Raw genomic sequence first — 56866 nt, 5'->3', positions numbered from 1 at the left:
ATCCTCACCTCCACGGTCACCGGTCGTTACCGACCCGCATCCTCCCGGCAATCCGCCGCCCGTGCAATTCGGTGCGCCGAGCCCTTCGAATCCCGTGGCGTCCCTATTGCTTGTAGGTCGACAGGAAACGGCCGATCCGCCCGATGATCGCCTCCAGTTCGTCGGCGTAGGGCAGCGTCACGATCCGGAAGTGGTCGGGTTGCGGCCAGTTGAAGCCGGTGCCCTGGACGATGTGGATCTTCTCCTGCAGCAGCAGGTCCAGGACGAACCGCTCGTCGTCGTGGATGTCGTAGACGCTGCGGTCGATGCGCGGGAACGCGTACAGCGCGCCCTTGGGTTTCACGCACGAGATGCCGGGAATGGCCTCGAGCGCCTCCCAGGCCCGGTCGCGCTGTTCGCGGAGCCGGCCGCCGGGCAGAGTCAGGTCGTAGATGCTCTGGTGCCCGCCGAGCGCGGCCTGGATCGCCTGCTGCGCCGGGACGTTCGCGCACAGTCGCAGGCCGGCCAGCATGGTGAGGCCCTCGATGTAGTTCTGGGCGTGCTGGACCGGGCCGGACACCGCGAGCCAGCCGCCGCGGAATCCCGCGCACCGGTAAGACTTCGAGAGGCCGGAGAAGGTCAGCACCAGCAGGTCGGGGGCGAGCGCGGCGATCGAGGTGTGGGTCCGGTCGTCGTAGTAGATCTTGTCGTAGATCTCGTCGGCGAAGACCACGAGCCGGTGGCGGCGGGCGATCTCGAGCAGTTCGCGCAGCACCTCCGGCGGGTAGACGGCGCCGGTCGGGTTGTTGGGGTTGATGATGACCAGGGCCCGGGTGCGGTCGGTGATCTTGGCCGCGACGTCGGCCAGGTCGGGGTACCAGTCGGCGCCCTCGTCGCACAGGTAGTGCACGGCCCGGCCGCCGTTGAGGGTGGTGGCGGCGGTCCAGAGCGGGAAATCCGGTGCGGGGACGAGGACTTCGTCCCCGTTCTCCAGCAGCGCGGTCATCGCCATCATGATCAGCTCGGAGACCCCGTTGCCGAGGAACACGTCCTCGACGTCGATGTCGGTGACGCCGAGGGTCTGGTAGTACTGCACGACCGCGCGGCGGGCCGGCAGCAGTCCCTTCGACGACGAATACCCGCTGGACGCAGGCAGATTGCGCACGATGTCCTGCAGGATCTCGGCGGGCGCCTCGAATCCGAACGGCAGCGGGTTGCCCGTGTTGAGCTTCACCACGTGGTGTCCCTCGGCCTCCAGCCGCGCGGCCTGTTCCGCGACCGGACCGCGGATCTCGTAGGAAACACCCGCCAGCTTGCTGGATTGCTTGACCTGCATGGACATCCCTTTCCGGTGGATCGTTGCGCCTACTGTACTTGGTTTTTCCAAGTTCGCACTTGGATTTTCCAAGCGTCAGGTTACAGTGGGTGCGTGCCACGCCGAACCTACGACCACTACTGCGCCGTCGGCCGTGCCCTCGACGTCGTCGGCGACCGGTGGAGCCTGCTGCTGGTCCGCGAACTGTCGTCCGGCCCACGCCGCTACAGCGACCTGTTCGCCGACCTGCCCGGCATCAGCACCGACATCCTCGCCGCGCGCCTGAAGGACCTCGAACGCGACGGCATCCTCACCCGCACCCGATCCGGCCCCCGCGCCGGCACCGCCGTCTACGAACTCACTTCCGCCGGAACGGCATTGCGGCCGGTCCTGGACGCGCTGTCGATCTGGGGCACCGAGCAGCTGGGTGAACGCCGGCCCACCGACGCCGTGCGCGCGCACTGGTTCGCGCTGCCGTTGAGTCGCGCCGTCGCCGACCGGCTCAGCGCGGGCACGGTGACGATCCACGTGGGCGACACCGCTTTTCACGTGATCGTGGGCCCGGACGGCGTCAGTCACCATGACGGCCCGGCGACCGCGGCGACCCACGAACTGCGCCTCGACCTGGAGACCGCCGGCGCCGTCGCGCGCGGTGCCCCACTCCCCGTGAGCTGGTAGCCCCGCCGCGAAAGGCTTGCGGTCCGGGCGTTTTCACCGAAATTGGGTGGACGTGACGGCGCGGCACGGTGATCATCGGCGGATGACTTCGATTCCCCAGGAACGCCTCCGGCTGGTCGGGCAGGCCGAACCTGTCGCGGCGCCCGGGACGCTGTCGTGGACCATGAACCTGGACGACGCCGATTCACCGCGCGACATCATCGACGCGATCGGGTTGGCGCCCTTCATCAACGGCGACCAGCCACACGCGCGCGGCGTCGAACTCGAACACGTGAAGCCGGAAGCGCCGCTGTGCCCGGAGGGTGCGCGGATCCTGCGCACCGATGACGACGACGGCACCAAGACCGTGCTCGCCGTCGGCGACGGCTGGACGCTGCGAGTGGTGCGGCGCGCCAACGGTACCGCGCAGCTCAATGTGTGCGCGACCACCGCCGAGCTGGCGGCGCAGATCATCGAGACCTGCGGCGCCGACGCCACGGCCGCGCCCGAACCCGATGTCACCCAGGTCCCGATGGGCTTCTGGCACATGGGTTCCCACGGCCCGCAGCGCCGGGTACGCCCGATCAGTGGCGCCACCTGGCCGGAGATCGCGGGCAACTACAGCGCGGAGGCAGCGGCCGGGATCGGCCGGCTGATGGCGGTGCGCGCGGCCGACGTCAGCGGCCGCCTGGTCCTGTTGCACGGCCCGCCCGGCACCGGCAAGACCTCGGCGCTGCGCGCCCTGGCCCGCGAATGGTCGGGCTGGTGCCAGGTCGACTGTGTGCTGGACCCGGAGGTGCTCTTCGCCAGCCCCGGCTACCTGATGGAAGTCGCCATGGGCGTCGACTCCTACGACGAGGCCAAGCGCCGCTGGCGGCTCCTGGTGCTCGAGGACTGCGACGAGCTGATCCGCGGCACCGCGAAAGAGTCCACCGGCCAAGGCCTTTCCCGGCTGCTGAACCTGACCGACGGCATGCTCGGGCAGGGCCGCGACGTGCTGGTGGCGATCACCACCAACGAACAGCTGTCGCGCCTGCACCCCGCCGTGGTCCGCCCGGGCCGCTGCCTGGCCCAGCTGGAGGTCGGCCCGCTGTCGCAGACGGAGGCCGGGGTCTGGCTGGACCGGGAACTGAGCGGTGTCCCCCGGCCCGTGGTCGGTGCCGAGGGCATGACGCTGGCCGAGCTGATCCAGGCCCGGGACGACCGCGCCCGTATCGACGCGACGCCTGCGGTCACCGACACCATCGGCGGATACCTCTGAGGTGACCGCCGAAGTCGCACGCCCGGCCCCCTAACTGGTACCGGCTGACCGCACCGGCCGCCGGCACTGTGCCGGTCGCGACGGCTCCGACGGTGACGGACATGATCGGCGGCTACCTCCGAGGTAGCCGCCGAAGTCACGCCCGACGCGCGGCATCGGCCGCCTGCCCGGTACCCCCGGACGAACCACGCAGGGAGCCGACCGAACTCAGTGCCGAGCCCCGACCGGTTCCGCCGAAACACCCACCGCGGCAGCCGGTTGCGTCCGAGCGGTCCGCCAGGCGACGATCGCCGTGGCTGCCAGCAGCACGGCGGCAGCGATGGTCGCGACGTGCATACCGGAGACGAACGCCTCGCTCGCGGCCCGCGCCAGGCCGGTGTCCGAGCCGGCGTCGTCGAGGGTCTCCCCGAGCGTCGGCGCGAAGTCGCCGCCCGAGCGGAACACCAGGGCCGCAAGCGAACCGAGCAGTGCCAGCCCCAGCCCGTTGCCCAGTTCGAAGCTGGTCTCGGAGATGCCGACCGCCGATCCGGCGCGTTCCGGCGGCACCGAGGCCACCGCCAGCTCGGACACCAGCGGGAAGGCCAGGCCGTCGCCGATACCGATCAGGATCGAGGCGGCGATATAGAAGCCGACCCCACCGTCGACACCGACGCCGAGCAGCAGCAGGTTGCCGACCGCGGCCACGGTCAGCGCGACGACGAACGCGCGCCCGGTGCCCAGCCGGCGCCCGACCCGGGACCCGATCATCGATACCGCGAAGACGGCGATCGCACCGGGCAGTCCGAGCAGGGCGGCCGAGAGCGCGTCGTGGCCGCGCACCGATTGCAGCCAGATGCCGACCAGGTAGCTCATGGCCGCCAGCGACATCATGCCGACGGTGCTGCTGACGATGGCCAGCCGGAACATCGGCCGCCGGAACAGGTCCAGGTCCAGCAGCGGTTCGGCGAGGGTGCGCTGCCGCCGGACGAACGCCACCAGGACGCCGAGGCCGGCCAGTCCGGCGACCGCCGGGATCGGGGCCGGGCCGTGCGCGGCGATCTCCTTGATCGCGTACACCAGCGGCAGCATGCCGCCGATCGACATGAGCACGCTGGGCAGGTCCATCGGCCCTCGGCCGGATTCGCGGTGTTCGGGCAGCACGAACGGGCCGGCGAGCAGCAGGATCAGCAGGACCGGGATGTTGATCAGGAAGACCGCACCCCACCAGAAGCTGTGCAGCAGCGTGCCGCCGATGATCGGGCCCAGCGCGGTACCGCCGGCGAAGAACGCGGTCCACAGGCCGATGGCCGTGGCCCGGGCGCGCGGGTTCGGGAACAGTGTGGAGATCAGGGCCAGGCTGGACGGCAGCAGGGTGGCGCCGCCCAGACCCATGAGCGCGCGGGCGGCGATCAGCACACCGGCGTTCGGCGCGAACGCCGCCAGTACCGAGGCGAGCCCGAAGACGGTGGCGCCGGCGAGCATGATGCGGCGGCGCCCGATGCGGTCGCCGAGGTTGCCCATCGGGACCAGCAGGCCCGCGAGCAGGAAGCCGTAGATGTCGAGGATCCACAGTTGCTGGGTGCCGGAGGGGTCGAGCCGGTCGGTGATGGTGGGCATGGCCAGGTAGAGCACGGACATGTCCATGGAGACGAGCAGCACCGGCAGGATCAGCACGGCCAGTCCCAGCCAGGCGCGGCGGGGCGTGGCCACTCCGGCGGCACGGGTGGTCATCGCTTATCCTTACGAGTCATGCGTACGACGTACGCGATTGGTCGAGTACAGTGTACGCAACAGTGCGCAGGATCGAAAGCGAGTGGACATGACCGAGGCCAAGCTCACCCGCGCCGCCGTCATCGATACCGGTATCGCGCTGGCCGACGAGGCCGGACTGGACGCGCTGTCCATGCGCCGGATCGCCGAACGGCTCGGCGTCGGCGCCATGTCGCTCTACCGGCACATCCCCAACAAGGACGCCCTGCTCGCGGACATGACCGACGAGGTCGCGCGCCGGCACTCCTACCCCGAGCCGGAACCCGAATGGACCTGGCGCGACCGGGTCCGCATCGCCGCCGACATCGACTGGGAGCTCTACCAGCAGCACCCCTGGGTGCTGTTCACCTTCGCCGTGCCGCGCTACAACTTCGGCCCGCACAGCCTGCTCTGCCTGGCCTGGCTGGTCGAAGGCTTCGGCGAGCTGACCACCGATCCGCGCGAGGCGACCCGGATGTCGCTGGCGGTGTGGAGCTATATCGCGGGCATCGCGGTGCAGCAGGTGAGCGCGTCCCTGCTCGCCGAGCGCGACACCGACCCGGACCATCCGTCGGGCCTGAGCGCGCTGCTGCGCGGCACCCCGCTGTGGCCGACCCCACCGGGCCTGGCCGCACTCGAGGGCGCGGGCACGGGCGACCTGCTCGAGCCGGCCGGCATGCTGCGTACCGGACTCGACGCGATGTGCGACGGGTTCGCCGCCCAGCACTGAGCGGCGCCGGCTCGTCCGGCGAACAGCTTCAGCGGTGAATTCGACAGCGCCGCAACCTGGACGACCGGCCCGAACCCAATCCCGCTGGCACACAACGCATGTTTGCATCGCACGCACCGTCGCATGCGATGCACCGTCGCACGCCGTGCCGAAACTCCCTGTCTCAGAACAGGAAGTACCGCTGGGCCATCGGCAGTTCGACGGCCGGCTGCTCCTCCCACACCTCGCCGTCCACCCGCACCGTGAAGGTGTCCGGGTCGACCTCGATCCGCGGCAGCGCGTCGTTGTGCGGCAGATCGGCCTTGGTGCGGCGGCGGACGTTCGCCACCGGTGCCAACCGGCGCCGCACCTGCAACCGGTCCGCCAGACCGGACTCGATCGCCTGCTCGGAGACGAAGTGCAGACTCGCCCCCGCCGCTACCGTGGGCGCCGCCCCGAACATCGGGCGCGGCAGCACCGGCTGCGGGGTCGGGATCGAGGCGTTCGCGTCCCCCATCGCAGCCCAGGCGATCACCCCGCCCTTGAGTACGGCGTGCGGGCGCACCCCGAAGAAGGCCGGCTCCCACAGCACCAGGTCCGCGAGCTTGCCGACCTCGATCGACCCGATCTCGTGGTCCACACCGTGCGTCACCGCCGGACAGATCGTGTATTTCGCGACGTAGCGCTGCACGCGGGCGTTGTCGGCGGCACCGTCACCGGGCAGGGCGCCCCGGCGGCGCTTCATGACGTGCGCGGTCTGCCAGGTCCGCATGACCACCTCGCCGATCCGGCCCATCGCCTGCGAATCCGAGCCGATCATCGAGATCGCGCCCAGGTCGTGCAGCAGGTCCTCGGCGGCGATGGTGGACGGCCGGATCCGGCTCTCCGCGAAGGCCAGATCCTCCGGGATCGCCGAATTCAGGTGGTGACACACCATGAGCATGTCCAGATGCTCGTCGAGGGTGTTCACGGTGTGCGGGCGGGTGGGGTTGGTCGAGGACGGCAGCACGTTGGGATGTGCCGCGACCGTGATGATGTCGGGCGCGTGCCCGCCCCCGGCGCCTTCGGTGTGGTAGGAGTGGATCGCCCGGCCGCGGATCGCGGCGAGGGTGTCCTCGACGAAACCGGCCTCGTTCAACGTGTCCGAATGCAGCGCGACCTGTACGCCCGACGCGTCCGCCACAGTGAGGCAGGCGTCGATCGCGGCGGGGGTGGTCCCCCAGTCCTCGTGCAGCTTGAATCCGCCCGCACCACCACGCAATTGCTCCCACATCGCCTCGTGCGACACGGTATTGCCCTTGCCGAGCAGCAGGATGTTCACCGGCCAGGCATCGGTGGCCTCCAGCATCCGGGCCAGATGCCAGGAGCCGGGGGTGACCGTGGTGGCCTTGCTGCCCTCGGCGGGCCCGGTGCCGCCGCCGATCAGGGTCGTAATACCGCCCCCCAGCGCCTCGTCCAGCAACTGTGGGCAGATGAAGTGCACGTGGGTGTCGACCGCGCCGGCGGTCACGATGCGCCCGTTGCCGGCAATGATCTCCGTGGACGGCCCGATCACCAGATCCGGATGCACCCCGTCCATGGTGTCGGGATTGCCGGCCTTGCCGATGGCGCGGATCCGGCCGTCTCGAATGCCGATGTCCGCCTTGATGATTCCCCAGTGGTCGACGATGACGACGCCGGTGATCACGGTGTCGGGGGCGCCCTCGGCGCGCGTCGCCCGCGACTGACCCATGGATTCGCGCAGCACCTTGCCACCACCGAAGACAGCTTCTTCGCCGGCGCGGCCCGGGCCGCCGCTGCGGTCCTCGGTGATCTCGATCAGTAGATCGGTGTCCGCCAACCGGATCCGGTCGCCGGTCGTAGGCCCGAACAGTTCGGCGTAGCGGGCACGGGACAGTTCACTCATTCGCGTCCAGCTTTCCGGGCGGGTCCATCGAGATGCCGGGTACTTCGCGCCGGCCGCGCAGCGGCACCAGCGAGACACGTTGCGGCAGACCGGGTTCGAAGCGGACCGCGGTACCGGCCGGAATGTCGAGCCGGCGCCCGCGGGCCGCCGCCCGATCGAAGTCGAGGGCCGCGTTGGCCTGCGGGAAGTGCACGTGGCTGCCGACCTGGACCGGACGGTCACCGGTGTTGACCACATCCACGACGACGCGGTCGGCGCCGGGGTTGAGCTCGATGGTGCCGGGGGCACAGAGGATTTCGCCGGGAACGAGGCCGGAGCCGGATGTTTCGAGCATGCGCGCTCAGCCGATCGGGCGGTGGACGGTGACGAGCTTGGTGCCGTCGGGGAAGGTGGCCTCGACCTGCACGTCCGCGATCATCTCGGGCACACCGGCCATGACGTCGGCGCGGCTGAGCACCGTGCGGCCCGAGGCCATGAGCTCGGCGACCGACCGGCCGTCGCGCGCACCCTCGAGCACGTGATCGGTGATCAGCGCCACGGCCTCGGGATGATTGAGCTTCAGCCCGCGCGCCTGCCGGCGCCGCGCCAGTTCGGCGGCATAGCTGAGCAGCAGGCGTTCCTGCTCGTGCGGCGACAATCGCATGCCGGCTCCTCGGGGACTCGTTGCGGTGCCGGTCATTCTGGCACGCCGGTCACGGTCCGGCAGCGCGTGCTCGTCGGGCACGGTCGGCGGCGCGGTGGCCGAACCGGTGGCGGGCAGCCGCGCCGGCGGCGGGGCGGCGGCTCGGCAGCGAGCCGCGCACCGGCCCGATGCCGAATTGCTCAGCGCGGGTCCAGGTTCTGCAGCCGGACCTGGCCGCGGGCGACCATCCGGTCACTCTCGTCGGTGATCACCACCTGCCAGATCTGCTGGGTGCGCCCACGGTGCACGGGGGTGGCGACGCCACGCAACCGGCCCTCGGTGACCGCGCGCAAGAAGTCGGTGTTGTTGTTCACGCCGACCACGGTGCCGCGGTCGCCGAACCACACCGCGCCGCCGACACTGGCCAGCGTCTCGATGACGGTGCAGTACACCCCGCCGTTGACGATCCCGAACGGCTGGTGCAGTTGCGGGGTGACGAGCCACTCCCCGGCCACCCGATCTGCGCCGACCTCGGTCAGCTTCAGGCCGATCAGGTCACCGAACGGGCCGGTGCTGGCCCCCGCCGCCGGGAACGACGTACCGGTCGCGCTGTTCTGTTCGCTCATATGTCCAGACATACACCGCAGCACCCCGGCCACCGCGTCCGGGCCGGGCGCCACCTCCACCGCCCACCGAACTCTGGTGCGGCACACCAGCAGTCCACAATGTGCGCGTTCGGCCGCGACCGGTGTGCTCTCGGCGAACCGACGGGCGCCGGGGCCCGGTCACGGCGCAGAATGGCGATCATGGGCGTTCCATTGCCGACCGGCTCCGATGTTCTGCTGACCCCACCGGACGAGGCCGAGGCGCGCTGGTGCGCGACCGGAATCGTCGCGGCCGCACGCTGCCCGTCCGGGCTGACCGAACTGCAGCGGCTGCTGATCGCGGCGATCGTGCCCGCGCTCACCGGTTTCGAGATCGACGTCGCCGCCGTCGAGGCCGAGGTGGTCGCGCGGCCGCTCGGCGCGCAGACGTTCGCCGAAGGGCTGGCTCGGCGCAACAGCGCGTTCCGGGGCCGGATCGTGCAGATCATGGTGCTGGTGCAACTCGTCACCGACCCGCCGGATCCGGTCGCGGCGCACTCGGTCGCCGAGTTCGCGGCCGCGCTGTCGGTGCACGACGATCTGGAACGGCTGATCGGCGAGTACGCGATCGGCGGACGGCAACTGGCGGGGATCGACTTCGACCGCAACGGCTATCTGCGGGACTTCGACGGCAGCCGGACCAGCAATCTGCACGTCTCGACCGCTCTGACCGGTGCCTGGGAGCCGGTGACCGACGACCCGGCCCTGGCCGGGAGGTGGGCCTCGCTCGCGGACCTGCCCGAGGGCACCCTCGGCCGCGGTGTGCACGAGTTCTACCGGGCCCGCGGGTTCGTGGCACCCGGCAACCCGGGGTCCGCGCCGCCGCTGCTGGCCCAGCACGACTGGGTGCACGTGCTGGCCGACTACGGCACCAAAGTGGAGTCCGAGATCGAGGTGTTCGCGCTGATCGCGCGGGCCAACGACGATCTGCGGGCGTTTTCGCTGCTGGCCATGGTGGTGAGCCTGTTCGAGACCGGTTCGGTGGCCAGCGGCGCGGGCCTGTTCGAGGCCGACCGCGGGCACCTCTCCCAGCCGGGCATGACGGTTCGGCTGGCGGACGCGCTGCGCCGGGGCGCGCTGTGCACGGGCAGCACCGATTTCCTCGGGCTGGACTGGTTCGAGCTCGCGGACCGGCCGGTTTCGGTGGTGCGGGCGGAGTTCGGGATGCCGCCCAAGCACGAACGGGCGATCGCGGCGGGCAGTGTCGGCCCGTGGGAGGCGGGTGGGATCAGCCCGTTCCAGATCAACGCCGGACGGCAACTGGCCGCGGCCGAGGGCCGGGAGTACCGGGCGCCGGGCGCGCTGAGCGTGTGACAGCGGCGGGCCGGTTCCGGCATCGTCCGGGCCGGCCCGCCGCAGCGGTGGGATCAGGAGTCGACCGCAGCCCTCGGGACTCGCACGCTATCCATACGCCTCGCACAGCATAGGTCAGGCTTACCTAAATCACCAGTCGGTAGCGGCCGACGCCCGCTATGACCAAGCACACACCAGCAATTCGCCAGTTACGACACCCCGTAGTACGCATTGCTGTCGTTGGTTCCGTAATATTGTGGAATGGCAGGTCTTGGTGAACTCGAGAAAGCGGTCATGGACCAGTTGTGGTCCGCCGACGAACCGCAGACGGTGCGACAGGTCCACGAGGCATTGGCGGCGCAGCGCGAACTCGCGTACACCACGGTGATGACGGTGCTACAGCGGCTCGCGAAGAAGAACCTGGTCGTCCAGCAGCGCGACGACCGCGCCCACCGGTACGCACCCGTGCACACCCGCGACGAACTCGTCGCCAGTCTGATGTTCGACGCTCTCCAGCAGGCCGACGAGGTCGGCAGCCGTCGCGCCGCGCTCGTCCACTTCGTCGAGCAGGTCGGCAAGGACGAGGCCGCGGCCCTGCGCGAGGCGCTGGCCAAGCTCGAAGCCGCCGAAGCGGCCCGCACCGACGACGAGGGGGCCACCCAGTAACCTCGGCAGCGCACTCCCCGGCTTCTCCCGCAGCAGTGACCCGGTCGCGGATACCGCGCCCACCCGGTCCCCGGATTCTCGCAAATGCCCCGGTGGACCAGGTAGGCTCGGGCCCTTCCGGATATTGGCCCCCAACGCAGTGAGCTGAGCATGAACGCAACCGCGCCGGTCTTCGCCGGTCTCGCCTTGCTTCTGGCGGGACCGGTACCCGCGTTGCTCAGCCGTGCCACCTGGCCGTACCGCACGCCGCGCGCGGCGCTCGTGCTGTGGCAGGCCGTGGCCCTGGCCGCCGTGCTCAGCGCGTTCGGCTCGGGACTGGCCATCGCCAGCCTGCTGCTGGTCCCCGGCACCGACGGCCGGCCCACCACCTCCCCGACCCGGGAGATCGACGCGCTCGGCCTGCCGGTTTGGGCGCTCTATGTCGTCGTATTCATGCTGACGCTGCTGGTCGGCGGTCGGCTGATCTACGCCGCGATCCGGGTGGGCGTGCACACCCGCCGCCGACGGGCCCGCCACCGCATGCTGGTCGACCTGCTGGACCAGAGCGAATTCCAGCACGCCGAACGACGTTCCGCCGATATCCGGGTGCTCGGCGCCGCCGAACCGATCGCCTACTGCCTGCCCGGGATCCGGCGGCGTGTGGTGCTCAGCCAGGGCACGTTCGCGAACCTGTCCGAGACCGAGCTGACCGCCATCGTCAGCCACGAACGCTCGCACCTGCGAGCCCGCCACGACCTGGTGCTGGAGGCCTTCACCGCCGCGCACGAGGCGTTCCCGCGCGTGGTCCGCAGCAAGTCCGCGCTGGATTCGGTGAAACTGCTGATCGAGTTGCTCGCCGACGACTCCGCGGTCAAGGTGACCGGGCCGACGCCGCTGGCCCGCGCGCTGGTGGCCTGCTCCAATTCGACTGCGCCGCAGGGCGCGCTGGCGGTCGGCGGCCCGTCCACGCTGATCCGGATCCAGCGCCTGACCGGCCCGCTGGGCGATCCGCGGATCGCGGCCGGTGCCTATCTGGCCGCGGCCACCATCCTGGTGGTGCCGACCATGGCGGTGGCGATTCCCTGGCTCCAGGAGCTCACCCGGTTGTTCCGTGCCTGAGCGAACCTTCGCCGACCTGGGCCTGCCGGTCCCGCTCGTCCAGGCGCTGCGCCGCGGCGGCTTGACCGCGGCCTTCCCGATCCAGGCGGCCGTGATCCCCGACATCCTGGCCGGGCGCGACGTACTCGGCCGCGCTGCAACCGGTTCCGGCAAGACCCTCGCCTTCGGTCTGCCGCTGCTGGTGCGGCTGACCCGCGGCGTATCCGCGCCCCGGCGGCCACGCGGCGTGATCCTCGCACCGACCCGCGAACTGGCCCTGCAGATCGAACGGGCGCTCGACGAACCGGCGCTGTCGCTGGGCCTGCGCCTGGGCGTCGCGGTCGGCGGCATGCCGATCAAGCGCCAGGCCGAGCGCCTGACCCGCGGCGTCGACGTGCTGATCGCGACCCCCGGCCGCCTGGCCGACCTGATCGCCCAGCGCGCCGCCGACCTCGACGCGGTGCGGGTGGCGACCATCGACGAAGCCGACCACATGGCCCAGCTGGGTTTCCTGCCGCAGGTCACCGACCTGCTCGACCGCATGCCCGACGATGCCCAGCACCTGCTGTTCTCCGCCACCCTCGACGGCGCGGTGGACGAGCTGGTCGCGCGCTATCTGCACGATCCGGTTCGGCACGCGGTGGACGGCACCGGCGCCGCGACCGGTGCACACCGGCCGAATTCGGATCACGACGCCGGGCAGCCGGCCGATCCGAGTGCCGCCGAACAGCACCCGAGCCCAGCTACCGGCGGCCGCAGCTCGATCGATTCCGTTGCGGCAGAAGGTCTTTCGACGCAGCCCGCGAATCCGTCGCCCGGGACCGCACCCGCGGTCGCGGGCCGTCGTCCGGCCCGATCGGCATCCGGCATTCCAGCCGATTCCGCTGCGGGACAACAGCATCCGACACAACCGCCGACCGCGACCCCCGCGGTCACCCACCATCTCTTCGTGGTCCGCCCCGCCGACAAGCGACATGTGGTGGCACACATAGCGGCTCGTCCCGGTCGCACGCTGCTGTTCGTCCGCACCCAGTACGCCGCCGACAAACTCGGCCGCCGCCTGCTGGAGGCCGGGGTTCCCGCCGTCGTGCTGCACGGTGGCCGCACCCAGAACCAGCGCACCCGCGCCCTCGCCGCCTTCGCCGGCGGCAAGGCCTCGGCCCTGGTCGCCACCGACGTCGCCGCTCGGGGCATCCACGTCGACGACGTCTCCCTGGTCCTGCACGTGGACCCACCGGAAGACCCCAAGGATTACGTCCACCGCGCCGGCCGCACCGCCCGCGCCGGCGCCACCGGCACCGTGGTCACCCTCACCACCCCGGACGAACGCGCGACCACCGAGGAGTTGTTCACCGCCGCAAGCATTCCGGTCACGATCACCGCCGTCGCGTCGGGCGACCGGATCCTCACGAAGTTGACCGCCGCCCGCCCGCCCAGTGGCCGCGCGGTGCCGGATCCCGCCGCGCCCCCGCTCCCGGACACGCCGCAGAAATCCGACACGCCGAACAACTTCCGCCGAAACCGCGCCGTCGGCAACCGTCCGGGCCACCGCGGCAAGCGCTGAGCAAACTCCTAGCAACCTTCCACGACCGAGTCCGTCGTATTCGGCCGCAACCACCGCGGGCATCGACCGACTGCCGTCCGGTACGACGCGACTCGTCCCGCCGCCGGCGACCCCGCGCCTAGACTGGCTCCCGTGCAGTTCCTACCCGGTCACACACCGCCGTACGACCTGACCTACGACGACGTCTTCCTGGTCCCGAATCGGACCGATGTGGAATCCCGCTTCGACGTCGACCTCGCCACCGCCGACGGCAGCGGGACGACGGTGCCGATCGTCGTGGCCAATATGACCGCGGTCGCGGGCCGGCGGATGGCGGAGACGGTGGCGCGACGGGGCGGGCTGGTGGTATTACCGCAGGATCTGCCGATCGCGGCTGCGGCGCAGACCATCTCGTTCGTGAAGAGCCGGTCGCTGACCGTGGACACCCCGGTCACGCTGGGCAGCGAGGCGTCGGTGTCGGACGCGCTGGCCCTGATCCACAAGCGCGCGCACGGCGCGGTGATCGTGGTGGACGACGGCCGGCCGGTCGGGGTGGTAACCGAGGCCGCGTGCGTCGACGTCGACCGGTTCGCGCGGCTGGGCACCATCGCGGCCACCGATTTCGTGACCGCCGCCGCGGACGCGTCGCCGCGCCACATCTTCGAACTGCTCGAAGCCGAGCACGCCGGCCTGGCGGTGCTGCTCGAACCGGACGGCACCCTGGCCGGAGTCATGACCCGGACCGGCGCGATCCGGGCCGGCATCTACACCCCGGCGACCGACGCGGCCGGCCGGCTGAGGATCGCCGCGGCGGTCGGCATCAACGGCGATATCCCCGCGAAGGCGAAAGCCCTGGTCGACGCGGGCGCCGACCTGCTGGTCATGGACACCGCGCACGGGCACCAGGAGAAGATGCTGGAGGCGCTGAGTTCGGTGGCCGCGCTGAAGCTGGGTGTGCCGCTGGTCGCGGGCAATGTGGTGTCCGCGCGGGGAACCCGGGATCTGGCCGCCGCGGGCGCCGACATCGTCAAGGTCGGCGTCGGCCCCGGCGCGATGTGCACCACGCGGATGATGACCGGGGTGGGCCGCCCGCAGTTCTCCGCGGTCGCCGAATGCGCGGCCGCCGCCCGCGACGCCGGGGTGCACGTGTGGGCCGACGGTGGCGTGCGGCACCCGCGCGACGTGGCACTGGCCCTGGCCGCGGGCGCGTCGAACGTGATGATCGGCTCCTGGTTCGCCGGCACCTACGAGTCCCCCGGCGACCTGCGCGCCGACCGCGACGGCAACGCCTACAAGGAGAGCTTCGGTATGGCCTCCAAGCGGGCCGTCGCCGCCCGCACCGCCGCCGACAGCGGCTTCGACCGGGCCCGCAAGGCATTGTTCGAGGAAGGCATCTCCTCGTCGCGGATGCTGTTGGATCCGGAACGCCCCGGCGTCGAGGACCTCATCGACCACATCTGCTCGGGTTTGCGCAGTACCTGCAGCTACGCGGGCGCCCGCACCCTGCCCGAGCTACACGACAAGGCGGTGCTCGGCGTCCAGTCCGCGGCCGGTTTCGCCGAGGGCCGGCCACTGCCCAGCGGGTGGTGAGCGGCCCGGACCACGCCGGGCTGAAGTACGTCCCCGCGACCGCTGTGCGCGCACCCGGTAGCATGAAGATTGCCGGGTCGCGTAGATCGCCGCCGCGGCTCCCCTGTCCGGTTCGCCGGGCTGTGGGCACTCAGATTCCGGCTGTCCGAAAGGAACAAGTTGTCACCCGCGTCCGAGGGCGCCACCACTGTGGAGGGCTCCTCTACCGAGCCGGGTGACAAACCCGGCGCCCCTGTCGATCCGGACCCCGAGCCTCATCCGGGGCGGTGCTGATCGTGTCGATCCTGCTCACTCTGCTCAGCCTGGCGGGGTTCGTGGCCTTGACCGCCGGCACCGCGTTGTTCGTCTCCGCCGAATTCTCGCTCACCACCGTCGAGCGCAGCACCGTCGAGGCGCGCGCCCGCACGGGCGACCGCCGCGACCGCATGGTCCGTCGCGCGCATCGCACCCTGTCCTTCCAGTTGTCGGGTGCTCAGCTCGGCATCACCATCACCACCCTGGTCACCGGTTACATCGCCGAACCGGTGCTCTCGGGCCTGTTCCGCCCGCTCGGCACCGCGGTCGGCCTGGGCGACAGGGGTGCCGAACAGCTGGCCGTGGTGCTGTCGCTGGTCCTGGCGACCTCGCTGTCCATGGTCTACGGCGAGCTGGTGCCCAAGAACATCGCGATCGCCAAGCCGATCGCCAGCGCCCGGCTCACCGCCGGCCCGATGATCGCGTTCTCCTCCGCCTTCAGCTGGCTGATCAAACTGCTCAACGGTGTCGCCAACTGGGTGGTGCGCCACCTGGGCATCGAACCGGCCGAGGAACTGCGTTCGGCGCGCTCCCCCGAGGAGCTCGGTTCGCTGGTCCGCACGTCGGCGCAGCGCGGTGTGCTCGATGTGCGGACCGCGCAGGTCGTCGATCGCTCCCTGGAGTTCGGGGAGCGCAGCGCCGAGGAACTGATGACCCCGCGCGTCAAGATCGAGGTGCTCGACGAGGGCGACACCCTCGCCGATCTCGTCGCCGCGGCCGCGCGCACCGGCTTCTCGCGCTTCCCGGTCGTCGTCAACGGCGACCTGGACGACACGCTCGGCATCGTGCACGTCAAGCAGGTCTTCGGCCATCCGCCGCCCGCGCGGCGCACGATCCGGTTGCGTGACGTCGCCCGGGTGGTGCCGACGGTGCCGGCCAGCCTGGACGGCGACGAGGTGCTGGACCGGGTGCGCGCCGACGGTATGCAGGTCGCGCTGGTCGTCGACGAATACGGCGGCACCGCGGGCCTGGTGACCATGGAGGACCTGATCGAGGAGATCCTCGGTGACGTCCGCGACGAGCACGACGCGCAGGAACTGGATGTGCGGCGCACGTCCGACGGCTGGAACTGCTCGGGCCTGTTGCGGATCGACGAGGTGGCCCGCGCCACCGGATACGAAGCACCCGAAGGCGAATACGAAACCCTCGGCGGCCTGGTGCTGACCCTGCTGGGCCGGATCCCCGAGGCCGGGGACCGGGTCGGGTTGCCGGCGGCACCGCACGCACCGAAGTCGTCGAGTGGCTGGACGGCCCGGGTGGAACGGATGGACGGCCGCCGCATCGACCGAATCCTGTTGTCTCCGGCCGACATCCAGGTCCGCACCGAACGGGAGGACGCCGGTGAATGACTGGCTCGGAGTGATCCTCACCCTGGTCCTGGTGGCCGGTAACGCGTTCTTCGTCGGCGCCGAGTTCGCGCTGATCACCGCGCGCCGCGACCGGCTCGAGGCCTTGGCCGCGCAGGGAAAACACGGCGCTCGCACGGTGATTCGCGCCGGCGAGCAGCTGTCACTGATGCTGGCGGCGGCTCAGCTCGGGGTGACGATCTGCTCGCTGCTGCTGGGCCGGATCGGTGAACCGGCCGCCACCCACCTGCTGGGCCGCCCGTTCGAACTGCTGCGGGTACCGGCCGGGTTGCAGCATCCGATCGCGTTCGCGGTGGCGTTGGCGGTCGTGGTGGTGGCGCACATGTTGCTGGGCGAGATGATCCCGAAGAACATCGCCCTGGCCGGCCCGGAAAAGGTTGCGCTGCTGCTGGTTCCGGGGTTGTTGTGGTGGTTGCGGCTGGCCCGGCCGGTGACCGGGCTCTACAACTTCCTCGCCAATCTCACGTTGCGAGTGTTGCGGATCGAGCAGAAGGACGAACTGGACGCGACGGTGTCGACGGTCGAGCTGGCCGAGATGATCGGTGAGTCCCGGTCGGAGGGCCTGCTCGACGCGCAGGAGCACCGCCGGCTCACCCAGGCGCTGGGCACCACCGACCGGACCGTCGCCGATGTGATGGTGCCGCTGGCCAGCACCCGCAGTGTGCCGCTGCGCGGTGACGCCTGCCGGCTCGGCGACATCGAGGCAGCGGTCGCGGAGACCGGGTTCTCCCGGTATCCGGTGCGGGCCGCCGACGGCATGCTGGTCGGCTACCTGCACGTGAAGGACGTACTCGACCTGGTCGCCGCCGACGCCGGCCCCACCACGTCGATTCCGCACACCGATATCCGCCCGCTGCCCACGGTCGGCCGGGGCACCGCCCTGGACGAGGCGCTGGCCCGCCTGCGCCGCACGAGCAGTCACCTGGGGCGCGTGGTCGACGTGCGCGGCGCCACGGTCGGCATCGTCGCACTCGAGGACCTGGTGGAGGAGTTCGTGGGAACCGTGCGGGACGCGACCCACCAGGTGATGGAGTAGCCGGCGCGGGCCCATCGCAACGCCGCCTGTCGCGGCGTAGGGTACGGCTATACGCGACGGCAGGAGGAGGTACCGGCCACCGTTGGGCCGGTAGGCGCGGATCCCGCCGGAGCCTCGCCGTATCGCGCCGCCCTGGTCAGGGACGACGCGGCGCACCGGCTGCGCCGCGCCGCCGACATCGAGAAAGGGGTGCGGATCTCATGACCGGCGTCGACGACCCCCGAGCCGCGGCACAGGCGGTGATCGACCACCCCGCGTCGGGGCGTGGTAGGCCCGGGCCGACGACCTGCCGGTGAACTCGGTGGTGCCGTCGATGAGGTGGGCGACCGGGCGGACCGCGCCGGAGCTGAGCGCGCCGGAGGCGATGCGGCAGGCCGTGGCCGCCGGCCTGATCGTCCTGCGCGCCGACCCGCTCAACGCCGAGACACCCCTGTCCGCACTGACCGGGCGCACGACACCGAATGCGCTGTTCTATCAACGGAATCACTTCCGGATTCCCGTCCTCGACCCGAACCGGTGGCGACTGCGGATCGGCGGACTCGTGGCACATCCGTCGGAATGGACCTTGGCGGACCTGCGGCGGATGCCGTCGCGGACGACGACGGTCACCCTGGAGTGCGCGGGCAACGGTCGCACCGCCCTCGAGCCGCCCGCGCCGGGCGAGCAGTGGGGGCTGGGCGCGGTCGGTACCGCGGACTGGACCGGAGTCCCACTGCTCGAGGTGCTGGCGCGGGCGGGCCTCGCCGACGATGCCCGCGCGGTGGTGTTCCGCGGCGCCGACCGCGGCCCGGTCGAGGGACAGGCCGGCCTCGTGCGCTACGAGCGCAGCCTCGAGGTCGACGAGGCCTGCCGCAGCGGCGCCTTGCTGGCCTATGCCATGAACGGCGAGCCGCTGTCGGCGCCGCACGGTGCCCCGCTGCGGTTGGTCGTTCCGGGCTGGTACGGGATGGCGGCGGTGAAGTGGCTGACCGGGATCGTGGTCGCCGACCACGCGTTCACCGGGTTCTTCCAGACCACCAAGTACGTCTACGAATGGCCGGGCGAACCGCAGCCGGTCACCGAACCGGTTCGCCTGCAACGGGTTCGCGCGGTGATCACCGACCCGGCCAGTGGCGGCGTCGTCCGTTGCGGGCCGGTCACCGTGCACGGGGTCGCCTGGTCCGGCCGCGCACCGGTCACTCAGGTCGTCGTCCAGCTCGGCCACCGTAGCCCCCGCCCCGCGCGGCTGTCGGGTGATCCGAGCCGCGGGGGCTGGCGGGAATGGGAGCTGACCACCACGATCGACGAACCCGGACCGACCGCGCTGCGCGCGCGGGCAGTCGACGCGGCCGGGGACGCCCAGCCGTGGACGCCACACTGGAACCGATTGGGGTACGGCGTGAACGCGGTCCAGGTGGTACCGATCCGGGCGATCCGCTAGCGGCCGCGGTCGTAGACGGCGCCGGCATGACCGAATCCGGCTGCCTGCCGCCACAATTGGCAGGCCCCGCGCGAATTACGCGGGCAGGAATCGTCGCGAAAACCCCGCGGCCAGCCACGGCTTGCGGCCCCACGCCAACAGCCGTCCGTTCAGGGACGGCAGCAACGGTCCGATCCGGCCGTAGTTCAGCAGCAGCGCGGTCACCGGCTCGGCACTGATGTGGACGTCGACCGGCCCCGGCGTGTCGTGGTCGACGACCAGCCGGCCATCGACGAAGCGGTACACATACCGCGCGAGTCCCCGAAGCCGGTATTCGTATGTGGCGGTGTGCCTGCCGGTTCGAACCGGATCGACCCACGCGGGTGTCACTTGATTCAGCCCGTCCATGATCATCGGCACCAGCGCGGGATCGATGGGCCAGGGACGGCCGAGCATCCGGGCGATGTCGTAGCCGTGGACGACGAATTCGCCGAGCAGCGTGCCGCGGGCACGGTCGACTCGGACGCGCTGATCACCGTCGAACATCATGGTGCGTGGTTCGCCGCCGAACCCGTCGACGGTCGCGATCAGCGACTCGGTGTCGGCGATCAGGGTGCGCGCCAACTGCCTCGGGTCCCGGGTCGGCAGAGAACGAATCTGTTCGGCGTTGAAGGCCGGCAGGTCGGCCGCGCGTGCGGGCCACGTACCCGCGCCCATGGCGAGTTCACGGTAGCGGGACGGTTCCGAGGCGACATGCCCGAGGACATCGGTGACCGACCAGCCGGGCGTAGCCGTCACCTCGCGATCCGGATCCGGCGCCGCCGACGCCAGCTCCGCGAACCGGTGCGCCATCTCCAGCAGCGCGACCGCAACAGGATCCGTCATGTTCGCTCCTCCCCTGTCCTCGACATCGCCAAGGTGTACCCACCGGCCGCCGATCACGTCGTCGAACGCCGCGAGGTCCGACGGGCGACCCGAGATCGCCTCCCCGGCTGGTGATTCCGCGCACACTGAGCGCAACCCTCGCCGGTGCCCGAATACGGCAATAGCGTACCGATATGACATCCGACGTGAGCACACCGCTGAACGCTATCGTCGACGCGACCGCTGCGGCGATCGCCGAGGACGCGGCCCGGGCGCAGGTGGTCTTCCGCGCCTCCGGCACCCCGGAAGGCACGGTCGGCAGCTCGATTTCCTTGGGGCAGTACACGATTCGCATCGACGAACCCCCGGTGCTCGGCGGTGCCGGTAGTGCGCCCAACCCGGTGGAGGCGTATCTGGCGGCACTCATCTCCTGCCAGGTGGTGACCTACCGGTTCTGGGCCCAGCGCCTGGGAATCGTGGTCGACGACCTGACGATCGAGGCCGAGGGCGATCTGGACGTCCGCGGCTTCTTCGGCCTCGACGACACGGTCCGGCCCGGCTTCGGAGCCGTCCGCGTCCAGGTCCGGCTCCACGGACCGGAAACCGCCGACCGCTACCGCGAACTGCAGAAGGCGGTCGATGCACACTGCCCCGTGCTGGACCTGACCACCAACCCGACCCCGGTGACCACCACCCTGATCACCGCCTGACACCGGGAAACCTCCCGATCGCGCGGCCGGGAGCGGTCGTTCCCGCCGCGGTCCGGTCAGATACATGGTTGGCGTGCCCGGCAGCTCGCCGCGAAGCCAGCGGTGCTTATCCCGTGCCCGCCGTCCGAGCCCAGTCCGGGGGCGTTCGATCGCCACCACTCGGTGCGGGAGAATGGTCGGGATGAACGTGCACGACGCCCCCGAGCAAGCCCTGGACCTGCGGTTTCTGCCGCAGGAGGAGTGGCGTGCTCGGGCGGCCGCGCACCGGGAGCGGGTCGCCGAGCTGATCGGCGCGCACGTCGAGCGCCGGGCCACGGGCGCCAAACACCCGGTCGTCGACTTCCTGTTCACCTACTACGGTCACAAACCCGCGCAGCTGCGGCGGTGGCATCCGGGGTTCGGGGTGGCGCTGGCCGGGGCGCAGGAGTACGCGGGCAGCCGCGGCTACCACGAGGTGTCGACCACCGGCGGGCCCGCGTGGACCGCGGATCCCGCGTTCCTGGACCGGCGGCGGCCGACCGTCGAGTTCGTGGCGACGCTGCTGCGCGCCACCGCGTCCCGGCCGCCGCAGCTGTCCTGTTTCGGGTTGCACGAGTGGGCGATGGTGTATCGCACCGACGAGGTGCGCCACGAGCAGGTGCCGCTGCGGCTGGGCGCGGCCGGGACGGATGCGGTGGTGGAGTCGATGTCGCTGCGCTGCACCCATTTCGATGCGTACCGTTTCTTCACCCCGGACGCGGTGCCGCGCAACACCCTCCCGCTGACCCGCGCGGGCCAGCCGGACCGCGAGCAGCCGGGCTGCCTGCACGCGAACATGGACCTGTACAAGTGGGGTTTCAAGCTGGTCCCGCTGATCGACTCCGAGCTGCTGCTCGACTGCTTCGAACTGGCCTGTGCCGCACGTGAACTCGACATGCGCGCCAGCCCCTACGACCTCTCCGCCCTCGGCTACACCCCGGTCCGCATCGAAACAGCCTCCGGCCGCGCCGAATACGCCCGCGCCCAGGCCGAACTGGCCGACCACGCCGCACCATTGCGTGCCCGGTTGCTGGCTGCCGCCGAACGACTCGTCGCGACCAGCGCCGGCGAATAAATCACCGCACAGACGAAAGTCCATGGCGCAGCACCTTCGCCGACCACCGCAACAACGCCCGCAAACGGATGTGGACGCCGACGATGCTGCCCGCGCTGGCGGGCGAGCCGGCCTCGCCCTTCGTCCGGATCGCCACGCTGGCCGAGGCCACGAGTTTCGTGACCAACTGGGACGGCGAGAGCGTGCCGTTCATCAATGTCGACGTCACACTGAACCTGTACCGCATGCCCGAATCCACCGGGCTGGGGATGGAATCGAACGGACAGCACGCCGCGGACGGCCTGTCCGTCGGCTCCGCCACGCTCTACGACGAATTCGGCGTCGTCGGAATATCTTCCGTCACCGCCGTCGCGAACAGCAGCCGCAGGGTCCATTTCTAGCCTCGGAGTCCATGTCGGGTACCCACCGGGCGACCGTTCCTCCCCGCCCAGTGGCGGACCTCACTGGATGCCCATCCGTAGCGCACGATGGGCTATCCTCGACCTCGAGCGTGACAAGATCACGCGACGCGTCGTAGTTCGCGATCATTTGCTGCCCGCTGGGGCACTGCATTCTTACGGCGATCCGATTTTGCCCATCGGCAAACTCGCCATCCGTGCCCTCGGCGTGGACATCGTGTCCGCGGCACCGTTCGGGCACCCCCTGCCCGAAGGCTTGGACACACATGAATTCCGAAACTCCGTCGTTCGCCGCGCTCGGCGTCCGCGACCCCCTGGTGCGCGCCCTGACCCGCGCGGGCATCACCGCGCCGTTCCCGATCCAGGCCGACACCCTGCCCAGCTCGCTGGCCGGCCGGGACGTGCTCGGCCGTGGCCGCACCGGCAGCGGTAAGACGCTGGCCTTCTCCATCCCGATGGTGGACCGCCTGGGCGGCCCGCTGGCCGGTCGTACCGTGCCGAACCGCCCGACCGGGCTGGTGCTGGCGCCGACCCGCGAGCTCGCAACCCAGATCGCGACCGCCATCGAGCCGCTCGCGCAGGCCTGCGAGCTGACCGTCACCACCGTCTTCGGTGGGGTGCCGCAGCAGCGGCAGGTGCGCGCGTTGCGCGCCGGCGTCGACATCGTGGTCGCCTGCCCGGGCCGGCTCGAGGACCTGATGAAGCAGGGCCTGATCGCGCTCGACGCCGTCAAGATCACCGTGATCGACGAGGCCGACCACATGGCCGACCTGGGCTTCCTGCCCGGTGTCACCCGCATCCTCGCCGCGACCCCGCAGGGTTCGCAGCGGCTGCTGTTCTCGGCGACGCTGGACAACGGGGTGAACAAGCTGGTCGAGCGCTTCCTGCCGCAGGCGGTCCGGCATTCGGTCGACTCGGCCGATTCGCCGGTCGCCGCCATGACCCACCACGTCTTCGAGACCGCCGACGTGGCCGCCAAACGCGAGGTCGTGCACCGGCTGGCCTCCGGCGAAGGCCGGCGAATCCTGTTCACCCGCACCAAACATCAGGCGCGCAAGCTGGCCAAGCAGTTGACCACCGAAGGTATTCCGGCGGTCGACCTGCACGGCAACCTGTCCCAGGCCGCCCGCGACCGCAATCTGGCGTCCTTCGCCGCGGGCGAGGCCCGGGTGCTGGTCGCCACCGACGTGGCCGCCCGCGGCGTGCACGTCGACGGCGTGGAACTGGTCGTCCACGTGGACGCGCCGGCCGAACACAAGGCGTACCTGCATCGTTCGGGCCGCACGGCCCGCGCGGGCAATGCCGGTGACGTGATCACGCTGATGCTGCCGGCCGAGCGCCGCGATGTGGCCGCGCTGCTGCGCAAGGCGTCGATCGAGGTCACGCCGCAGCGTGTGACGGCCGCGTCGCCGGAGGTGGCGGCGCTGGTCGGCACGGTAGCCGCACCGGTGGCACCCAAGCCCGCGCCCGCACCCCAGCAGTCGCAGGGCCGGTCCGGTGGTCGCCGCCGCTCCGGTGACGTTGCGCCGCAACGTCAGTCGCGTGGCCAGTCGAGCGGACGCCCGCAGCGTTCGGCGCCCGGTGAGGGCCAGCCGTCGGGTCGCGGCCAGCGCCGCCCGCAGGGCGAGGGCCCGGCGAATGCCCGTCCGCAGCGTTCGGCCCAGGGCGACAATCGTTCCGGCAGCCACTCTGGGGACGGTCGCTCGGCCGGGCGGGGGCAGCGCGCGCCGCAGGGCGAGGGCCGCCCGGGTGGCCGGTCGCAGCACCGGTCCGAGGGAGCGGGCGGCGACCGCGCGCAGGGCCGCCAGGTCGACCGCGCGCAGGGCCGCCAGGGCGACCGCGCGCAGAGCCGCCGGTCGTCCGGCGACACCACAGCCCGCTCCGCCGGTACCCGCACGGGCGCGGCTCCGGCCGGAAGTTCGGGCGGCCTGGCCGGTTTCTCGCGGTCCGGCGGCGGCGCTCGCCGCCGGGCGCGCTAACCACCGACCCAGCCACTCGCTTAGCCCGCTGCGCGCGTGTGTCGAGCGCGCTCTGGTGTCGGTTTTCGCACTGATTTCCGTACACCGGAGCGCGCCCGGCATGCATCGAGGGAGCGGGGTTGCAACCGGGCCTGCCGCGACGGACGGGCCCAGCAGCACCCGGCACCGGTCTCCGCTACTCGAACTCGCATGCCCCACAAGGGCATCCGGGCTGGCGCCGGTAGCCGGTCCCCGAGTTTCCGGCGCCGCCCGGGTCTCAGCCCTGGTGGGTGACGCGCTCCGGCCGCACCACCAGCACGACCCGTCGTGCCACGTCGCCGACCGGCTTCTCGTACTCGAGTCCGTACCGGCGGGCCAGCACGTCGAAGAATTCGCCCTCGGTGTCGGGTTCGATGCGCTCGACCACACCGCGGACCTCGAGGTAGCGGTAGGGCGCCTCCGGGTCGTTGACGCTGATCGCGACCCGCGGATCCGCCGTCACGTTGCGGTATTTCACCCGGTCCGTGGTGGTGGTGAAGCGGATGAACTCACCGTCGTACTCGTGCCACATCGGGGTCACGCGGGGGCTGCCGTCGGCGCCGAGGGTGCCCAGGTGCACGAACAGGGGGCGGGTGAGCAGGTCGGTGTAGCGGTCGGGAATCACGGAATCGGTCACGGTGTCAGCCATGCCTTGATCAATCTCGAAATGCCGGTCCGTTATTCCGGTTCCGCGCCGGCGACTGCCGCCAGCCGCGCGTCGGTGACTATCTGTTCCAGTAGCGAGCGCAGTTCGCACTCCGGCAGCAGCCGGGCCGTGGCCTCGAACGGTTCGGCGATATCGATTCCGGCACAGACGATCTCGGTCACCACCCAGGGTACGCCGAGCCCGCCGGGCCGATAGCCCAGGCGATCGTGCAGGACAGCCACGGTGGAGTCGAGCAGCTCGCGGCGGGCGCGCACAGCCGTGGTGAGCATGAGCTCGAGTTCGCTGCGCCGCTGTTCCAGAGCCGCCGGATGGGTGTGCGGCGCGTCCAGCTGGCGTTCGCTTGCGCGCACGCCGCCGTCTTCGTACAGGTCGAATCCCTCACGCAGCGCGGCGGTTCCGGCTTCCAGCTCGGCGGCCGCGACGGCGGGCATGAACAGCATGACGTCGGACACCGCGTCGCAGGCGGCGACCACCCGGTTGCGGATGTCGAGGCGGCGGGCGCGGGCCTGTTCGGCGGCGTCGCGTTCGGCGAGCGCCAGGCGCAGGGCGCGTTCGAGGCGGAAGCCGATCGCGGTCGCCACGGGGGCCCAGCCCGAGGCCGTGGTGTCGAGCATGCGGTCCACCGCCGCCAGCAGGGCTTCGAGCTGTTCGCGGGCGACACCGGGGTGCCGGAACACCTCCAGGTACTGTTCCGGCGACGCTGTCGGAACATCCTGCTCGTCACGCACCGGACCAGCCTTCCATATGGTCGGCCGTCCAGGGCCGAACCGAGCAAACTGTCCGATTCACGACAATGCCCCGTTCGAGAACACTCGCGTCAGGGTGAGCCGCACTACACCACCCGCGCCCGACCGGGGCGCGGTTCGGCTCATATATACCCCCGAGTAACATGACGGGCGTACTTCTTCCATCCGGCTTTCTCGAAATGAGGCGGTAGATGACAGAGCGGATTCAGCTCGGCGGGCTCCAGGTGGCCAAGGTTCTCCACGAGTTCATCGAGAACGAGGCGCTGCCCGGTACCGGCGTAGATTCCGCCGCGTTCTGGACCGGTGCCGAGCAGGTGATCAACGACCTCGCCCCGCGCAACCGCGCCCTGCTGGCCGAACGCGACGAGATCCAGGGCAAGCTCGACGCTTGGCACTCCGAGAACCCCGGTACCGGCTACGACAAGGCCGCGTACAAGCGGTTCCTCAGCGAGATCGGCTACCTGAAGCCGGAACCCGCGCAGTTCGCCATCTCCACCGCGAACGTCGACGAGGAGATCGCCGACATGGCCGGCCCGCAGCTGGTCGTGCCCGTGATGAACGCGCGCTTCGCGATCAACGCCGCCAACGCGCGCTGGGGTTCGCTGTACGACGCGCTCTACGGCACCGACGCCATCCCGGAGACCGGTGGCGCGGAGAAGGGCAAGGGCTACAACAAGGTTCGCGGCGACAAGGTCATCGAGTGGGGCCGCAACTTCCTCGACGACGCCGTCACCCTGATCACCGGCTCGCACATCGGCTCGACCTCCTACAAGATCGTCGACGGTGAGCTCGAGGTCGGCCTCGAGGACGGCACCGAGATCGGCCTGGCCGACGCCTCGCAGCTGGTCGGCTACCTCGGCACCCCCGAGTCCCCGACCTCGATCCTGTTGAAGCACAACGGTCTTCACATCGAGATCCAGATCGACCCGGAGTCGCCGATCGGTTCCACCGACACCGCCGGGGTCAAGGACATCGTTCTGGAGTCCGCGATCACCACGATCATGGACTTCGAGGACTCGGTCGCCGCGGTCGACGCCGAGGACAAGGTCGTCTGCTACCGCAACTGGCTGGGCCTGATGCGCGGCACCCTGGCCGAAGAGGTCACCAAGAACGGCAAGACCTTCACCCGCACCATGAACCCCGACCGTGTGTACACCGCGCTCGACGGTTCCGAGCTGGTGCTGCACGGCCGTTCGCTGCTGTTCGTCCGCAACGTCGGCCACCTCATGACCTCCGACGCCATCATCGACTCCGACGGCAACGAGGTGCCCGAGGGCATCATGGACGGCCTGATCACCTCGCTGATCGCCATCCACGCCCTCAACGGCCACAACGAGCGCACCAACACCCGCACCGGCTCGGTCTACATCGTGAAGCCGAAGATGCACGGCCCGGACGAGGTGGCCTTCACCAACGAGCTGTTCGGCCGGATCGAGGGCGTGCTGGGCCTGCCCGCCAACACCCTCAAGGTCGGCATCATGGACGAGGAGCGCCGCACCACGGTGAACCTCGCCGCCTGCATCGAGGCCGCCGCCGAGCGGGTCGTGTTCATCAACACCGGCTTCCTGGACCGCACCGGCGACGAGATCCACACCTCGATGAACGCCGGCCCGATGGTCCGCAAGGCCGAGATGAAGAGCCAGCAGTGGATCAAGTCCTACGAGGACTGGAACGTGGACAAGGGCCTGGCCCTGGGTCTGCCGCACAAGGCGCAGATCGGTAAGGGCATGTGGGCCATGCCGGATCTGATGGCCGGCCTGCTGGAGCAGAAGATCGCGCACCCGCGCTCGGGCGCGACCACCGCCTGGGTCCCCTCGCCCACCGCGGCCACCCTGCACGCGACGCACTACCACCTGGTGGACGTGTTCAAGAAGCAGGCCGAGATCGCCAAGGGCGGCGCCCGCGCCACCGTCGACGAGATCCTGGAGATCCCGCTGGCCCCGAAGACCGACTGGTCGGCCGAGGAGATCCGTCAGGAGCTGGACAACAACTCGCAGGGCATCCTGGGCTACGTGGTCCGCTGGATCGACCAAGGCGTCGGCTGCTCGAAGGTGCCCGACATCAACGACATCGGCCTGATGGAAGACCGTGCGACCCTGCGCATCTCCAGCCAGCTGATGGCGAACTGGCTGCACCACGGCATCGTGACCGAGGAGCAGATCGTGGAGAGCCTCGAGCGCATGGCGCCCGTGGTGGACCGGCAGAACGCCGGCGACCCGGCGTACAAGCCGATGGCGCCCGACTTCGCGTCCTCGATCGCGTTCCAGGCCGCCAAGGAACTGGTGCTCGAGGGCACGTGCCAGCCGAACGGCTACACCGAGCCGATCCTGCACCGCCGTCGCCGCGAGGCGAAGGCCGTGGCGGCGAAGGGCTGATTCGTCACAGCTTCGGCTGATACGTCACAGCAGAACGTAAAGATCCCCCGGTCGAGTCCTCGACCGGGGGATCTTTCGTCGCTGTGAGTGACCCGAACTTGCCGGTAGGCCGGGCGCGGATGCTATATCTGTAGCCGGGCGAACCGGTCAGACGTATTGCGCGGCAGTACCTGATACTCGTAGTATCAGGTACTGATAGCAGTATGTGAGCCAGGAGACACCGATGACGCTGTCCATCTCCCCCGAACAGTCCGGCGACACCGAGTACGCCCGGACCCTCCGGACGCTGTCGGAGGGCGCGGTCAACAAGCACTTCGACCCGTACACCGACATCGACTGGGACTCCCCCGAATTCGCGATCGACCCGACCGACGAGCGCTGGATCATGCCCGAGGCCGATCCGCTGGGCCGCCACCCCTGGTACAAGGCCCAGCCGATCGAGCGCCAGATCGAGATGGGCATGTGGCGGCAGGCCGGCATCGCCAAGGTCGGCTTGGACTTCGAGCAGCTGCTGATCCGCGGCCTGCTGCAGTACATCGTGCGGCTGCCCAACGGCGACCCGGAATTCCGCTTCATCACCCATGAGGCGGCCGAGGAGTGCAACCACACCCTCATGTTCCAGGAGATGATCAACCGGATCGGTCAGCAGGACGTGATCGGCATGGGCCCGATCGACCGCCTGCTCACCATGGTCATCTGGCCGGCCGTGAAGTACTACCCCGGCTTCTTCTTCACCATGGTGCTCGGTGGCGAGGAGCCGATCGACCACCTGCAGAAGTCGATCCTGCGCGCCGGCGAAGGCCGCCTGCACCCGATGGTGGAGCGGGTCATGCAGATCCACGTGGCCGAGGAGGCCCGCCACATCTCCTTCGCGCACGAGTGGCTGCAGAAGAACGTCCCCGCCATGGACCTGCCGAACCGCTTCGTCCTCTCGCTGCTGTTCCCGGCCACCATGCGCGTCATGCTCAGCATGATCGCCACCCCGCCCAAGGAATTCATCGAGAAGTTCGAGATCCCCGATTACGTGATGCGCGAGGCATATTGGGGCAACGAGGATTCCCGCAAGACCGCCCGCGACATCTTCGCCGACGTCCGCGGCCTGTGCGAGAAGGCCGGCATGATGAACCCGGTCGCCCGCCAGGTCTGGAAGCTCCTCGGCATCGACGGCCCGTCCTCCCGCTACCGCAGCGAACCGGTCCGCAAGGCCGCCTGAGTCGTCAGACCGCCACGGCCCGTACCGCCCGCGCCGGGACGGCCGGAATGCTGTTGCGGCGCAGGCGGGAAGCCTCGGCCCAGAGGGCGGGGAGGTCGGGGGCCTGCGGCTCACGGCCGTGGCGGGCGACGAAGTCGGTGCGGGCGCGGTGGGCGGCGGTCACCATCCGGCGGTACTGTCGGAAGATCTGCACCTCGCCGTTCGCGGCGCAGCGGCCGCTGTCCTCGTCGAGGTAGACGTAATCCGATCCGTGCCACCAGGATTCGCCGAGCATGGCGACTTGGATTGCCCAGGAACGCAATTCGGCCGCGCCAGCGGCCAGCACGATCGAGCCGTTGCGGCGCTCGACCCGGTTCCAGCCGGGAGCCGGTGTGCACAGTTGCCAGTAGTCACCGCCGTAGCGGTCCACGTCCGGGCCGAGCGCGCGCCACGCCCGCCGTTCCGTTGTCGCCTTGTCCAGGCCGTGCGTCTGCCAGCGCACCGTGCCCTCCGACGGGATGCGCAGCGGCAGCCGGCGCGCCAAATCGGCGGCCGCCTGCCGGGTCAGGACGGTGACATCCGAGGGCACCAGCACGATCGGGTCCGCCGCGCCACCGTCGAACGGATCGGTGTCCAGATGCGACCGATCGATCACCAGCAGGGTCCCGGGCCGGCTCTGAAAAGCCAACCCCCACAACAATCGTCCCAGCGCTCGCGCGCCGCGCAGATCCGACAGGATGTGCCAGGTGTCGTGGAACCGATTGGTGGCGAAGCGAATATCGTCGCCGGGCCGGAGCGTGAGCACGGTGCAGGCCCGCCTGTCCAGCGTCATGCCCCGCCGGTGCAGCTTCAGGCTGTCGTGTGTGCCGATGGTTGTCCCCCTCGATCGCGGTTCGCACCCAGGAGACCACCGACGGCCATACGCGGGCAACGCATTTCCGGCGGCACGGTCGGCTGCTGAGCTCACCCGGTCTCGATCGGGAGCCGACAGCTCGCGGAGCTCACCCGGCGGCGGTCCGGAGCGCGCGGCGTTCGCGGCGGCGGCGCAGGTAGCGGCGGATGCGGCTGGCGCACAGGTAGACGACCAGCAGGCCGGTCACCAGCAGTGCGCCGGCGATGACCGCGGCGAGCACGGGGTGGAAGACCGCCAGTGCCACGACGCCGCCGACGCCGAGGTCCTCGGCGGTGCTGACCACGATGTTGGAGAAGGGTTCCGGCGAGGTATTGATCGCCATGCGGGTCCCGGCCTTCACCACGTGGGCGCCGAGTGCGCTGCCACCGCCGACGGCCGCGGCGACCGCGGTCGACAGCGAGGTGCTCTGCCCGGCCAACGCGGCACCGACCAGCGCGCCGCACACCGGCCGCACCACCGTGTGCACGACGTCCCAGAACGAGTCCAGGTACGGGATCTTGTCCAGCACGGCCTCGAGCAGGAACATCACCACCGCCGCGACCAGCACATCGGTCCGCTGCAGTCCGGCCGGCACCACATCGGTCACCCCCGCGCGCCCGAGAATCCCGAGCAGCGCCACCACCGCGTAGGCGTTGATACCGCATGCCGAGCCAGCGGTGAAAATCAGCGGAAGAGCGGTCACAGCCCCAGATCGTAGGCGACCCCAGCGACCCCCGGCGGAATCACCGCAGACCCCCTCCCCCCTCCCCTCCCCTCCCACGTCCGGAACGTCGAGCGCGCTCTGATGTACGAGAACTCGGCCGAATCTGTACACCGGAGCGCGCTCGGCAGGGGAGATCGGCCCGTGGGCTGGGTGGCGGCGGGGTGGGCGTCACAGTGCGCCCGGGAACACGGCGTGGATCTCGCGCGTTGAGGAAATAATCACCTGACACGGCGGGATCGCTGCGTCACCATGGAAACCATCGCTCGACCGGCGCACACACGGTGCCCGGCGACGATATGACGAGTATCGGGAAGGGGGAGGTGGCCGATGCCCGCGAACACACTGCGGCAGCACGTGATGACCATTCGGTTCGAACATTCGAGTTCGGCACGACAGTGCCACCTCCACCGACGGGCCGCGGCCCCGGCCGTCCAGGCCTGAGCCACAACCTCTTCCCCGCTCTCCGTCCCTTCCACGAAACATGGTGATACCCATGCGTTTCCGTCATGCCGACAAGGCACTCACGCCCGACAACTGGATATCGCGCCCCGTGCTGGTGCTAAACGCCTCCTACGAGGCTTTGACCGACATCGACGCGGACCGGGCGGTGGTGCTGCTCACCTCCGGTGTGGCGGAGTCCGTCGCCGACCACGAGCCCTACTTCCCGATCCGGTCCCAGCACACCGAAATCGCACTGCCGCAAACCATTCGGCTGCTGCGCTACGTGTACCTGGACCACCGGGTGGCGGTTCACGACGACAGTCGCGCCACCCTCGCCGGGGTGCTGCGCCGTGACGCGCACCGCTGCGGCTACTGCGCCGACTGGGCACGCACCGTCGACCACATCCGTCCCCGCAGCCGCGGCGGGCCCAATACCTGGAGCAATCTGATCGCGGCCTGCGCTCCGTGCAATACCCGCAAGGCGGATCGGACTCCCGAAGAGGCCGGTATGCGGCTGCTCTGGGAGCCCAAGGCCCCCGACGAGATGGCCAAGCGGCAACGACAGGTCTGGAAGGACCTGGCCGCAACCGCCTGAGTGCGTCAGGGCCGGAGGCGGTAGCGAAGCGTGACCACGCAGGCCCAGCACTCAGGCGCATCGAATACCGCGTGACCCACAACCCTTTTCCGCATTCGAACCCGGCGAACAGGACCCGGGAAGGAGGAATCCGACATGACGACAGCAGTGCAGGACTTCACTCTGGTGGATCTGCTCCCGGTTTCGGACTCGCAGTCCGCCTGGGCGCAGGCCGCCTGCAAGGGCGACCCGAACCACGAGGCCTGGTTCCCGTGGCCCTCGCAGGACTTCGACTACGCGCGCCGCGTCTGCGCCGGCTGCCCGATCGCCGAGCAGTGCGGGCGGTTCGCCGCGAGCACCGGCCAGTCCGGTGTGTGGGGCGGCCGCGAATACGATCGCGGCAAGGTCGTGCGCCCCTGACCGGCGGTAACAGCAATCCGCTCCGACTGCGGCAAACTCCGCGTGAACCTACACTGTGAGCGTGGGCACACATCGGAGGGCAGCGGGAACCCGCGGCGTCAGCAGAGGATTGGTCGTTTCGGTGACTGCTGTGCTGGTGGTGTCCGCGGGTGCCGGCGCCTGGTGGTTGCTGTACCACCGGCCCGGCAACCCGACGGCCACACCCGACTGCGCCGACGGGCCGATCACGGTGTCGGTCACGGTCGATCCCGCGATCGCGGCCCCGGTGCAGGAGGCGGCGCAGCGATACAACGCGAGCAAACCCGTCGCTCGCGATCGCTGCGCCACCGTGACGGTGACGGCGCGGCCCTCCGCCGCCATGGTCGCGGGATTCACCGCGCCGGACTGGGATGCGCAACTCGGCCCCGAACCCGCACTGTGGATACCGGATTCGACCCGGTCGATCACCGCGGTCCGGGTGCCGGGGCTGATCAACGGCACGCCGGTGCCGGTCGCGACGAGCCCGATCGCGCTGGCGGTGCCCGCGCCGCTACGGCAGGCGCTGACCACCGCGAACACCGGGTGGGGTGATCTGCCCGCGCTGCAGCAGGGTTCGCTGGACGCGCTCGGCCTCCCCGGCTGGGGCGGACTGCGGCTCACGCTGCCGCCGGGCGACAGCTCCACCGCGGCCGCCGCGGCGGTGGGCGCGGCGACCGCGGCGACCGACCCGCTCACCGACGACGCCGCCCGGTCGGCCGCGGTGGTCGGCGCGATCTCCCGGCTGGCGGGCGGCGCACCGCAGGCCGCCGATACCGGCGCCGCGCTCACCGCCGCCGGTGGCCCCGATGTCGCCCACTCCCCGGTCCACGCCGCAGTCGCCACCGCCCAGCAGATCACGGCCCACGGCGGTCTGGCCGCCTACGTTCCGGCGGGTTCGGCGCCGGTCGCCGACTACCCGGCGGCGCTGATGACGGGCCGCTGGGCCGACAACACCCAGAATCTGCTCGCGGGCCAGTTCGCCGACTTCCTGCGCACCCCGCAGCAGCAATTACTGTTCACCGGCACCGGATTCGGCGCCGCCACACCGGACCCGGCCGCCGTTCCCACGAAAGCGGCTCTGGACCAAGTGAATTCGATACTCGCGAAACCGAGTCTGGGTGTGCGGGCCACGATCCTGATCGACACCTCGGCCGCGATGGCGACCACGGACGGCACCGCCACCCGCCTGGCGGCCACGGCCGGCGCGATCGAATCCACCATGGACACCCTGACTCCCGATTCGGGCCTGGGCATCTGGGTCTACGGACACGACCCGATCAAGCAGTATCCCTACCAAACCCTCGCCGCCACAGCCGATCTCAGTACCGTCCAGCGGGCGACGGTGGCCGGTGCGCTCCGCTCGATCACCACCACCGGCGCGCACAGCGACCACAGCTATCCCAGCCTCGCGGCGGCCTACAACTCGGCGGTCACCGGATACGCCTCCGGCCGCACGAATTCCGTCCTCTTGATCACTTCGGGCCCGAACGACGACTCGGACATCACCGGACAGCAACTGCTGGACAAGATCGCCGCGGCCGCGGCGCCCGGCAAACCGGTCCGGATCGACATCATCGCCATCGGCGCCCAGGACACCGCCACCATGCAGACGCTGGCCAAGAACACCGGCGGCACCTACACCCGGGTGCCGGGCACCGACGATCCCGCGTTCGGCACCGCCGTGGCGCAGGCCCTCACCGAGCGCTGACGCCGCCGCGGCACCACAGATTCACCCGTCACTAGCCTGCTCGATGTCCTATTTCGGGCCTAAGATGGGGTCGGACCGAGCATCGGCCTGCCGTGGTGCCGCATCCGCGAACCCCGGGCACCTGAGCCGGTCACGAAGCGTCGGAGACTACACGACGCGTGCCGGTTCCGTGCCGCGGCGAACAGGACGACCGGAATCGACAGCGCACACGTTCGACAGTGCGGGATCCGAATGATTCATGGCCGGAGAATCGAGAGACCGACCATGTCTACGACCTCCTCCCCCAAGGCAGGAGCCCGGCACCTGCCTGCACGCATCATGGTGGCCGCAACGGCGGCCGCGCTGCCGCTGGGTATGGCCGCAGCACCGACACTTGCCGCGCCCGTGGTCGCCCAGGACCAACCGTGGCTGGGCGACTGCGTTCAGACGGGCACTATCGGCCCGCACCCGGACAGCGGGCCGATCCAGTGGAGCGACTGCGACGTAGACGGCCACGGCCATGGCCACGGCCACGGGCCCGGCGGGTGGAAACACGGCTGGTTCGACATCATCCCGAACGGTCCGTGGTGGTCGTGGATCCCCGGGAACTGGTGGTCCGGCAGCTTCGGCAGCGACTGACGGGAAGGTGTGCGCGACCGGGCCGCGCGCTACGGTACAGCGGGTGACCCGAGAGACGTTCGCCGTCCGCCGGCGCCATATGTGGGAGTTCGATATTGCCGCAAAGGAATTCGATCCCGCGTTCGCCACCGCCGTCGCGCAGGCCCTCACCCTGCGCTGACACCCGCCCGGACTCACAGGAGATTCACCGGTAACCACCCCTGCTCGGTGTCTTTTTTCGAGCATAGGATGAGCTCGGACCGAATATCGGTCTGCCGAGGCACCGCGTCGGCGCCCCGGCACGCTGAGCCGGTCACGAAACGTCTGGGATGTATACGGCGTGTGCTGGTTCGTGTCGGGGCGGACAGGGCGACAGTTGTCGACGCGCGCAGGCGCTCGACCACGCGGGATCCGCTCGTTTCCTGGCCGGAGAATCGAGAGACCGCCATGTCGAATACACCTCGCACCACGGCAGGACCCCGTCGCTTGCCGGCCCGGATCGTGGTGAGTGCGGCCGCGGCCGCGCTGCCGCTGGGCATGCTCGCCGCACCCGCCATCGCCGCACCCGCACCGCCGTCGGTCGCGCAAGATCAATCGTGGCAACAGGATTGCGATCACACGGGCAACTTCAACTGGCAACAGGACCGCGGCCGTACGCAGTGGAACGACTGCGACAGCCAACAGGGCCGCTGGCAGTGGCAGCGCGACTACAACAACTACAACAACGGTTACAACAACAACGGCTACAACGGTTACAACAACAATTACAACAATGGCTACAACAACAACTACAACCAAGGGAGTTCGTCGTCCTGGCTGCAGGGGCTCTTCGGCAGCCTCTCGGGCTGAACCGCGCGTGACTCCGCAGGACACCGGCCGGCTCATCCGCCGGCCGGTGTGCTCACCCGACGCTCAGTCCTGGTACGCCTCGAGCGGCGGGCAGGAGCAGACCAGGTTGCGGTCACCGAAGGCGCCGTCGATCCGGCGCACCGCCGGCCACACCTTGGCCCGGTCGGCGTCGATACCCAGCGGGTAGGCCGCGATCTCGCGCGAATACGGCTGGTCCCACTCGCGCGCCAGGCTCGCCGCGGTGTGCGGCGCGCCGCGCAGCGGGCTCCGCTCCACCGGCCACTCCCCGGCCTCGACCCGGTCGATCTCGCCCTTGATCGCGATCATCGCGTCCGCGAACGCGTCGAGCTCCTCGAGGTTCTCGCTCTCGGTGGGCTCCACCATCAGCGTGCCCGCAACCGGGAAGCTCATGGTCGGTGCGTGAAAACCGTAGTCCGCCAAGCGCTTCGCCACGTCGTCGACGGTGACGCCGGTGCGCTTGGTGATCTCGCGCAGATCCAGGATGCACTCGTGGGCGACCATGCCGTTGTCGCCGGTGTAGAGCACCGGGAAGTGCGGGTCCAGCCGCCGGGCCAGATAGTTCGCCGAGGCGATCGCGGTCAGTGTGGCGCGGCGCAGGCCCTCGGCGCCCATCATCCGGATGTAGGCCCAGGTGATCGGCAAAATCGAGGCGGAACCGTACTTCGCGGCCGACACCGCGTGCGAGCCCGGCTGCAGCGGGTCGCCCGGCAGGTAGGGGGCGAGGTGCTCGCGCACCGCGACCGGGCCCACGCCGGGACCGCCACCACCGTGCGGGATGCAGAAGGTCTTGTGCAGGTTCAGGTGGGACACGTCGCCGCCGAACCGGCCCGGACGGGCAAGGCCGACAAGGGCATTGAGGTTCGCGCCGTCCACGTACACCTGGCCGCCGGCGTCGTGCACCAGGGCGCACAGCTCGGCCACCTCGTGCTCGTACACGCCGTGCGTGGACGGGTAGGTGATCATGATGCAGGCCAGCCGGTCGGCGTGGTCGGCGATCTTCGCCCGCAGGTCGTCCAGGTCGACGTCACCGTTGGCGCGGCACTTCACGACCTCGACCCGCATGCCGACCATGGCGGCCGACGCCGCGTTGGTGCCGTGCGCGCTGGACGGGATCAGGCAGGTGTCGCGGTGGTCGTCGCCGCGGTCGAGGTGGTAGCGGCGGATCGCGAGCAGGCCCGCGTACTCGCCCTGGCTACCGGCGTTGGGCTGCAAGCTGACTCGGTCGTATCCGGTGATCGCGGTCAGCCAGCCCTCGAGGTCGCCGATCAGGCGCAGCAGGCCAGGAGCGTCCTCCTCCGGCGCGTACGGGTGCACCCGCGCGAAACCGGGCCAGGTGATCGGTTCCATCTCCGCGGTCGCGTTCAGCTTCATCGTGCAGGAACCGAGCGGAATCATGCTGCGGTCCAACGCGATGTCCTTGTCGGACAGCCGCCGCAGGTAGCGCAGCATCGCGGTCTCGGTGTGGTACTTGGTGAACGCCGGTGCGGTGAGGAAGGCCGAGGTGCGGTTCTCGATGCTCGCGATCGGCGCGCCCGGCGCCGCCGCGTGGCCGGCCTCGGCCCCGAAACAGTCCAGCACCGTGGCGATATGGGCATCGGTGGTCGCCTCGTCGCAGGCCACACCGACGTGATCGGCGTCGACCAGCAGCAGGTTGATCCCGTGTCCCTTGGCCTTGGCCACCACCGCGGCGGCGCCACCGGGCACCCGGACCAGCACGGTGTCGAAGAACCGGTCGTGCACCACCGCGGCACCGAGACCCGCGGCGAGCGTGGCCGCGCGGTCGTGCACCCGGCGGGCGAGCGCGCGCAGGCCGTCCGGGCCGTGGTAGGCCGCGTACATGGCGGCCACGATGGCCAGCAGCACCTGTGCGGTACAGATGTTCGAGGTGGCCTTCTCCCGGCGGATGTGCTGCTCGCGGGTCTGCAGCGCGAGCCGGTAGGCACGGTCGCCGTCGGCGTCGACCGAGATGCCGACCAGGCGGCCGGGCAGTTGCCGCGCGTGCGCGGTGTGGACCGCGAGATAACCGGCGTGCGGCCCACCGAAACCGAGCGGAACCCCGAAGCGCTGGGTGGTGCCGAAGCAGGCGTCGGCGCCGAGCTCACCGGGCGGGGTCAGCAGCGTCATGGCCAGCAGATCCGCGCCCACCGCGACCAGAGCGCCGCGGTCGTGGGCGGCGGTGATCAGGGCGGCGACGTCGACGACCCGGCCGGAGGCACCCGGCACCTGGGTGACGACCCCGAAGAAGTCACCCTCGGGCAGCACACCGGCGGACAGATCGGCTTCGACGATCTCGATGCCGAGCGGCTCGGCGCGCGTGTACAGCACGGTCCGGGTCTGCGGGAACAGGTCGGTGTCGATCAGCAGCCGCATCGAGGTGCTGCGCCGGTTGGCGCGGTGCAGCAGGGTCATGGCCTCGGCCGCGGCGGTGGCCTCGTCCAGCATCGACGCGTTGGCGACCTCCATACCGGTCAGGTCCGAGACCATGGTCTGGAAGTTCAGCAGCGCCTCGAGCCGGCCCTGGCTGATCTCGGGCTGGTAGGGCGTGTACGCGGTGTACCAGGCCGGATTCTCCAGCAGGTTGCGGACCAGCACGGGCGGGGTGAGGGTGTCGTAGTAGCCGAGGCCGATCATGGAGGTGGCGACCGTGTTCGCGCCGGCCAGCTCGGCCAGTTCCGCGAGCACTTCGTGTTCGGTGGCGGCGGGCGGCAGCACCTGAAGTCCGTTGCCGTCGGCGGTGTCGAGGATGGCGGCCGGGACCGCGCGCTGCGCCAGCTCGTCCAGCGACGTGGCACCCACGGTGGCGAGGATCGTGTCGACCTCGCGGGCATCGGGGCCGATGTGGCGGTCGGCGAAGGATCGAGTCATGACGGCTCCAGAGGTGGGGCGGGCCGGCCGTCGCTACGGGAGGACGGGTCGGCTGAGTCGGGCCCTCCCCCTCTGTCGTGGAGCCTGAGAGATTCGGGGCGCACGCGACGCTCCCTTTCCCCATGGGCGGGTGGCCCGCACGATCTCGGCCCACCACTTTCCAGAGGCGCCGAACATCCGCACGGTCCCTGATGCCTGAGAGATTGACGGGGAGGTGCTGCTCCTTCGGCGCCCGGAACGAATCCGGAACTCTCCCGCACGGTGGCGACGCATTTTCAGTCTAAGCCATGCGCCGGGCCGGTCTATCCACCCCGGCCCGCGCCGGGGTGTGGTTCCGGTCTCGATTCCGGCCCGTCCGAACCGGATGTGATCCGCGCCGCTAGCCGGTGCGGCGGTCCATCCGGACCTTGCGCCGGAACGCCAGCTCGTCTTCGGGACGGTCGCCCGCCGCGCCGGGCTGGGATTCGGCCCGCTCGGCCGGGAAGGCGGCGATCGCGCCGGTCAGTTCGCGCATCGCGCCGCTGACCGCGATCCCGAAGACGCCCTGACCGCCCTGTAGCAGGTCGACGACCTCTTCGGCGGAGGTGCACTCGTAGACGGTGACGCCGTCGGAGAACAGGGTGATGCCGGCCAGGTCCTCGACGCCGCGGCTGCGCAGGTGATCGACCGCGATGCGGATGTTCTGCAGCGAGATCCCGGCGTCGAGCAGGCGCTTGACGATCTTGAGGACCAGGATGTCCTTGAACGAGTAGAGCCGCTGACTCCCCGAACCCGACGCCGTCCGGATCGACGGGACGACCAGGCCGGTGCGGGCCCAGTAGTCGAGCTGGCGGTAGGTGATACCGGCCACCTGACACGCGCTCGGGACCCGGTAGCCCACCATCTCGTCGGGCGCGGTGTCGTCGGGGAAGAGCCCGGGCTGCACAGCTGCGGCGGGGCGCGCCCCCTGCTCCGTGTGATCTCCCACTGCCCACTCCCTACTGGATCGCCGCTGACCAGCGGCCCGAATACCTACTGAGATTACTCTCCCGATTGTCCGGTGCTCGGATCCGCCGTTCAAACTTCCCGCGCGGCGTGTTTCTCAACCTTTGGTCGAGGGTTGATGACGCCGCAGGTCGGGGGCTATTTTCAAGCCACAGAAGACCGCTAGCCCGGGGGTTGCAGCAACAACCTAGAGTGGTGATCGCCGAGCCAATTCACTTGTGCCCCAATGCATTACATCATTTTCCGGCACGTTAGTACCAGAGTGGTGAAACCCATTGGCGGGTAAACAAATTCAAACCCCGAGTAAAATCGGAACAGTCGGACCCATGGCAATGGGCCTGATATGTCCGGTTTTACGAAGCGGGCGCGCGGCTGCCCCCAGCTACTCCCCAGCCGGAAATCCGCGGCACCCACCCGACCGCCGAGAGGGCCCGAGCCGCACCGAAACGACCGCTGCCCGGGCCGGCGAGCCCAGGCAGCGGGTAGCTACCCCGAGCTAGCTGTCGGTGGCCTTGAAGTCGTCCGGCGACACCGACTCGAGGAACTCCTTGAACTTCTCCACCTCGTCCTCGCGCTCGTCCGGCATCACCAGCCCGGCCTCCTCGAGCACCGGCTCCTCGGCATAGATCGGGCAGCCCACCCGCAGCGCGATGGCCACCGAATCCGACGGCCGGGCCGAGATCCGCAGGTCGTTCTCGAACACCAGATCGGCGTAGAACGTCCCCTCCTGCAGGTCCACGATGCGGACCTCCTTGAGGGTGTGACCCAGATCGTGGATCAGGATCTTGATCAGGTCGTGGGTCAGCGGCCGGATCGGCGTGACACCCTCCTGCTCCAGCACGATCGCGGTCGCCTCGGCTTGCCCGATCCAGATCGGCAGGTAGCGGTCGCCCGACACCTCGCGCAACAACAGCACGGGCTGATTCTGGGGCTGCTCGACACGGATGCCGATCACACGCATCTCACTCATGGCCGCTCCTCGCTGACACTCGTACCGGCCGCGCACACACTCGATCTCCCACCTCGCCGGCCGGTCGTAACACCGAGTCTAGCGCCAGCATTCAGCCGCCGAGGGCCGCTCGCACCGCCGCCTTCACCAGGCTGGTGTGCAGCGTCAGCGACAATGCCGCGAGTTCGCGGACGGTTTCCTCGGCGCGCGCCCGGGCATCCGCGTCGCGACCCTTGGCGATCGGCGCCGCGATCTGGGCCACCATGGCCGCCTCACGGTCGGCCGCCAGCTTGAACGCGCGCAGGTGGCGGGCCTCGAGGCCGAACTCGCTCAGCGCCCGCGCGGTGCGGGCCAGCACGACGGCCTCGGTATCGAAATACCCGGCGGCGCCCGGGGTGACGAGACCGGCCTTGATCAGCTCGGTCAGGAATTGGTCGGAGATTCCGGCCTGCGTCAGCAGGTCGTCGCGGGTCATGCGGATCTCGTGGTCGACCCGGAACTCGTCCGGGGACACCTCACCCGGCACGACGCCCAGCCTGCGCGGGGCGGACAGTTCGGTGGCCGGGCGCACGACGTGCGCGCGCCCGGTCCCGGTGGCACCGAATTCCGGCGCCGCGACCGCGGCGGTGCCGTGCGCTCGGGCGCGCGCCTCGCGCACCCCGAGCGTCGCGGCACCGCTGTCGATCGCTTCCAGCTGTTCCTTGATCACCTTCAGCGGCAGGTACTGGTCCCGCTGCGCGGTGAGGACGAACTTCAGCCGCTCCACATCGGTGACGGAGAAGCGGCGGTAACCCGAAGGCGTGCGCTCCGGGCAGATCAGCCCCTCCGATTCGAGGAAGCGGATCTTCGAGATGGTGATATCCGGAAAGTCCGGGCGCAGCAGGTCCAGCACGGAACCGATCGACAGTCCTCCCCGGGCCCACTGCGCCGCACCACTCATCTCGCGCCGGCCCGGGTCAGGAAGCCTTCGGACCGGTCAGGAACACCAGGCGGAACTTGCCGATCTGCACCTCGTCGCCGTTCTGCAGCTCCGAGGAGTCCACCGGCTCCCGGTTGACGTAGGTCCCGTTCAGGCTGCCGACGTCGACCACCTGGAAGGTGTCGTCGTCCTGCCGGAACTCCGCGTGCCTGCGGCTGACGGTGACATCGTCGAGAAAGATGTCGCTGTCGGGGTGCCGCCCGGCGGACGTCGTGGGCTGGTCCAGCAGGAACCGCGAACCGGCGTTCGGACCACGCTTGACCACCAACAGGGCCGCACCCGGCGGCAGGCCCTCGACACCCTGCACCGGAGTCTCACCGGTCTGCTGCTCACCGGAGCGCGACGCGTCGACCTCGCTCAGGAAGTCCGCGCGGAACACCGACGTCGTCTCGGCCGCGCTCTCCCCGTAACCCGGGTCTTTGTGCTCGCTCACCCTTGCTCTCCTCCTCGAACCGTTATCCGTACCCGCGTGTCCGACTCCGAGCACCTAGGCCCCCGTTTTCGGCGGCCGGCACCTGTAGTTGGCATTGACCGTACCCTGCCACGGTGTGCCCGTGCAGGTAGAACTGTGAAGGCCGAATCAGCCCTCGATAACTCCTTGATAACCTGCGGCATCGAGGAGTTCGGCCACTGCGGCGTCGGCCGTAGCGGGTGCGTCGAACTCCAACTCGAAGATCCAGCCGGCACCGTAGGGTTCGCTGTTCACCAGCTCCGGCTCGTCGTCCAGAGCCTCGTTCACCGCAACGACTTTCGCGGTCAGCGGAGCGTAGATGTCGGACACGCTCTTGGTCGACTCGACCTCCGCGATGCCCTCACCGGCCTTCACGTCGGTGTCGATCACCGGCAGCTGCACGAAAACCACGTCCCCGAGCTGAGCCTGGGCGAAATCGGTGATTCCCACCCGCACACGGGTCGGACCGACCCGATCCACCCATTCGTGCTCCGCCGTGTAGCGCAGATTGTCGGGTGTTTCCGTCACAGGCCTTGTCCTTTCACCGGATGCTCCGAAGCCGTCGGAGTCACCTTAGCCGGTCCCGGTGGCACTGCCCGCGCCACGGCAACCGCCTTACCCAGGTACAGCAGCCCGGTCCAGACGTACACGACCACGCCCCACACCATCAGTGCCCAGCCGAAGGCGTGTGCGAAACCTGCCAGGGGCCAGTCCATCCGGCCCGCCAGCAACCACGGCAGCGCCGACATCAGCGCGAAGGTGGCGGCCTTGCCCAGGTAGATGACCTGCGGCGGAGGCAGGCCGCGGCGGCGGTAGACGGGCAGCAGCGCGGTCAGGATCGCGTCGCGGGCGAGCAGGACCAGCACCAGCGGCCAGGGCAGGATCCCGCGCAGCATCAGCCCGAGCACGGTCGCCACCAGGTACAGCCGGTCCACCAGCGGGTCCAGCAGGGCGCCCAGCCGGGACGACTGATCCAGCAGCCGAGCCAGTTTGCCGTCCAGGAAGTCGGTCAGGCCGCTGACGATCAGCAGCGTGAACGCCCAGCCGTCGGCGTGCGGGCCGAGCAGCAGCCACAGCAGGAGCGGGACACCGAGCAGGCGGATGCCACTGAGGACGTTGGGCACGGTGAGGATGCGGTCCGCACCGGCGGCTTCGGTGGTCACACGCCCACCCATACTCCACTCGGCGGCGGAATGCCATTCGGGCACGCTACGGGTACCCGGTGCCGCCGCCGAGTACGTGCCGGTAGCCACCAATGCCAGAATGAAACCGATCCTGTTTCAGACTGAAGGGACGGCAATGGCCGGCTTCGACTACGACGTGGTAGTGATCGGATCCGGGTTCGGCGGCAGCGTGAGCGCGCTGCGGCTGACCGAGAAGGGCTACCGGGTCGCGGTGCTGGAATCCGGGCGGCGCTGGCCCGCCGAGTCGATTCCGAAGACGAACTGGAATCTGCGCAAGTCCATGTGGGCGCCACGACTGGGCATGACCGGCCCGCAGCGGATCAGCGTGCTGGGCAAGTGCGCGGTGGTGTCCGCGGCCGGCGTCGGCGGCGGCTCGCTGATCTACGGCAATACTCTCTACGAGCCGCTGCCGACGTTCTACACCGACGAACAGTGGGCGCACATCACCGACTGGCAGGCCGAGCTGAGCCCGTACTACGACCAGGCCAAGCGCATGCTGGGCGTGAACCCGAACCCGCGCATGACCGCCGCCGACGAGGTGATCCGCTCGATCGCCGACGACCTGGGCAAGGGCGACACCTTCCACCCGACCAACGTCGGGGTGTTCTTCAACGAGGACGCGCCCGGCGAGGAGGTCGACGACCCCTACTTCGGTGGCGCCGGGCCGCGCCGGGCGGGCTGCATCAACTGCGCGCGCTGCTTCACCGGCTGCCCGCACAACGCCAAGAACACCACCCCGAAGAACTACCTGTACCTGGCCGAGCAGGCCGGTGCGCACGTCTTCGAACTGCGCACGGTCACCAAGGTGCGCCCGATCGCCGGTGGCGGCTACGCCGTCGAGACGGTCCGCTCCGATCGCTCGATTCGCAAGGACCGCAAGACTTTCACCGCCGAGCAGGTGGTGCTCGCGGCGGCCGCGCTGGGCACCCAGAAGCTGCTGCACAAGATGCGCGACGAGCACGTGCTGACCAACCTGTCACCGCGCCTGGGCGAGCTGACCCGCAGCAACTCCGAGGCGATCCTCAACGTGACCAGCCGCGCCCGCGACGATTTCGCCGAGGGCGTCGCGATCACCTCCTCGATCCATCCCGAACCCGACACCCACATCGAGGTGTGCCACTACGGCAAGGGCCAGAACGCGATGACCGCGCTCGCGGTACCGATGGTCGACGGTGGCCCGCTGCGGTTCCTGCGCTTCCTGCTCGGAATCCTGTTGCACCCCGTAGTGTTCGCGCGCAGCCTCAACGCCCGGCACGCGTCGGAGAAGTCGGTGATCCTGCTCGTCATGCAGTCCCTGGACAACTCGCTGACCTCCTACCGGCGCTGGGGCATGCTGCGCACCAGACAGGGCACCGGCAGGCCGAACCCGACCTGGATCCCGTTGGCGCACGACATCGGCCGCCGCTTCGCGGCCAAGGTCGACGGCGACCCGCAGAACGTGATCATGGACGTGTTCAACATCCCGATGACCGCGCACTACATCGGCGGCTGCGTGATCGGCGAGACCGCCGACACCGGTGTGGTCGACCCGTATCAGCGTGTGTTCGGCCACCCGGGCCTGCACATCGCCGACGGTTCGGCGGTGACCGCGAACCTGGGTGTGAACCCGTCGCTCACCATCACCGCGCAGGCCGAACGCGCGATGGCGTTCTGGCCCAACTGCGGTGAGCCCGACACCCGGCCGCCACTGGGCAGCCGGTATCGGCGGATCCGGCCGGTCCCGCCGCAGGCGCCGACGGTCCCGGCCGCCGCGCCGGGCGCGCTGCGGCTGCCCATCGCATCCGTCGACTGACGGGCGCGCACGCCACCATTACCGCGCGGAACCGGTCCGGGCCCTTATGCTTTGGGCTACGGACCGTCCGATCGCGCCGGGGGGCACAGCAGCGTGCCCACGCGGGCCCGGGCAATGTTCACCGGTTTCGACGAGAGTGGAGGCACGGCATGCTCGTACGGGTGCAGAACCCCGCCGGCACCCAGGCCGAGCGAGTCCTCATCGACTGGCTGCGCACCTGGAAGGGTCCCGGCGATCCGCACGGCGTCACGACGGTGAACACCAGCCTCTTCTTCGAGGACCGGCTGCACCGCTTCGACGCGGTCGTGTGGACGCCGACCGGGTGCGTGATCATCGACGCCGTCACGCTCACCGAAGCCGTCGACGGCGAAATCGAGGTGCCCTACGACGGGCCGTGGCGGGTCGGCAACCGGCTGGTCACCCTCGAGGGCGGCAGCAGCCGCGGGCCGCTCGAGGCCTCCCGGGACCACACCTATGCGCTCCAGAGTTGGCTTGCCGCACACGGTCTCGGGCAGCGCGTGGTACAGGGCGTGGTGCTGGTGGTGCCGCAGCCGGGCACCTCGGTGCGGCTGCGGCCGCTGTGGAGCGATCCCGGCTTCGAGGTGATCGTCGGCAACGATCCGTATGCGCTGCACCAGTATCTGCAGGCGGTGGCCTCCCAGGGCCGCGCACAATGGACGATCAACGATGTGGCACTGGCCTTCCGGGGCCTGAGCATCCTGCCGTTGCTGCCCGGCCCGCAGGATCTGGTGGACGAGGGTTTCGGCGGTTCGATCGACGCCACCCTATGGTACGGCGGCCCCCAGCAGGCGCAGGCGGAGGCGTATCTCGAGCAGCTGGCCTATCTCGAGGCCGAGCGGCCCCGCCGACCGTTCGAGGTGGCCTCGCCGTGGTACGCGCCGTGGGAGCTGTATCCCCGCCGGGCCGGAGAGATCCAGCTGGGCAGCGGCATCATGCGGGTGCTGCTGTCGGCGGGCATGCTGGTGGCCGCCGCGTGGGTGCTGTGGTTCGTGATCTCGATCCTCATGGCCTCCTCGCACTGAACCCCGCGGGCGGGTTCGCCGCGAAACGGCCACGGACAGTTGCCCATTGGGCCGTCACCAGTCCCACCGCCGTCGCCGTCCCGCCCAGGATGTCGGTCGGGTAGTGGTAGCCCACGCCGACCATGCCGACCGCGACGGCCGCCAGCAGCACCACCGACAGCGTGGCCAGGATCGCGCGGACCCGCCGCGTCGCGGCCACCAGCACCAGTGCCGTCGCGACCGCGACGAACTGCACGGTGTGCCCGCTCGGGTAGGCGAGGTAGTCCTTCAGGTGCCGATGCCACATCGGCTTGAGCGCGGCCGTGTTCACCAGCACCGCCAATTCCGGTGCGACCACAAGGAATCCGGCACGCCAGCGGTCCGAGCGCAGGTACCACAGCGCGGCGGCCAGCAGGATGGGCAGCACTACCCAGGGATCGCTGGGGGTCACCAGTACCCGGTAGACGCCGTGGTGGCCGTCGAGGGCCGCGTGCAGCCGGTCATCGGCCGACCGGTCGAAGCCGGTGGGCCCGGCCGACGGAAACGACAGTGGCAGTGCGACGGTCACCAGCAGGCAGGTGAGGACGGTGGCCAGGACCGCGGCGGTGGAACGATTCACGATCGAAGACCATACGGCCCGGGCGCGTCACCGCGGCGCCCGCGGCGTGCCGGTCAGTACGCCCCGTCACCCCGGGTGACCGCGCCGATCGTCTTGGCCACCAACAGCAGATCGAGCACCATCGACCAGTTCTCCACGTAGTTCAGGTCCAGCCGCATGGCGTCCTCGGGTGAGAGGTCGGAGCGGCCGCTCACCTGCCACAGCCCGGTCACGCCCGGCTTCACCAGCAGCCGGCGGCGCATCGTGCCATCGTAGGAGTCGACTTCGCGCTGCACCTGCGGGCGCGGACCCACGACGCTCATCTCGCCGCGCAGCACGTTGAAGAACTGCGGCAGCTCGTCGAGGGAGAACTTGCGGATCACCCGGCCCACCGGGGTCACCCGCGGGTCGTCGCGCAGCTTGAAGAACACCGGGTTGCCGCCCTGCGCGTCGATCAGCGCGCTGATGTGGGCGTCGGCGTCGGCGTACATGCTGCGGAACTTGATCATGCGGAAAGGCTTGCCGCCCCGGCCGATTCGCTCCGACTGGTAGAACACCGGGCCGGGACTGGTCACCTTCACCGCGATCGCGATCGCCACCAGCACCGGGGCGATGAGGATCAGCGCCGTCAGGGCGAAGCACACGTCGAACACGCTCTTGCGCGCCGACTTCGCGCGGTCGTAGCGCGGCTTCTCCACGTGCAGCATGGGCATGTCCGCGATAACGGTGTGAGTGAGCCGGACGCTGGCGATGTCGGCGAGGCCGGAGGTCACGATGAGTTCGACGCCGAGCGGGTCGAGTTCCCAGGCCATGCGGCGCAGATCGCCGGGCCCGATATTGTCGGTGGCGGTGACGGCCACGGTGTCGGCGTCGCTGCGCCGCACCGCGGTGAGCACGTCGAGGTCGTCGCCCAGCACCGGGATCGCCCGGCCGTCGACGGTCACCTCGGGCCCGACTTCGATTCCGGGCGTGCACAGCCCGACCACCCGATAGCCGGCCTCGGGCGAGCGGCTGAAGGCGGCGGCCGTGGCGGCGGCCGCGGAACGGCTGCCGACCACCAGTACCCGGTGATCGAACTCCCCCGTGGCTCGGCGGGCCGAGACCCACTGCCGCCACAACCGGCGTTCCATCATGAGCCCGATCAGGCCGAGCGGCAGCGCGATGGCGAGGTAGCCGCGGGCGACGTCGACGCGCAGCAGCAGCGAGCCGATCGCCACCGCACCGAACAATTGCAGTGTCGCGCCGACCAGTCGCCGGTATTCCTCTGTGCCGCTGCCGATCACACGTTCAGCGCGGCTGCCCGACGCCGTCAGGCAGACCGCCCACGCCACGCCCAGCACCACCGAGACGACGGTGTAGCGGACCTCCAGCGGCGCGGTGAGGGCCAGCGGCGGGCCGACCGTATCGCCGAACCGCAGCACCTGGGCAGCTCCGACCGCCAGGGCGACGATCACGATGTCACTCACCTGCAGCCGCCGGACGTATGCCCGCCGCCACGTCCCACGCACCGGACGCCGGTCCGTGATGTCGGACACGGCCCGTTGCGCTCGAACCTCGAAACTCATGGATGTACACACCTCCCCCGAGAGACGACTCGGGTCCAGCCTCCTCTGACCAGACGCCCGAGGTCCTCACACGAAAGCAGCCGGATCATTCGGTGACAACCATTCGGGGTCGACGTACTTTCGCTGACCCGCTGCCGAATGTTACCCATGCCTCCAACCCACTGCTCGGCGAATGCTCCGCAACAGCAAGGTATCTCATGATTTGCCGCCGGTAAACCGACCGCCCGGAATGTGTCCCCGGAACCCCCTCCGGACCATATCGCCGCAGGTAGAAGAGTTTCCGGACGCATGGGACGAATTGCTGGAAAGATCATTTTCCGACAATCCTGACGATTGCCCACCGACCCGCTACCCTCGCCGTACACGAAACTTCATCTTCCGGCAACCGCCACGGGGCCATCCCGTGAGCGAAACATGTTGTAACGTAGCGGCGGTCGACAACGAAGAAGTGCGTGGGGCCCGCTCGGGTGCCGTCGACAGTCTTTCTGGGAAAGGTGGGGGTACTCCCTCGTGCGTTGCCGTCTGTGCGATTCCGATCGTCTGCTGAGCATTCTCGACCTCGGCGCCACCCCACCCTGCGAGAAGTTCCTGACGGCGACGGAACTCGACCTGCCCGAACCCACCTACCCCCTGCACCTGCGGCTGTGCGAAGAGTGCCTGCTGCTGCAGATCCCGGCGCTGATCACGCCCGAGGAGACGTTCACCGAGTACGCGTACTTCTCCTCCTACTCCGACAGCTGGGTCGCGCACGCCAAACTGTTCGTCGACGAGGCGATCACCCGGCTCGGCCTGAACTCCGACACCCTCATGGTCGAGATCGCGAGCAACGACGGCTATCTGCTGCAGCACGCCGTCACCGCCGGAGTCCGCTGCCTGGGCATCGAGCCGTCGGTCAACGTCGGCGCCGCCGCCCGGGACAAGGGCGTACCCACGCTCACCGCCTTCCTCGACGAGGAACTCGCCGCGACCGTGCGCGCCGAACACGGCCCGGCCCGGCTGGTGGTGGCCAACAACGTGTACGCCCACATCCCCGACCTGCTCGGCTTCACCCGCTCGCTGCGGGCGCTGCTGGCCGACGACGGCTGGCTCTCGATCGAGGTGCACCACGCGCTGGATCTGGTGCGGCACGGCCAGTTCGACACCATCTACCACGAGCACTTCCAGTACTACACAGTACATTCCGCGCAGCGCGCGCTGGCCACCGCCGGACTGACCCTGGTCGACGTCGAACTACTCGAGACGCACGGCGGCTCGCTGCGGCTGTGGGCGCGTCCCGACGGCGCCGGCGAGGTCGGCCCCCGCGTCGCCGAGGTCCTGACCCTCGAAGCCGAGGCCGGTCTCGACACCCCCGCCGGCTACGCCGAACTGCGCACCCGCGCCGAGAAGGTCCGCCACGAACTGCTCCGCTTCCTGCTCGACTGCCGGGCCGAGGGCCGCACGGTGGTCGGCTACGGCGCCCCGGGCAAGGGCAACACCCTGCTCAACTACTGCGGCATCCGGCCTGATCTGCTGGCCTACACCGTCGATCGCAATCCGTACAAGCACGGGCGCTACACCCCCGGCACCCGGATCCCGATCCACGCCCCCGAGCGCATCGACGCCGACCGGCCCGACGTGGTGCTGGTACTGCCGTGGAATCTCGAGACCGAGATCACCGCGCAGCTGCGGCACATCGCCGGCTGGGGTGGCGCCCTGGTCTACCCGCTGCCCGACCTGCACTATGCGGACCTCACCGGCGAGCCGGCACCGGCCGACGCCCCGGCCTGAGATCCCGTACTGCCCCGAACCCGAATGATGAGGCGAAACCGATGAAGGTGGTCCTGTTCTGCGGCGGATACGGCATGCGCATGCGCGGCAGCGCCGACGATCCGATCCCCAAGCCGATGCAGATGGTCGGGCCGCGTCCCTTGCTGTGGCACGTCATGCGGTACTACGCGCACTACGGCCACAAGGATTTCATCCTGTGCCTCGGCTACGGCGCCGCCCACATCAAGAACTTCTTCCTCACCTATCAGGAGTCGGTCTCCAACGACTTCGTGATCCGTGACGGCAAGGTCGAGATGCTGAGCACCGACATCAGCGACTGGACCATCACCTTCGTCGACACCGGACTCGAGTCGCCGATCGGGGAACGCCTGCGCCGGGTGCGCCCGCACCTCGAGGGCGAGGAGTACTTCCTGGCCAACTACGCCGACGTGCTGACCGACGCGCCGCTGGACGAGATGATCGACAAGTGTGTGGCCGCCGGTGCCGCTGCCTCCATGATGATCGTGCCGCCGCAGTCGTCGTTCCACTGTGTGGACGTGGACGATTCGGGGAGGGTCGGCACGATCACCCCGGTCGCCAAGCTGCCGATCTGGGAGAACGGCGGCTATTTCGTGCTGACCCCGGAGGTCCTGGATCTGCTGCCCCCGGGCGGCGACCTGGTCGAGGACGCCTGCGGTGCCCTGGCCCGGACCGGCCGGCTGATCGGCTACCAGCACCTGGGCTTCTGGAAGCCCGCCGACACCTTCAAGGAACGCGCCGAGCTCGACGCCGCGTACGCCTCCGGTGACCGACCGTGGATGGTGTGGGAGGGCGACGAGTGCTGACCCTGGCACCGGCCGGGGGCGAGATCCGCGAAATCGCGCTGCTCGCAGCGCATTGCGACGATATCGCGATCGGCGCCGGCGGCACGCTGCTGAGCCTGGCCGCCGCGTACCCGGGCCTGCGCGTGCGGGCGCTGGTGCTCTCCGGCGGCGGTACCGCGCGCGCCGACGAGGAAGGCAAGGCGCTCGAATCATTCTGTCCCGGTGCGGATCTCGAGCTCACGGTGCTCGAGCTGCCGGACGGCCGGACCCCGGCGCACTGGGCGGCGGTCAAGGCCGCGCTCGGCGAACTGCGCCGCGGCTGCGAACCCGACCTGGTCTTCGCGCCGCAACCCGGTGACGCGCACCAGGATCACCGGCTGCTGGCCGAACTGGTCCCCACCGAGTTCCGCGACCACATGGTGCTCGGGTACGAGATCCTCAAGTGGGAGACCGACACTCCCCGCCCGACCCTGTTCTGTCCGCTGTCGCCGGCGATCGCCGCGCGCAAGGTGGAACTGCTCTTCGCGGCCTACCCGTCGCAGCACGACCGGGACTGGTTCGACGAGGAAGCCTTCCTGGGCCTCGCCCGCGTGCGCGGTGTCCAGTGCAAGTCCCGCTACGCAGAGGCCTTCGTGATCGCCAAGGCCGCAATGACTTTCGGAGGTGTATGACCATGCGCGTGCTCGTCACCGGGCATCAGGGTTATCTCGGCACGGTCATGGTGCCGTTGCTCACCGCGGCCGGCCACGAGGTCACCGGCCTCGACATCGGCTACTACGCCGACTGCGTCCTCGGGGAGCTGCCCGCCGCCGAACCGCCCGCGCTCGACGTCGATCTGCGCACCGTGACCGCCGACCAGCTGGCCGGCTTCGACGCCGTCATCCACCTGGCCGCGCTTTCGAACGACCCGCTGGGCGCCCTCGCCCCGCAGATCACCTACGACATCAACTACCACGCCTCGGTCCGGCTGGCCGAACTCGCCAAACAGGCAGGCGTGCAACGGTTCCTGTACGCCTCGACCTGCTCGGTGTACGGCGCCGCGGGCGAGGGGCTGGTCGGCGAGGACGCGCCGATGAACCCGCTGACCCCCTACGCGGAGAGCAAGGTGCGCGTCGAGGGCGACCTCGCCGCCATGGCCGACGCGAGCTTCACCCCGGTGTTCCTGCGCAACGCGACCGCGTTCGGCTTCTCCCCCCGGCTGCGGGCCGACATCGTGCTCAACAATCTGGTCGGCCACGCGGTGCTGACCGGTCAGGTGAAGGTGCTCTCCGACGGCACCCCGTGGCGTCCGCTGGTGCACGCCCTCGACATCGCCGAGGCGTTCGCCGTCTGCCTGACCGCGCCCGCCGAGGTGGTCTCGGCGCGCGCCTACAACATCGGCGACGAGGCCAACAACCTCACGGTGGCCGATATCGCCGCCGACGTGGTCGCCACCGTCCCCGGGTCGGCGCTGCTCATCACCGGCGAGACCGGGGCCGACCCGCGCTCGTACCGAGTCGACTTCTCAAGGGCCCGAACCGAACTCGGCTTCCAGGCGAAGTGGACGGTGGCCGCCGGCGCCGCCGAGCTGTTCCGGGAGTACACCGCGCGCGGCCTCACCACCGAGGACTTCACCGACCGCTTCACCCGCCTGGCCCGGCTGAAGGCGCTCACCGCGGACGGCGCGCTGGACGGCGAGCTGCGCCGCGTCCCGGTCGGTGCCTGACCGGGAATTCGGACCGGCCCGCCGGCACCGCCGCGGTGCGGGTTCGGGCCGGTTCTGCTCTGCTGGCTCGATCCGTCCCGGCGGGCCCGGCTCAGCGGCGACTCCAGTTGCGGGCCAATCAGATTCGGACTCAGCCGACCCCGAGCGCCGCGCACAACTGCGCCCAGCTCCCGGCCGCCCGGTCCCGGCCCGACATGATCGTCACCGGCTGCGGCCACACGATCCCCAGCTCCGGATCGTCGTGTGCCACAGCGAGATCCTCGGCGGGATCGTGCGGCCGGTCGATCCGGTAGCACACGTCGGCGACCTCGCTGAGCGCCTGGAAGCCGTGCAGGAACCCCGGTGGCACGTACAGGTGCCGGAAGTCCTCGTCGTCGAGCCGGAACGCCTGCTGCTTGCCGAACGTGGGCGAATCCGGGCGGATGTCGACGAGCACGTCGTGCACCGCACCGTGCGCGCACCGCACCAGCTTCGCCTCACCGCGCCCGCCGCGGCCGTGCATGCCCCGCACCACGCCGCGCACCGACCGCGACTGCGAGTCCTGCAGGAAGCTCGCCGCCCGGCCCGGTTCGCCCACGTAGCTGTCGAACTCGGCCGCGTCGAACGTCCTGGTGAACAGGCCGCGCTCGTCCCGGAACGGTTCGGGTGTCAGCACCAGCACATCGGCCAATTCGGCCGCCTCGATACGCACCGGTCCATGCTGTCACGCCGGGCCGCCACCGTCGCACCCACGGGAGATTTCCGATGACCGAGCCGGCCCGCGGCTGCCGCGCCTGCGGTGGCACCGACCTGACTCGCATCCTCGACCTCGGCGCCATGCCCGCGGCCGATCACTTTCCGGCCGAAGACGATCCGGTGACCGACCAGGCGCACGACCTGGCCATGGATCTGTGCGGCGGCTGCGGTCTCGCCCAGCTGGCCGACGACGACACCGTCGCCGACGAACCCCGCGGCGTCGAACCCCGCGCGCTGCGCGACCAGGCCGCCGACGCCGTGGCCCGGGTCGCCGCGGCCGGGTGGCTGCCGGGCGGTACCGTCCGCGAGTTCGGCAGCCCGCACGGCGGCACCTGGATCCCGCTGTTGACCGAGCGCGGCTACCGCGAGACCGCCGACGCGGCCGCGGACGTGGTTCTGGACAGCTTCGGCATGATGCACGAACCGGATCAGGCGGCGGCCGTGGCCGCCCGCGCGGCCGCCACCCGCCCCGGCGGGGTGTTGCTGCTGCAGTTCCACTCGCTGCGTACGATCGTCGCGCAGGGTCAGTGGAATGCGTTGCGGCACGGGCACTTCGCGTACTACACGCTGCCGGTGCTGCGCCGGATGCTGGCCGGCGCCGGGATGCGGGTCGTACGGGCCTGGGAATTCGACCTCTACGGCGGCACGGTCCTGGTGGCCGCGGTCCACTCCACCGCACCGGCCCGGCCTGACAGCGACCTGGATCGTCTACTGGCACTGGAGAACCCGTTCACCACGGTGGCGGGCACCGCCACGCTCCAGCAGGAGGCCGATCGGCAGGTCCGGGAACTGCGCGCCGGGCTGGCCGAGGCGGCCGCGCGCGGGCAGCGCAGCTACGCCTACGGCGCCGCTTCCCGGGCCGTGGCGCTGTTCGCCCGCGCCGGGCTGGATCGGGAATTGCTGGCGGGGGTTGCCGACGCGTCGCCGGGCAAGCACGGACGACGCATGCCGGGCACCGATATTCCGATCATCACACCCGAGCAATTGGTCGCCGCGAACCCCGATCGCGTGCTCCTCACCGTGCCCGACCTGCTCGACGAGGTGCGGTCCGCCTATCCGGCTCTGAATGGCAAGTGGGCGGCCGAATTTCGGTTTCCGGAGCGGTAGCGCGAAGACCTCCCGAGCATTACTCTGCTACTCGGGCCGTTGGTAGGTCTCGTATCGACGCGGGGGGAAAGTCAACGAATCATAACGTCGTGATAACCCGCGGCTGCCTTTGTTCGACAACGCTTCACCCGAGTACGACGCACCAATCTGATGAGGGAAACAGGTGAATAGATGAGCAACACTCCAACGCGCGGGTTTTCTCGCGCGACGGTGGCGACTGCCCTTGCCTCGATCGCACTCTCGGTTGCCGCCGGTACCGCGGCCGCCGATGTCGACGCCACGGCGAACATCGTCGACCAGCACAGCCGCACCGTCAACGCGATCGAGTCCGACACGCAGATCAACTTCGTGCCACCGCTGGACGGTAGCCCGCTCACCCGGGAGTGGTTCCACAGCGGCACCGCGTCCTACCACATCGACGGCCCGGACGCCGACAACTGGCACGGCCACATCACGATGGGCTACGAGGTCGGCTACCTGGCGACGTTGGACGGCAAGCTGCGCTTCTCCTACAGCACCCCGGGTCTGAACATCGGTCCGACCTGGGGCACCGGCGAGTTCGGCCCCACGTTCACCGACCTGATCCCGCAGGCCGGGATCGACATCAGCGTGGGCTTCGGTCCGGGCATCCAGACCATCGAGGCCACCGGCGGCGACGTGAGCGGCGCCGACGGCTTCCTGCGGATGCAGGGCTTCCACGGCACCGTCACCGGCGTCCTGGGCCCCACCCACATCCGGCCCTTCGTGCGGATCGTGAGCGCCGAGGGCGACACGGTCGTCACCTACGGCCAGCCCTGGACCATCTGAGTTCCGAACGCGGACTACAGGTCCGTGCGGCCGCCCACCAGGGCGGTCGCACGGACCCGAACTCGTTCCGCGGCCTGCCCGGCCAGCCGGGCGTCGCCGCGCAGCACATCGGCCCGGCCGACCAGCTCGGGATACTCCCGGCCCATCCGGTGGTGGAAGCGGGCCATCTCGGTGAGCTTCGACACCGTCGAGGTGCTGCTGCACAGGTTGAACGACGAATTCCGCCAGGCCGCAAGGTCTTCGGGGATTCCGAAGAAGTAGCCGCCGGGCACGCAGACGCGCGCGAACAGGTCCACGTCCATCGGGAACACCAGATCGCCGCGGAAGCCGCCGACCCGGTCGAAGTCCGAGCGCCGGAACATGGCCGCCGCGGTGGGACCGAAATCGGCGGGCCCGCGCCGCACGATCGTGCGCAACAGCACGTCGGCCGGCCACTGCCCGACCAGCCCGGGCAGGCCCAGGCCGGACTCCTCGATCTCGTCCCGCTCGTCGATGACCTGGAACTTGGTGGCGGAGATCGCGATCCGGCTGTCGGCCATGACCCGCAGCTGCTGTACCAGCGCGCCCGGCAGCAGGATGTCGTCCGCGCACACGATCTTGATCAGGTCACCGGTGGACAACTCCACCACGCGGTTCCAGTTCGCGCCGATCGGCAGCACCCGGTCGTTGCGCGCCACCCGGACCCGCGGATCGTCGAACGAGGCCGCGATCTCGCCGGTGCCGTCGGTGCTGGCGTTGTCCAGGATCATCAGCTCGAAGTCCATGTCCTGCGCCAGAATCGAGCGCACGGTCGTCTCCAGTGTGCGCGCCGCGTTGTAGGCGGGCACACAAATCGACAACGTCATGCCGGACCCGGTCATCGCTTCCTCTCCATAGTCTGGGACACGGTCATTCACCGTGCCGTGCGCCGACTCCGGCCGAGTCGCCGTCCACGAGCCCGAAGACCCGGTCGAATCCCGCCCGCGACGCCTCGATCTGGCGAAGCGCGGCCGCCTGCAACGGTTCTCGCAGATCGTCGGCGCCGGCCCACAGTTCGACCACCGCGGCGGTCAGGCTGTCGCGCAGGTTCGGATCGTCGAGGTGCACGATCCGCAGACCGGGCGCGTCGGGTGTGCCGAACATCTCGGCCAAGCCGTAGAACTTGTCGTCGTAGTACTCCGAGGCCGTGATGCCGATCGCCGGAACACCTTGCGACAGCGCGAAAACCGCCAGGTGATAGGCGCTGGTCACGATGACCCGGCAACCGCCGACCTGGCGGGCGACATCGGCGGCGGTGCCCGCCCGGGCGACCGGGCGGCGGGTGCGCCGGGCCCCGGCCAGCAGCGGCAGGGTGCAGCGCCGGTCCTCGGAGTCGTATTCGGAGATGATCAGCGGAGTCAGCGCCGCACCCGCGACCGCGGCCTGCTCCCGCACCACCGCGCCGAGCACTTCCCGCGCGCCGTCGCTCACCGGCGCGTAATCGGCCACCCGCAGGCAGATCCCGAGATCGGTGCCCGGTCCCGGCCGGCGCACGTCGTAGGCGGCCTCGATCGCGTCGTCCCCGGTGACCAGGACGTTCGCGGCATCGACACCGGCCGCGTCGAGCAGGGCCGGGCCGCGGCGGCCCTCGCGCAAGCCGATGAACCCGACCCCCGGCAGCACCGCCGCCGCGCGCGCGACGAGATCGGGCGAGGTCAGCGGCCCGAATCCCTGTCCGGTCATGGCGGTCGCGATCCCGCGGCGGCCCGCGAATTCCAGCAGACTCAGGGCCCGATGTGCTTGGTAGCGGTCGACATCGGTCATGTAACCGCCGCCCTGGGCGACCACCAGCGACGCGGTGGCGGCGGCGGCCGGGACCGCCGGCTGCGCGGGTTCGCCGGATTCCGTGGCGGGCGGACGCAATCGGTTCCGCACGGCCCGCAACCGGGTCTTCGGGCCGTCGGTCCAGGCGCGCCACAGCAGGGCCGCGCGATCGGCGACCGGATGCCCGCCCGGCACGGCCGGCCAGTCACCACCGGTCGCGGCACCGATCGGCTCGGCCTCGGGCAACAGCGCCCGCAAAACCCGCGGCTGGTCGGTGAGTACGCCGATGCGGGCATGCGGCCAGCGCGCCCGCAACCGGGCCACGGTGACCGAGAGCATGGCGATATCGCCGCGATTGCGCAGCCAGTACTCGCCGTTCTCGACCAGAATTCGCATGCC

At 70.0% G+C, this 56866-nt stretch carries 54 protein-coding genes and 1 riboswitch (1 of these 55 running past the window's edge); of the genes, 30 read left to right on the top strand and 24 right to left on the bottom strand.

Annotated features, from left to right (window positions below):
- Both EBN03_RS14665 and EBN03_RS14660 read right to left on the bottom strand, forming a co-directional pair.
- Positions 1-2 carry a 2-nt sliver of an urease accessory protein UreF gene (locus EBN03_RS14665; protein ID WP_122188576.1) on the bottom strand. Its footprint begins 628 nt before the window's first position, so a 2-nt sliver of its 630-nt coding sequence is all that appears in the window; the start codon is cut by the window's left edge — 2 of its three bases fall inside, at positions 1-2; its stop codon lies off the left edge, out of view.
- 101 nt (positions 3-103) lie between these two features.
- Positions 104-1315: a pyridoxal phosphate-dependent aminotransferase gene (locus EBN03_RS14660; protein WP_122188743.1), complete on the bottom strand. Its 1212-nt coding sequence runs from the start codon at positions 1313-1315 to the stop codon at positions 104-106.
- 93 nt (positions 1316-1408) lie between these two features.
- On the opposite strand from EBN03_RS14660, the gene EBN03_RS14655 reads away from it, so the two are divergent.
- Both EBN03_RS14655 and EBN03_RS14650 read left to right on the top strand, forming a co-directional pair.
- Positions 1409-1972, top strand: coding sequence for a winged helix-turn-helix transcriptional regulator (locus tag EBN03_RS14655; protein WP_122188575.1), 564 nt, complete (start codon positions 1409-1411; stop codon positions 1970-1972).
- 82 nt (positions 1973-2054) lie between these two features.
- Positions 2055-3212: a DUF5925 domain-containing protein gene (locus tag EBN03_RS14650; protein WP_122188742.1), complete on the top strand. Its 1158-nt coding sequence runs from the start codon at positions 2055-2057 to the stop codon at positions 3210-3212.
- A 207-nt stretch (positions 3213-3419) separates the two neighbouring features.
- Here the strand turns inward: EBN03_RS14650 and EBN03_RS14645 are convergent, their stop codons facing one another.
- Positions 3420-4922: an MFS transporter gene (locus EBN03_RS14645; protein WP_122188574.1), complete on the bottom strand. Its 1503-nt coding sequence runs from the start codon at positions 4920-4922 to the stop codon at positions 3420-3422.
- Between the two features lie 88 nt (positions 4923-5010).
- Between EBN03_RS14645 and EBN03_RS14640 the strand changes: the two genes are divergently transcribed.
- The gene (locus tag EBN03_RS14640) at positions 5011-5670 is read left to right on the top strand and encodes a TetR/AcrR family transcriptional regulator (RefSeq protein ID WP_122188573.1); all 660 of its coding nucleotides are present in this window, start codon (positions 5011-5013) and stop codon (positions 5668-5670) included.
- A gap of 163 nt (positions 5671-5833) precedes the next feature.
- Here EBN03_RS14640 and EBN03_RS14635 read toward each other — a convergent pair whose 3' ends face one another.
- The 4 genes from EBN03_RS14635 to EBN03_RS14620 all read right to left on the bottom strand — a co-directional run bounded on the left by EBN03_RS14635 (position 5834) and on the right by EBN03_RS14620 (position 8803).
- Entirely contained in the window at positions 5834-7555 is a 1722-nt protein-coding gene (locus EBN03_RS14635; RefSeq protein ID WP_122188572.1) for an urease subunit alpha, read from the bottom strand.
- Positions 7548-7889 carry an urease subunit beta gene (locus tag EBN03_RS14630; RefSeq protein ID WP_122188571.1) on the bottom strand — a complete coding sequence of 114 codons (342 nt, stop codon included), beginning with the start codon at positions 7887-7889 and terminating at the stop codon, positions 7548-7550. The genes EBN03_RS14635 and EBN03_RS14630 overlap by 8 nt, the downstream gene beginning before the upstream one ends.
- A gap of 6 nt (positions 7890-7895) precedes the next feature.
- Positions 7896-8198 carry an urease subunit gamma gene (locus tag EBN03_RS14625; RefSeq protein WP_122188570.1) on the bottom strand — a complete coding sequence of 101 codons (303 nt, stop codon included), beginning with the start codon at positions 8196-8198 and terminating at the stop codon, positions 7896-7898.
- A 179-nt stretch (positions 8199-8377) separates the two neighbouring features.
- Complete coding sequence (locus tag EBN03_RS14620; protein WP_122188741.1) at positions 8378-8803, bottom strand: PaaI family thioesterase; 426 nt, start codon at positions 8801-8803, stop codon at positions 8378-8380.
- 180 nt (positions 8804-8983) lie between these two features.
- Between EBN03_RS14620 and EBN03_RS14615 the strand changes: the two genes are divergently transcribed.
- The 8 genes from EBN03_RS14615 (at position 8984) to EBN03_RS14580 (ending at position 19107) form a co-directional block, all read left to right on the top strand.
- Positions 8984-10135, top strand: coding sequence for a hypothetical protein (locus EBN03_RS14615; RefSeq protein WP_147471588.1), 1152 nt, complete (start codon positions 8984-8986; stop codon positions 10133-10135).
- Positions 10136-10375: 240 nt separating this feature from the next.
- Positions 10376-10780: a BlaI/MecI/CopY family transcriptional regulator gene (locus tag EBN03_RS14610; RefSeq protein ID WP_122188568.1), complete on the top strand. Its 405-nt coding sequence runs from the start codon at positions 10376-10378 to the stop codon at positions 10778-10780.
- Between the two features lie 150 nt (positions 10781-10930).
- Positions 10931-11878 (top strand): M56 family metallopeptidase, encoded by a 948-nt coding sequence (locus EBN03_RS14605; RefSeq protein WP_122188567.1) that lies wholly within the window; start codon positions 10931-10933, stop codon positions 11876-11878.
- The gene (locus EBN03_RS14600; RefSeq protein WP_233608388.1) at positions 11871-13421 is read left to right on the top strand and encodes a DEAD/DEAH box helicase; all 1551 of its coding nucleotides are present in this window, start codon (positions 11871-11873) and stop codon (positions 13419-13421) included. Before EBN03_RS14605 ends, EBN03_RS14600 begins: the two co-directional genes overlap by 8 nt.
- Before the next feature lie 132 nt (positions 13422-13553).
- Complete coding sequence (locus EBN03_RS14595; RefSeq protein WP_122188566.1) at positions 13554-14990, top strand: GuaB1 family IMP dehydrogenase-related protein; 1437 nt, start codon at positions 13554-13556, stop codon at positions 14988-14990.
- A 275-nt stretch (positions 14991-15265) separates the two neighbouring features.
- Entirely contained in the window at positions 15266-16633 is a 1368-nt protein-coding gene (locus EBN03_RS14590) for a hemolysin family protein (protein ID WP_122188739.1), read from the top strand.
- Positions 16626-17687: a hemolysin family protein gene (locus tag EBN03_RS14585; RefSeq protein ID WP_122188565.1), complete on the top strand. Its 1062-nt coding sequence runs from the start codon at positions 16626-16628 to the stop codon at positions 17685-17687. The genes EBN03_RS14590 and EBN03_RS14585 overlap by 8 nt, the downstream gene beginning before the upstream one ends.
- A 313-nt stretch (positions 17688-18000) precedes the next feature.
- Complete coding sequence (locus EBN03_RS14580; protein ID WP_147471587.1) at positions 18001-19107, top strand: sulfite oxidase; 1107 nt, start codon at positions 18001-18003, stop codon at positions 19105-19107.
- A gap of 75 nt (positions 19108-19182) precedes the next feature.
- Here the strand turns inward: EBN03_RS14580 and EBN03_RS14575 are convergent, their stop codons facing one another.
- The gene (locus EBN03_RS14575; RefSeq protein ID WP_199742770.1) at positions 19183-19971 is read right to left on the bottom strand and encodes a maleylpyruvate isomerase family mycothiol-dependent enzyme; all 789 of its coding nucleotides are present in this window, start codon (positions 19969-19971) and stop codon (positions 19183-19185) included.
- Between the two features lie 173 nt (positions 19972-20144).
- Between EBN03_RS14575 and EBN03_RS14570 the strand changes: the two genes are divergently transcribed.
- The 4 genes from EBN03_RS14570 (at position 20145) to EBN03_RS14555 (ending at position 24130) form a co-directional block, all read left to right on the top strand.
- The gene (locus tag EBN03_RS14570; RefSeq protein ID WP_122188563.1) at positions 20145-20660 is read left to right on the top strand and encodes an OsmC family protein; all 516 of its coding nucleotides are present in this window, start codon (positions 20145-20147) and stop codon (positions 20658-20660) included.
- A 181-nt stretch (positions 20661-20841) separates the two neighbouring features.
- The gene (locus EBN03_RS14565) at positions 20842-21753 is read left to right on the top strand and encodes a 3-methyladenine DNA glycosylase (protein ID WP_233608387.1); all 912 of its coding nucleotides are present in this window, start codon (positions 20842-20844) and stop codon (positions 21751-21753) included.
- Positions 21651-22133 carry a hypothetical protein gene (locus EBN03_RS35695; protein WP_325052080.1) on the top strand — a complete coding sequence of 161 codons (483 nt, stop codon included), beginning with the start codon at positions 21651-21653 and terminating at the stop codon, positions 22131-22133. Before EBN03_RS14565 ends, EBN03_RS35695 begins: the two co-directional genes overlap by 103 nt.
- A 284-nt stretch (positions 22134-22417) precedes the next feature.
- Positions 22418-24130 (top strand): DEAD/DEAH box helicase, encoded by a 1713-nt coding sequence (locus EBN03_RS14555; protein ID WP_122188561.1) that lies wholly within the window; start codon positions 22418-22420, stop codon positions 24128-24130.
- Positions 24131-24386: 256 nt separating this feature from the next.
- Here EBN03_RS14555 and EBN03_RS14550 read toward each other — a convergent pair whose 3' ends face one another.
- Positions 24387-24797 (bottom strand): PPOX class F420-dependent oxidoreductase, encoded by a 411-nt coding sequence (locus EBN03_RS14550; RefSeq protein WP_122188560.1) that lies wholly within the window; start codon positions 24795-24797, stop codon positions 24387-24389.
- A gap of 29 nt (positions 24798-24826) precedes the next feature.
- The gene (locus tag EBN03_RS14545; RefSeq protein WP_122188559.1) at positions 24827-25543 is read right to left on the bottom strand and encodes a hypothetical protein; all 717 of its coding nucleotides are present in this window, start codon (positions 25541-25543) and stop codon (positions 24827-24829) included.
- A 209-nt stretch (positions 25544-25752) separates the two neighbouring features.
- Here EBN03_RS14545 and EBN03_RS14540 point away from each other — a divergent pair, with 209 nt between their 5' ends.
- Together EBN03_RS14540 and EBN03_RS14535 are read left to right on the top strand one after the other, a co-directional pair.
- The gene (locus EBN03_RS14540) at positions 25753-27936 is read left to right on the top strand and encodes a malate synthase G (protein ID WP_122188558.1); all 2184 of its coding nucleotides are present in this window, start codon (positions 25753-25755) and stop codon (positions 27934-27936) included.
- Positions 27937-28159: 223 nt separating this feature from the next.
- A complete protein-coding gene (locus EBN03_RS14535; protein ID WP_122188557.1) occupies positions 28160-29149 on the top strand; it encodes an AurF N-oxygenase family protein in 990 nt (329 codons plus the stop codon).
- A gap of 4 nt (positions 29150-29153) precedes the next feature.
- On the opposite strand, the gene EBN03_RS14530 is transcribed toward EBN03_RS14535, so the two are convergent.
- Both EBN03_RS14530 and EBN03_RS14525 read right to left on the bottom strand, forming a co-directional pair.
- Positions 29154-29960, bottom strand: coding sequence for a hypothetical protein (locus EBN03_RS14530; RefSeq protein ID WP_122188556.1), 807 nt, complete (start codon positions 29958-29960; stop codon positions 29154-29156).
- 169 nt (positions 29961-30129) lie between these two features.
- The gene (locus EBN03_RS14525) at positions 30130-30723 is read right to left on the bottom strand and encodes a DUF4126 domain-containing protein (RefSeq protein ID WP_122188555.1); all 594 of its coding nucleotides are present in this window, start codon (positions 30721-30723) and stop codon (positions 30130-30132) included.
- A gap of 514 nt (positions 30724-31237) precedes the next feature.
- Between EBN03_RS14525 and EBN03_RS14520 the strand changes: the two genes are divergently transcribed.
- The 5 genes from EBN03_RS14520 to EBN03_RS34135 all read left to right on the top strand — a co-directional run bounded on the left by EBN03_RS14520 (position 31238) and on the right by EBN03_RS34135 (position 35351).
- Positions 31238-31780: an HNH endonuclease gene (locus tag EBN03_RS14520; protein WP_122188554.1), complete on the top strand. Its 543-nt coding sequence runs from the start codon at positions 31238-31240 to the stop codon at positions 31778-31780.
- A 135-nt stretch (positions 31781-31915) separates the two neighbouring features.
- Positions 31916-32179, top strand: coding sequence for a WhiB family transcriptional regulator (locus tag EBN03_RS14515; RefSeq protein WP_122188553.1), 264 nt, complete (start codon positions 31916-31918; stop codon positions 32177-32179).
- 121 nt (positions 32180-32300) lie between these two features.
- Positions 32301-33905 (top strand): VWA domain-containing protein, encoded by a 1605-nt coding sequence (locus EBN03_RS14510; protein WP_233608386.1) that lies wholly within the window; start codon positions 32301-32303, stop codon positions 33903-33905.
- A gap of 264 nt (positions 33906-34169) precedes the next feature.
- On the top strand, positions 34170-34523 hold the full coding sequence (locus tag EBN03_RS14505) for a hypothetical protein (protein ID WP_147471585.1): 354 nt from the start codon (positions 34170-34172) through the stop codon (positions 34521-34523).
- A 426-nt stretch (positions 34524-34949) separates the two neighbouring features.
- On the top strand, positions 34950-35351 hold the full coding sequence (locus EBN03_RS34135) for a hypothetical protein (protein ID WP_158675625.1): 402 nt from the start codon (positions 34950-34952) through the stop codon (positions 35349-35351).
- A gap of 63 nt (positions 35352-35414) precedes the next feature.
- Here EBN03_RS34135 and gcvP read toward each other — a convergent pair whose 3' ends face one another.
- The 7 genes from gcvP to EBN03_RS14465 all read right to left on the bottom strand — a co-directional run bounded on the left by gcvP (position 35415) and on the right by EBN03_RS14465 (position 42775).
- A complete protein-coding gene (gene gcvP, locus EBN03_RS14495; RefSeq protein ID WP_122188550.1) occupies positions 35415-38237 on the bottom strand; it encodes an aminomethyl-transferring glycine dehydrogenase in 2823 nt (940 codons plus the stop codon).
- Between the two features lie 172 nt (positions 38238-38409).
- Positions 38410-38504, bottom strand: a riboswitch (glycine riboswitch).
- Positions 38505-38616: 112 nt separating this feature from the next.
- Positions 38617-39204, bottom strand: a complete 588-nt coding sequence (locus EBN03_RS14490; RefSeq protein ID WP_325052076.1) for a MerR family transcriptional regulator — start codon at positions 39202-39204, stop codon at positions 38617-38619.
- A gap of 513 nt (positions 39205-39717) precedes the next feature.
- Positions 39718-40191, bottom strand: a complete 474-nt coding sequence (locus EBN03_RS14485; RefSeq protein WP_122188548.1) for a bifunctional nuclease family protein — start codon at positions 40189-40191, stop codon at positions 39718-39720.
- A 91-nt stretch (positions 40192-40282) separates the two neighbouring features.
- Complete coding sequence (gene ftsR, locus EBN03_RS14480; protein ID WP_122188547.1) at positions 40283-41110, bottom strand: transcriptional regulator FtsR; 828 nt, start codon at positions 41108-41110, stop codon at positions 40283-40285.
- A gap of 16 nt (positions 41111-41126) precedes the next feature.
- Positions 41127-41582, bottom strand: coding sequence for a glycogen accumulation regulator GarA (gene garA, locus EBN03_RS14475; protein WP_122188546.1), 456 nt, complete (start codon positions 41580-41582; stop codon positions 41127-41129).
- Between the two features lie 147 nt (positions 41583-41729).
- On the bottom strand, positions 41730-42128 hold the full coding sequence (gcvH, locus tag EBN03_RS14470) for a glycine cleavage system protein GcvH (protein ID WP_122188545.1): 399 nt from the start codon (positions 42126-42128) through the stop codon (positions 41730-41732).
- Positions 42125-42775, bottom strand: a complete 651-nt coding sequence (locus tag EBN03_RS14465; protein ID WP_122188736.1) for a CDP-alcohol phosphatidyltransferase family protein — start codon at positions 42773-42775, stop codon at positions 42125-42127. Before EBN03_RS14465 ends, gcvH begins: the two co-directional genes overlap by 4 nt.
- A 124-nt stretch (positions 42776-42899) precedes the next feature.
- Between EBN03_RS14465 and EBN03_RS14460 the strand changes: the two genes are divergently transcribed.
- Entirely contained in the window at positions 42900-44576 is a 1677-nt protein-coding gene (locus EBN03_RS14460) for a GMC oxidoreductase (protein ID WP_122188544.1), read from the top strand.
- A gap of 149 nt (positions 44577-44725) precedes the next feature.
- Positions 44726-45619 carry a nuclease-related domain-containing protein gene (locus tag EBN03_RS14455; RefSeq protein WP_122188543.1) on the top strand — a complete coding sequence of 298 codons (894 nt, stop codon included), beginning with the start codon at positions 44726-44728 and terminating at the stop codon, positions 45617-45619.
- On the opposite strand, the gene EBN03_RS14450 is transcribed toward EBN03_RS14455, so the two are convergent.
- The gene (locus tag EBN03_RS14450) at positions 45600-46217 is read right to left on the bottom strand and encodes a phosphatase PAP2 family protein (RefSeq protein ID WP_122188542.1); all 618 of its coding nucleotides are present in this window, start codon (positions 46215-46217) and stop codon (positions 45600-45602) included. The two genes, EBN03_RS14455 and EBN03_RS14450, sit on opposite strands and share 20 nt — an antisense overlap.
- A gap of 53 nt (positions 46218-46270) precedes the next feature.
- Positions 46271-47761 (bottom strand): sugar transferase, encoded by a 1491-nt coding sequence (locus EBN03_RS14445; protein ID WP_122188541.1) that lies wholly within the window; start codon positions 47759-47761, stop codon positions 46271-46273.
- Between the two features lie 510 nt (positions 47762-48271).
- Between EBN03_RS14445 and EBN03_RS14440 the strand changes: the two genes are divergently transcribed.
- From EBN03_RS14440 to EBN03_RS14425, 4 genes are read left to right on the top strand one after another with little or no spacing between them, the layout of a single operon-like run.
- Complete coding sequence (locus EBN03_RS14440) at positions 48272-49528, top strand: class I SAM-dependent methyltransferase (protein ID WP_122188540.1); 1257 nt, start codon at positions 48272-48274, stop codon at positions 49526-49528.
- Between the two features lie 41 nt (positions 49529-49569).
- The gene (locus EBN03_RS14435; protein ID WP_122188539.1) at positions 49570-50352 is read left to right on the top strand and encodes a glycosyltransferase family protein; all 783 of its coding nucleotides are present in this window, start codon (positions 49570-49572) and stop codon (positions 50350-50352) included.
- Positions 50331-51002 (top strand): PIG-L deacetylase family protein, encoded by a 672-nt coding sequence (locus tag EBN03_RS14430; protein WP_233608385.1) that lies wholly within the window; start codon positions 50331-50333, stop codon positions 51000-51002. Before EBN03_RS14435 ends, EBN03_RS14430 begins: the two co-directional genes overlap by 22 nt.
- Positions 51003-51004: 2 nt before the next feature.
- Positions 51005-52036, top strand: coding sequence for an NAD-dependent epimerase/dehydratase family protein (locus EBN03_RS14425; RefSeq protein ID WP_122188538.1), 1032 nt, complete (start codon positions 51005-51007; stop codon positions 52034-52036).
- A gap of 130 nt (positions 52037-52166) precedes the next feature.
- Here EBN03_RS14425 and rfbC read toward each other — a convergent pair whose 3' ends face one another.
- Positions 52167-52727, bottom strand: coding sequence for a dTDP-4-dehydrorhamnose 3,5-epimerase (gene rfbC / locus EBN03_RS14420; RefSeq protein ID WP_122188537.1), 561 nt, complete (start codon positions 52725-52727; stop codon positions 52167-52169).
- A gap of 53 nt (positions 52728-52780) precedes the next feature.
- Here rfbC and EBN03_RS14415 point away from each other — a divergent pair, with 53 nt between their 5' ends.
- Entirely contained in the window at positions 52781-53878 is a 1098-nt protein-coding gene (locus EBN03_RS14415; RefSeq protein WP_122188536.1) for a class I SAM-dependent methyltransferase, read from the top strand.
- Between the two features lie 171 nt (positions 53879-54049).
- Positions 54050-54685 carry an MspA family porin gene (locus EBN03_RS14410; protein WP_122188535.1) on the top strand — a complete coding sequence of 212 codons (636 nt, stop codon included), beginning with the start codon at positions 54050-54052 and terminating at the stop codon, positions 54683-54685.
- 14 nt (positions 54686-54699) lie between these two features.
- On the opposite strand, the gene EBN03_RS14405 is transcribed toward EBN03_RS14410, so the two are convergent.
- Entirely contained in the window at positions 54700-55545 is an 846-nt protein-coding gene (locus EBN03_RS14405) for a glycosyltransferase family 2 protein (protein WP_122188534.1), read from the bottom strand.
- 28 nt (positions 55546-55573) lie between these two features.
- Entirely contained in the window at positions 55574-56863 is a 1290-nt protein-coding gene (locus EBN03_RS14400) for a polysaccharide pyruvyl transferase family protein (protein ID WP_122188734.1), read from the bottom strand.
- Positions 56864-56866 lie beyond the last annotated feature (3 nt).

It is taken from the genome of Nocardia stercoris, assembly GCF_003696265.1.
GTDB classification, from domain to species: domain Bacteria; phylum Actinomycetota; class Actinomycetes; order Mycobacteriales; family Mycobacteriaceae; genus Nocardia; species Nocardia stercoris.
The sequence above is the reverse complement of the archived record's forward strand: the minus strand, read 5'-3'. Positions and strand labels throughout refer to the sequence as shown.

Excerpts from the sequence above, each read along its gene's own strand:
- EBN03_RS14660 (WP_122188743.1), bottom strand. The coding sequence starts at position 1,315 with ATGCAGGTCAAGCAATCCAGCAAGCTGGCGGGTGTTTCCTACGAGATC.
- EBN03_RS14650 (WP_122188742.1), top strand. The coding sequence starts at position 2,055 with ATGACTTCGATTCCCCAGGAACGCCTCCGGCTGGTCGGGCAGGCCGAA.
- EBN03_RS14645 (WP_122188574.1), bottom strand. The coding sequence starts at position 4,922 with ATGACCACCCGTGCCGCCGGAGTGGCCACGCCCCGCCGCGCCTGGCTG.
- EBN03_RS14640 (WP_122188573.1), top strand. The coding sequence starts at position 5,011 with ATGACCGAGGCCAAGCTCACCCGCGCCGCCGTCATCGATACCGGTATC.
- EBN03_RS14635 (WP_122188572.1), bottom strand. The coding sequence starts at position 7,555 with ATGAGTGAACTGTCCCGTGCCCGCTACGCCGAACTGTTCGGGCCTACG.
- EBN03_RS14630 (WP_122188571.1), bottom strand. The coding sequence starts at position 7,889 with ATGCTCGAAACATCCGGCTCCGGCCTCGTTCCCGGCGAAATCCTCTGT.
- EBN03_RS14625 (WP_122188570.1), bottom strand. The coding sequence starts at position 8,198 with ATGCGATTGTCGCCGCACGAGCAGGAACGCCTGCTGCTCAGCTATGCC.
- EBN03_RS14620 (WP_122188741.1), bottom strand. The coding sequence starts at position 8,803 with ATGAGCGAACAGAACAGCGCGACCGGTACGTCGTTCCCGGCGGCGGGG.
- EBN03_RS14615 (WP_147471588.1), top strand. The coding sequence starts at position 8,984 with ATGGGCGTTCCATTGCCGACCGGCTCCGATGTTCTGCTGACCCCACCG.
- EBN03_RS14610 (WP_122188568.1), top strand. The coding sequence starts at position 10,376 with ATGGCAGGTCTTGGTGAACTCGAGAAAGCGGTCATGGACCAGTTGTGG.
- EBN03_RS14605 (WP_122188567.1), top strand. The coding sequence starts at position 10,931 with ATGAACGCAACCGCGCCGGTCTTCGCCGGTCTCGCCTTGCTTCTGGCG.
- EBN03_RS14580 (WP_147471587.1), top strand. The coding sequence starts at position 18,001 with ATGAGGTGGGCGACCGGGCGGACCGCGCCGGAGCTGAGCGCGCCGGAG.
- EBN03_RS14575 (WP_199742770.1), bottom strand. The coding sequence starts at position 19,971 with ATGACGGATCCTGTTGCGGTCGCGCTGCTGGAGATGGCGCACCGGTTC.
- EBN03_RS14570 (WP_122188563.1), top strand. The coding sequence starts at position 20,145 with ATGACATCCGACGTGAGCACACCGCTGAACGCTATCGTCGACGCGACC.
- EBN03_RS14565 (WP_233608387.1), top strand. The coding sequence starts at position 20,842 with ATGAACGTGCACGACGCCCCCGAGCAAGCCCTGGACCTGCGGTTTCTG.
- EBN03_RS14555 (WP_122188561.1), top strand. The coding sequence starts at position 22,418 with ATGAATTCCGAAACTCCGTCGTTCGCCGCGCTCGGCGTCCGCGACCCC.
- EBN03_RS14550 (WP_122188560.1), bottom strand. The coding sequence starts at position 24,797 with ATGGCTGACACCGTGACCGATTCCGTGATTCCCGACCGCTACACCGAC.
- EBN03_RS14540 (WP_122188558.1), top strand. The coding sequence starts at position 25,753 with ATGACAGAGCGGATTCAGCTCGGCGGGCTCCAGGTGGCCAAGGTTCTC.
- EBN03_RS14535 (WP_122188557.1), top strand. The coding sequence starts at position 28,160 with ATGACGCTGTCCATCTCCCCCGAACAGTCCGGCGACACCGAGTACGCC.
- EBN03_RS14530 (WP_122188556.1), bottom strand. The coding sequence starts at position 29,960 with ATGACGCTGGACAGGCGGGCCTGCACCGTGCTCACGCTCCGGCCCGGC.
- EBN03_RS14520 (WP_122188554.1), top strand. The coding sequence starts at position 31,238 with ATGCGTTTCCGTCATGCCGACAAGGCACTCACGCCCGACAACTGGATA.
- EBN03_RS14515 (WP_122188553.1), top strand. The coding sequence starts at position 31,916 with ATGACGACAGCAGTGCAGGACTTCACTCTGGTGGATCTGCTCCCGGTT.
- EBN03_RS14505 (WP_147471585.1), top strand. The coding sequence starts at position 34,170 with ATGTCTACGACCTCCTCCCCCAAGGCAGGAGCCCGGCACCTGCCTGCA.
- EBN03_RS34135 (WP_158675625.1), top strand. The coding sequence starts at position 34,950 with ATGTCGAATACACCTCGCACCACGGCAGGACCCCGTCGCTTGCCGGCC.
- gcvP (WP_122188550.1), bottom strand. The coding sequence starts at position 38,237 with ATGACTCGATCCTTCGCCGACCGCCACATCGGCCCCGATGCCCGCGAG.
- EBN03_RS14485 (WP_122188548.1), bottom strand. The coding sequence starts at position 40,191 with ATGAGTGAGATGCGTGTGATCGGCATCCGTGTCGAGCAGCCCCAGAAT.
- ftsR (WP_122188547.1), bottom strand. The coding sequence starts at position 41,110 with ATGAGTGGTGCGGCGCAGTGGGCCCGGGGAGGACTGTCGATCGGTTCC.
- EBN03_RS14465 (WP_122188736.1), bottom strand. The coding sequence starts at position 42,775 with ATGGGTGGGCGTGTGACCACCGAAGCCGCCGGTGCGGACCGCATCCTC.
- EBN03_RS14460 (WP_122188544.1), top strand. The coding sequence starts at position 42,900 with ATGGCCGGCTTCGACTACGACGTGGTAGTGATCGGATCCGGGTTCGGC.
- EBN03_RS14455 (WP_122188543.1), top strand. The coding sequence starts at position 44,726 with ATGCTCGTACGGGTGCAGAACCCCGCCGGCACCCAGGCCGAGCGAGTC.
- EBN03_RS14445 (WP_122188541.1), bottom strand. The coding sequence starts at position 47,761 with ATGAGTTTCGAGGTTCGAGCGCAACGGGCCGTGTCCGACATCACGGAC.
- EBN03_RS14435 (WP_122188539.1), top strand. The coding sequence starts at position 49,570 with ATGAAGGTGGTCCTGTTCTGCGGCGGATACGGCATGCGCATGCGCGGC.
- EBN03_RS14425 (WP_122188538.1), top strand. The coding sequence starts at position 51,005 with ATGCGCGTGCTCGTCACCGGGCATCAGGGTTATCTCGGCACGGTCATG.
- EBN03_RS14415 (WP_122188536.1), top strand. The coding sequence starts at position 52,781 with ATGACCGAGCCGGCCCGCGGCTGCCGCGCCTGCGGTGGCACCGACCTG.
- EBN03_RS14410 (WP_122188535.1), top strand. The coding sequence starts at position 54,050 with ATGAGCAACACTCCAACGCGCGGGTTTTCTCGCGCGACGGTGGCGACT.
- EBN03_RS14405 (WP_122188534.1), bottom strand. The coding sequence starts at position 55,545 with ATGACCGGGTCCGGCATGACGTTGTCGATTTGTGTGCCCGCCTACAAC.
- EBN03_RS14400 (WP_122188734.1), bottom strand. The coding sequence starts at position 56,863 with ATGCGAATTCTGGTCGAGAACGGCGAGTACTGGCTGCGCAATCGCGGC.